Genomic DNA, 56,246 nt, shown 5'->3' with positions numbered 1-56,246 from the left:
CGCCGGTGCCGTTGAACACTGGGAAGCATTCGATGCCGGGGCCGAAGTGCTCAACCATCAGCTCCTGCAGCCGGGCGGTGTAGTCGTCTTCGCCGTAGGAGACCTGATGCCCTTCGTTGGCCGCGGCCAGCGCTGCCAGGACCTCGGGGTGGACGCCGGAATAGTTGTCCGAGGCGAAGCCGCGCACGTTCGGATCGTGCAGCCGCAGTGCCGCGCCGGTTTCTGCTGTTGTCGTCATAGGGTTGCTCACGCTTTCAGTTTAGGGACAGTCACGGCCGTCAGTCGGCCAGCCTGAGCCGGGCACCGTTGAGTTCGGTGGACGGAGTGCCGAAAAGCCGTACGACGGCGGCAGCAAGGTCGGCGACGTCCGTCGCCCCGGGAAACTTCCGCTCCGGGTGGGCGCGGCGGAGCTCGTCGTCCACCAGCGCCTTGACCACCAAAACCGTGGCGGCAGCCTTGCCGCCGCCGGCCTCCGATGCCCGGCGAAAGCCGTCCGCCATGGCCATGGTCCACGCTTCAGCCGCAGCCTTTGCCGCCACATAACTGGCGACTGCCGCGGTGGGCTTGTCCAGCGCGGTGGAGGAGACCATCGCAAACCGTCCGGAGGCGGACGCGGCAATGTCGTCGAAGAAGACACGCGATACGTTCCGCAGCGTGGTGATGGCGCCGCGTTCCAGGAAGTCCCAGTCGTCGTCCGACTGGTCGGCGATCCCCTTGGCGCCACGCCAGCCGCCCACCAGGTGGATCACGGCGTCCACGGACCCGAAGGCCGCGGCAATCTCGTCGCGCAGCTTCCGGACTTCGGCCAAAACCGCCAGGTCGCACGTGAAGGGGGTGACGCCGTCGCCCGCTTTCTCCGCCGCGTCCGCGATCCTGGCCTGGTCTGATCCCACGGTGGCCACGCGGTGCCCCGCGGAGGCGAGGGCGCCGGCGACGGCGATCCCCGAGGCGCCGCTGCCTCCGGTAACCAGGACGCGGACCGGCGCGGAACCAGTCACCGAGCCTGTGGCTGTACTGGTCACAGCGCGGAGCGGCCGGTGATGCCGGCGGTGGATTCAATAACCGGGCGCATTTTCTTCTCCAGTGCCTCGTAGAACATGGACAGCGGGAATTCGTCGTCCAGGACCTGGTCCGTGAGGCCTCGGGGTGTCCCCGCCAGCGGCAGCGCGTCAGGGCCCTTGGCCCATACGGAGGCCGGGTTGGGGGTGACGGTGGCGGACACCAGCTGGTAGGCCGCCAGCCAGTGGGCGGTCTTGGGCCGGTCGATGGAGCGCCAGTACAGCTCGTCAATGCTGGCTCCCAATGCGATGACGGCGTCCGCCACCTCATCCCAGTCGATGGTAAGCCGTGTGTCCGTCCAGTGCAGCACGTGCTGCTGGTGCAGCCAGGCGAACAGGAGCTGGCCGCCCAGGCCGTCGTAGTTGCGGACCCGGCTGCCGGTGATGGCGAAGCGGAAGATGCGGTCGAAGATGATGGCGTACTGCACCAGCTTGGCGTGCCGCCGCGCTTCGGGATCGGCGTCGTCGTCCTTTTCAATCCGGACCGACTCGCGGAAGGCCGTGAGGTCACAGCGCAGTTCCTCCAGCGAGTACAGGAAGTAGGGCATCCGCTGCTTGATCATGAAGGGATCGAACGGCAGGTCGCCGCGCATGTGGGTCCGGTCGTGGATCAGGTCCCACATCACGAACGTGGCCTCGGTGAGTTCCTGGTCGGCGAGCAGCTCCGCGGCGCCCTCCGGCAGCTCCAGGGAGGTAATTTCCGCGGCCGCCTTAAGGACGCGGCGGAACCGCGCGGCCTCGCGGTCGGCGAAGATGGCACCCCAGGTGAAGGTGGGGGTCCGGCCGACCGCCACCGTCTCGGGGAAGAGGACGGCGGAGTTGGTGTCGTAGCCCGGGGTGAAGTCGACGAAGCGGATGGGGACGAACAGCTTGTTGGAGTATTCGCCCGCCTCAAGCCCGGCAATGAACTCGGGCCAGATCACCTCGACCAGCACGGCCTCCACCAGCCGGTTGCTGCTGCCGTTCTGGGTGTACATGGGGAAGACCACCAGGTGCTGCAGGCCGTCATGGCGCAGCTCCTGGGGCTGGAACGCCAGCAGGGAGGACAGGAAGTCCGGAACCGCGAACCCACCGGCGGCCCATGCTTCGAAGTCTGCGCAGGCAGCGTCGAGGTAAGCGGCGTCGTGCGGGAAGGCGGGGGCCAGGGCCCTGATCGCCGCCACGATGGCTTCCACGTGCCCGGCTGCTTCCAAATGGTCGGCAGGCTCCGGCACGGACCCATCCTTGACCTGGAGCGCCTGCAGCGCGGTGGCGGCCGTCTTCAGCCGGAGCCAGTCCTGGTTCTGTGCGGAAATGCCGCTTAATGCGGTGGTCAGGGTCTCTGTCATCGTCGGCTGCCTTTCTGGATGCTTGCGTCTCTTTGGCGAGCGTAACAAGCAACCAGAAGGACTTATGCCTAAAGGCGACTTGAATAAGAAAGATTTAGCCTCGACGGCTGCTGGACTGGAACGAGACCAGCCCCCGGCTGTGGGAACAGCGCGGGGGCTGGGACGTGCCCGCCGGCGTCAGGCGCTTGGCCCTACACGGAGTGCCTAGCCCTGGGGCCCGACTTCGGCGTCATCCTTGCCCACCAGCCGGAGGGAGACGGAGTTGATGCAGTAGCGCTGGTCGGTGGGAGTGCCGTAGCCCTCGCCCTCGAAGACATGTCCCAGGTGGGAGTCGCAGGAAGCACACCGCACTTCGATCCGGTCCATGCCCAGGGTCCGGTCGTGGATGTAGCGGACGTTCCCCTCGGCCAGCGGCGCCCAGAACGAGGGCCAGCCGCAGTGGGAGTCGAACTTCTCATTGCTGGTGAACAGTTGGGCGCCACAGGCCCGGCACTGGTAGACGCCTTCGGTGTGGCTGTCCCAGTACTCGCCGGTGTAAGGCCGTTCGGTTCCGGCCTGACGGAGGACGTGGTATTCCTCCGGGGTCAGCTCCTCGCGCCACTGGGCGTCGGTTTTCTGCACCGTGTTTGACGGAGCGGTGTTTTCCTGGCCGCCACCAACCATGTCAGTTGCCTTGTTACCGAAGATGCTGTTTCCAAAGATGCTCATAGCATTCCCAACGCTCAGGAGTCGCCGATAAATCCCGAGCCGGCGTACAAATGGAGCACAGGCACGCCCAGCTGGTCCTGCGCCTTGTTGGCCCAGTCCGTGTGGAAGGTATCGGCCACGGCATGCGGCCTGGTGATCACCACGGCCTGGGACGCCCCGGTTTCGCGGACCTTTGCCACCAGGCTGTCCACGGCCTTGCCGTCCACCACCTGGCCGGCCACTCCGGAACCCAGCCCCTCCAGGGCCGCGAGCGAGGCCGCAAGGGTCTCATCCGCATGGGCCCGTTCGACGGCGGCATCCGGGTTCCGTGCCGCAAGCTCGCGGAATGCCTTGGCAACCTCCAGCAGGGACAGGTTTTCGAGGAAGTCCACCAGCAGGTGCCGTTCGGTATTTGCCGGCACCAGGACCAGCAGGCGGCTGTCCCCGCCATCCACCAGCCGTTCAATGTTCAGGCGGTCTTCCGCACCCAGTGGTTCTTCGGTCAGGATGACGATGGGATCACTCATGGCCTTAGCCTAGCGCCGCCCGGGGACGCCTGCACCGCACTACCGTGCGGCCGGCACACCGTAGGGCGACGTGCCGGTCCCGTCCCGGAATGCGGGTATCGACGGAAGCGCCGGTAAGAATAGTCCCATGGCACCTTTCCGGCGAGCGCGCCCTGCAATGACTGCACCCACCCCGGACTCCGGCGGGATATCGCCCGGGGCAAAGTGGGCCATCGGCGGGGCGATTGCCGGCGGCTCGGTGGCAAGCCTGCTGGGCGCAGGGTCCTCTGCGCTCGCCGTCTACTTTGCCCGCCGCGTGATCACGCCGGCCCGGCAACGTACGGCAGACAAGGAAGTGCTGGCCGTGCTCCGGGACGGGCAGAAGCAGCAGGTGATCCTGGCTGCGGACGATGACACCACCGTGGATGGGGTCTACGGGTTCTTTTTCGATGGCGGCAAGGGCCACGCCCGCATCGGCCGCATCATTTCCTACTCACCGGCGGAACGGACGGTCCTGCGCGAGGTCGAAGCCGTCTACAGCGGGGACCTGTCGACTGCCCGCTGGGGGTGGTGGAGCGGTGCCACCTACCCGGAGCCGGCCGCCGTCGGGATTCCTGCCGAGGATGTGCTGATTCCGGTGGAGCGGGGAGAAGCGCCCGCCTGGCTGGTGCGCGCCAAGGGAACGGCCCGCACCTGGGCCATCATGGTGCACGGCCGCGGCGCCACCCGGCAGGAGGCCCTCCGGGCGGTGGGCCCGGCCCTGGAACTTGGACTGACCAGCCTGCTGGTGTCCTACCGGAACGACGGACTGGCCCCCTCGGCCGACGATGGACGGTACGGGCTGGGCTCCACGGAGTGGCAGGACATCGAAGCTGCCATCGAGTACGCGCTGGCCCATGGCGCCGAGGAAGTAGTCCTGTTCGGCTGGTCCATGGGAGGAGCCATCTGCCTGCAGACCGCAGACCTCTCCCGCTATCGGCACTTGATTAGGGCCATGGTGCTCGACGCCCCGGTCATCGACTGGGTCACGGTCCTGGCCCACCATGCACAGCTGAACCGGATCCCTTCCCTGGTGGGTAGGTACGGGCAGCTGATGCTGGGCCATCCGCTGGGACGCAGGCTCACCGGCCTGTCCGCCCCAGTGGACCTCAAAGTCATGGACTGGGTGTCCCGGGCCGTCGAGCTGCGGACGCCCACCCTCATCATCCACAGCGTTGACGACGAGTACGTACCGTACGGACCCTCCGCCCTGCTGGCTGAACGGAACCCGGAGATGGTGACGTTCGAAACGTTCAACCACGCGCGGCACACCAAGGAATGGAACGTGGACCCGGAGCGCTGGGAGCGGCTGGTGAAGGCCTGGCTCCGGCAACAGCTTGCACCACGCCTCAATCCCGGCTCCAGGCCCGGTCCGGGAGCGGCCCAACCAACTGCAACGGGGGCATGACATGGCGAAACAACAGGGGACCGGGGTGCTGGTTGACCGGGGACGGCTCCTGGCCGCGGATCTTTCCCAGCTGGTGGCGGCACCGGCAGGCAGGCCACCGCAGGCTTCCTGCGCCCCCTTCGACGGCACGATGGTGGGCGAAGTGCCGGTATGCACCACGGACGACGTCGATGCCGCGGTTGACCTCGCACGCGTGGCCCAGCAGCGTTGGGCGGCGCTCCCGGTTGCCGAACGCCGGGCCGTGATCCGCCGCTTCCGCGAACTGCTGCTGGACCGGGAACAGGACATCCTGGACCTGGTGCAGGCAGAAAGTGGCAAGGCCCGGCTGAGTGCCTTCGAGGAGTTCGCGGACGTTGTGCTGACGGCAAACTATTACGAGCGCACCGCCGAACGGTACCTGGGGCCGCGCCGCCGGAAGGGCGCCGCCCCCGTCCTGACCCGCACCACCGAATACCGCGTTCCCAAGGGAGTGGTGGGGGTCATCAGCCCCTGGAACTATCCACTGACCCTCGCGGTCTCCGACGCCCTGCCAGCCCTTTTGGCCGGAAACGGGATCGTGCTGAAGCCGGATTCCCAGACACCCTTCACGGCCCTGCTGATGCTCAAACTGCTCCGGGAGGCCGGCCTGCCCGCGGACCTGTTCCAGATCGTCACCGGGCCCGGCACAGAAATCGGCCCTGCCTTGATCGCGCGCGTGGACTTCCTGATGTTCACCGGATCCTCCCAGACCGGCAAGACCGTGGCCAGGCAATGCGCCGAGCGACTGATCGGCTTTTCCGCCGAACTTGGCGGCAAGAATCCGATGCTGGTGCTGGCCGATGCGGATGTGGCCAAAGCCGCCAGTGGCGCGGTGCACGCGTGTTTCTCGAACTCCGGCCAGCTGTGCGTGAGCATTGAACGGATCTACGTCCACGCTGACGTTTATGACAGCTTCCTGGCAGCCTTCACGGCCCAGGTGAAGGCGATCCGAATGGGCCCCGGACCCAATTGGGACATCGGCATGGGCTCACTCATCAGCGCTGCTCAGGTGGAGCGGGTGGACCGCCATGTCCAGGACGCCGTTGCCAAAGGGGCGCAAATTCTCACCGGCGGACGGCGGAGGCCGGACCTGGGGCCATTGTTCTATGAACCCACCGTCCTGGCAGGAGTCACCCCGGACATGCTGCTGGCCCGCGAGGAGACGTTTGGGCCCGTTGTTGCCGTCTACCGGGCGGCGGACGACGACGACGCCGTGGCAATGGCCAATGATTCCGACTTTGGGTTGAACGGCAGCGTCTGGTCGGCCCACCACGGGGAAGAGGTGGCCCGCCGGCTTTTGACGGGCACCGTCAACGTCAATGAAGGCTACGCAGCCACGTGGGCTTCCCATGATGCGCCGATCGGCGGGATGAAGGACTCCGGCGCCGGACGCCGCCACGGCCGGGAAGGAATTCTGAAGTACACCGAGCCGCAGACGATTGCCGTGCAGCGGCTGCTCCGGGTGGCGCCCGCACCCGGCATGTCCAACCGGACGTATGCGCGGATCATGAAGGGTGCCGTCACCCTGATGAGCCGCTTCCCCCGAAGCCGGTAGGACGTTGTCCGTGCCACCCACAACCCGCACCACCCAACACCAGGAGGACTGACATGGCCAAAGGAACCCGACTTTCCGGTGCAACAGTGTTGATCACGGGAGGGGGAAGCGGGCTGGGCCGCCGCATGGCGCTCGGCGCGGCGCGGCGCGGAAGCCGGGTGGTCATCTGGGACGTGGACGCAAAAGCCGGTGCAGCGGTGCGGGACGAGATCAGGGCGGCAGGAGGGTCAGCCGAGGCCCAGGCCGTGGACGTCACCGACCGGAAAGCGGTGGTCGCCGCTGCAGCTGCGGCAGGGCCGATTGACGTCGTGGTCAACAACGCCGGGGTGGTCAGCGGCAAACCGCTCCTCGATGCCACGGATGAGGCCATCGAACGGACCATGAACGTCAACGTCATGGCCCTGTATTGGGTAACCCGCGCCTTCCTTGGCGGGATGGCAAGCCGCCGACACGGAACCTTGGTCACCGTTGCCAGCGCTGCCGCCTTGGTGGGGGTCGCCCGGCAGACCGACTACTCCGCCAGCAAGTTCGCCGCATTCGGCTTCAACGAGTCACTCCGCGCCGAGGTGCGTGCCGCCAAACTCGGAATCAACACGCTGGTGGTGTGCCCGTATTACATCGACACCGGGATGTTCGACGGGGTCCAGACCCGCTGGCCCATGCTCCTCCCGATCCTCCAGGAAGAGGACGTGGCTGCCAAAGTCCTGGATGCCATCGAGTCCGGCCGCAGGAAGTTGGTCCTGCCGCCCCTGGTAAACCTGCTTCCGGTCCTCCGGATCCTTCCGGTCGGCCTCTTTGACCGGCTCATGGACGTGCTGGGAGTCAACCAGACCATGGACCACTTCACCGGCCGCTCCAAGTAGTCGCGCCAGTCGGCCTATGGCCCGGACTTTGCCGCCGCCAGCGAGCTGATGGGCGCCGCGATGGCGTTTGTCAGGCGGACCAGGTCAGCCGGAGCGAGCTCTATGTCCAGGCCCCGCCTGCCTCCCGATACCAGCACGGTGTCCAGGGCCAGGGCGCTGGAATCCAGCACGGTGGGGGAGGGCTGGCGCTGGCCCAGCGGTGAAATGCCGCCCAGGACGTATCCGGTGCGCCGCTGGGCTGCGGCAGGATCGGCCATGGCAGCCTTTTTGGCGCCCAGGGCGGCGGCTATGGCCTTCAAGTCCAGGCTCCCGCTCACCGGGACGATGCCCACCGCGATCCTGCCCTCGACGTCCACCATCAACGTCTTGAAGACGCGGGACGGATCGATGCCCAAGGCCTCCGCAGCCTCGGCGCCGTAGCTCGCGGCGGACGGATCGTGGACGTAGGGGTGCTGCACAAAGGGAACCCCGGCCGCAGTCAATGCCGCTGTTGCCGGAGTTCCCTGGGCTGACTTCTTACGCGCCATGGATGCGCGTCAGGACTGCGTCCCGGACGCCGCGGCCACCTTGCGCTTGATCCTGCCCAGCATGGCGGTCATGCCGCGCATGCGCAGCGGGGTGATGGCGCGGGTGAGCCCCAGCAGTTCCGGCATGTCATCCGGCACGGACAGGATCTCTGCTGCGGAGAGGCCGTCCAGCCCCTCGTGCAGGACACCGGCGAAACCCCGGGTGGTGGGGGCCTCGGCGGGCGCTTTGAAGTAGAGGCGCACTTCGCCGGCGGGACCGGCGTCGTTGGTCTCTGTCTCGATGGTGAGGAACAGCGGCGACTGGCACTCCACCACCTGCTCAAGGAGCTCAGGGTGGTCCTTGAGCCGGTCGGGGAGCTCCGGCAGTCCCTCCGAGAACTCCAGCAGCAGCTGCAGCCGCTCGGGCTCGGACAGAGCCTGGAAATCATCCACGATGGCCGCCAGGGCGGAAGGCAAAGCTTGAGTAGTCATCGGTCCAAGTCTACGCGGGGGAGCAGAGGGTCAGGCTCCGACGGCGACGGGCACGGACCCGCGCTCGGCGCCCTTGACGATGGGAACGCGCACGGCGTTGCCCCACTCGGTCCAGGAACCGTCGTAGTTGCGGACGGAATCGAAGCCCAGGAGGTACTTAAGGGCGAACCAGGTGTGGCTGGAACGTTCGCCGATGCGGCAGTAGGCCACCACGTCGTCACCCTCGGAAAGGCCGGCCTCGCCCAAGTAGATGGCCTCCAGTTCCTCCCGGCTGCGGAAGGTGCCGTCGGCGGCAGCGGCGCGGGCCCACGGGATGGACGCTGCGGTGGGGATGTGTCCGCCGCGCAGCGCGCCTTCTTCGGGGTAGGCCGGCATGTGGGTGCGCTGGCCGGTGTATTCCTCGGGGGAGCGGACGTCGATAAGCGGCTTGCCCAGGTGGGCCAGGACGTCATCCTTGAAGGCCCGGATGGGGGCGTCGTCGCGCTCGACCACCGGGTAGTCGCCGCGGGCAGGCGTTGGCTTGTCCTTGGTCAGTTCGCGGCCTTCGGCAACCCACTTGTCCCGGCCGCCGTCGAGCAGCCGGACGTCCTGGTGGCCGAAGAGCGTGAACACCCAGAGGGCGTAGGCGGCCCACCAGTTGGACTTGTCGCCGTAGATGACCACGGTGCTGTCCCGGGAAATTCCCTTGGCTGCGGCCAGTTCGGCAAAGGCCTCGCCGTCAACGTAATCGCGGGACACTTCGTCATTCAGGTCGGTGTGCCAGTCGATCTTGACGGCGCCGGGAATGTGGCCGGTCTCGTACAGCAGCACGTCCTCGTCGGACTCCACCACGACGAGTTCGCCGTTTGCCACTGCGCCGCCTTCGATGGCAGCCGCGAGCCACTCGGTGGAAACGAGCCGCTCCGGGTGGGCATAGGCTGCGAACTTCTCATTCTGTTCAACCGGGTAGGGCATGGCTTGGCCTTTCAGTAAGAGCACGGGAAACCGCGGAACATGCGTTGGAACCTCTTCCCACCCTAGCCAGCGCCCGGGAGGTTGTCCGTATTCCGTTAATAGGGGGAAATGTTGCCTTCATCACGTGGCGGGGCGGCTGGACGGCCTCCCGCCGGGGTACGCCCCGCATTGCCGGTATCCTTTCTGGGGACCAACCACCAGCAGAACGGACCACCTTGGTACAGATCGAACAGCTTGCCGCCCGCACCCCGGCAGTTTCGGTGGACGAACTCCTAAAGGGCTTCTACCCATCGCCGCGGTTTGGGGAGGTCTCCTTTTCGAGCTACCGCCCGGACCCCAAGCAGCCCAGCCAGGCCGCCGCCGTGCGCGCCCTCCAGGGATTTGCCGACGGCGTGGGGTCGGGCAACGGGGGCGGGCTTTTCAAGAAGCTGTTCGGCAAGAAGGACGATTCCAGGGCAGGCATCTACCTGGACGGCGGCTTCGGCGTGGGCAAAACGCACCTGCTGGCGTCCCTGTGGCATGCAGCCCCGGGCCCCAAGGCTTTCGGTACCTTTGTGGAGTACACCAACCTGGTGGGCGCACTGTCCTTCCGCAAGACCGTGGACGCCTTGAGCAGCTACCAACTGGTCTGCATTGACGAATTCGAACTGGACGATCCGGGCGACACCGTCCTGATGTCCCGGCTCATGCGCGAACTGGCGGACGCGGGGGTCAAGCTTGCCGCTACCTCCAACACCCTGCCGGGATCCCTGGGCGACGGCCGGTTCGCCGCTGTGGACTTCCAGCGCGAGATCCAGGTCCTGGCCGACCAGTTCGACGTCATCCGGATCGACGGCGAAGACTTCCGGCACCGCGGCCTCCCTGCGGCACCGGCCCCGCTGAGGAACAGCGAGCTCAATGCCCACATGAAGGCGGAGTTCGATGGCAAAACCGTGGCCCAGGACGAATTCTCCACGCTCATCCACCACCTCGCCGGCGTTCACCCCAGCCGCTACCGCCAGTTGATCGACGGCATCGACGGCGTGGTGTGGCGGAATGTGGAAACCATCACGGAGCAGGCCGTGGCGCTGCGCTTCGTGGTGCTGGCGGACCGGCTCTACGACAAGGACGTGCCCATCCTGGCCAGCGGCGTTCCGTTCGACAAGCTGTTCACCGAGGAAATGATGACCGGCGGGTACATGAAAAAGTACTTCCGCGCCGTCTCCCGCCTCACCGCCCTGGCCCGGGAAGGCCAGAACCACGAGCCGTCCTAGCGGGTATCCGGTTCGATCATGCTGGTTTCGGGCTTCTGCTGCCTGACCAGTGCCGCCCGGACCAGCAGGCCGGCCAGGAGTGCCCAGAAGGCTGAGCCAATGCCTGCAAAGGACAGGCCTGAAGCAGCCATCAGGAAGGTGACGGCGGGGGCAATTCGGTCTTCAGGGTCCGCGAGTGCGGCAGACACGGCTGAAGCAAGCGTTCCCAGCAGGGCCAAACCTGCCACGGCTTCGAGCATCCCTGCCGGTGCCCGGTTCACCACGGAGACCAGCGCGGTGGAAAGGGCGGCCAGCATCAGGTAGGCCAACCCGGACGAAAAGCCGGCCACCCAGCGCCTGCTTCGGTCCGCGCCCGCTTCCTCACCGGCAGCCAGGGCCGCGCTTAGTGCTGCAAGGTTGATGGCATGACCGCCAAATGGCGCCGCGGCAACTGTCCCCGCTCCCGTGACCAGCATGGCCGGCCGCCACGGTGTTTGATATCCAAAGGAACGCAGCACCGCCACGCCGGGCACATTCTGCGAGGCCATGGTCACCACGAATAACGGGAGGGCAATCCCCGCCATGGCCTGCAGGCTGAAGGCTGGCGCAGTCCACGAGAGTGCGGGCATCAGGGCGCCGGGATCCACGGACGTGCCGGCGGAGGCCAGGGAAATACCGATCACGGCCAGGGCCACCAGCAAGGCAGCGGGCACAGCCCAGCGCGGGGCAAACTTCATCATCGCCAGCCAGCAGAGAATCACCGGTGCCACAAACACGGGCACCGTGCCCAGGGCCTTGAAGGGCGCCAGGCAGAGCTGCAGCAGGACCCCGGCCAGCATTGCCTGGGCCAGGGAAGAGGGGATCCCCGCCATCACCCGACCGAGCGCCGGCACCAATCCCGTCAGGGCGAGCAGCAGCCCGGCGGCAATGAAGGCTCCGACGGCGGCCGGCCACCCGCCGTCGGGCATTCCGGACGCCGCAAGCAGCGCCGCCCCCGGCGTGGACCAGGCCAGCGTTACCGGGACCCTGGACCGCCAGGCGAGGACAAGGACACCAAGACCGACGGCGAGCGTCAGTGCCAGCAGGCCGGACGCAGCCTGGGCAGGATCGGCGCCCACTGCCCTGAGCCCGGCCAGGACGACGGCGAACGACGAGGTGAAGCCCACCAGCGCTGTGACAATCCCCGCCACGACGGGTCGGGAATCAAACCTGGTCCGGCCAGCAGATGGGGTGGTGGAAGGAGCGGGGGACTTGGGCATACCCGCAGGCTATCGGGAGGGCACGGGGAAGCGGGAATTGCAGCGGCATTGCTGTCATCGGCCTCAACCGGGCCGCGGGCAGACAGTCCTTAAACGCCAAAGGCGCGGGCGCCGCCTCCCGGCGGGACCCGCGCCCCGTTGACGTGCAGGGCAAGGCCCTGGCCAAATCCTTTACGGAGCCCTGTCTACCGGCGGAACCGGATTTCCAGGAGCTGCCGGAGGAACCTGCCCGGCGGCAGGTGCCTGGCCCGGGGTTCCGTTCTTGTCAATGAGCTTGGAAGCGCCATCCTGGATCTTGTCGACGTGGCCGGCGTACTTGCCGCCGGTCCTGGTGTCGACGAAATCGCCGGCCTTGGTGATGCCGTCCTTGATGGCCTGCTCGTTGCCGCGGATGAGACCCTGAGCCTTGCCCTTTAGATCGTCAATCAAACCCACGAGCACCTCCCTTCTATCGCGGAGCCAGGTCGCTCCTCGCGCATTCGATCCTATCGGGGCGGAGAAGGGGTGCCAAGGGAATTGCGTTCGCCCGGAGCGGATCAGGGCAAACAACAAAAGCAGCTCCGGAGAGCTGCTTTTCGTGGTGGGCGATACTGGGATCGAACCAGTGACCTCTTCCGTGTCAGGGAAGCGCGCTACCGCTGCGCCAATCGCCCGGAACCGGAAGACCGGCAAGTGGGATAAAAAGAGAGCGGACGACGAGATTCGAACTCGCGACATCCACCTTGGCAAGGTGGTGCTCTACCAGCTGAGCTACGTCCGCGTGTGCAGGATGTCCCGGTAAACCGGTGCTACTGCGGGCAAGTTTCCTTGCCAGTGGGCGATACTGGGATCGAACCAGTGACCTCTTCCGTGTCAGGGAAGCGCGCTACCGCTGCGCCAATCGCCCATTGAATCCAAACAGTCCGGAATCGATGGTTTTCACCGAGGTGGGTACGGGATTCGAACCCGTGTATACGGCTTTGCAGGCCGCTGCCTCGCCTCTCGGCCAACCCACCGTGTTAGCGCCGGTTCCGAAGAACGTTTGCTGTGACAGTGTCCTGCGAGCGGACGACGAGATTCGAACTCGCGACATCCACCTTGGCAAGGTGGTGCTCTACCAGCTGAGCTACGTCCGCATTTTGGAGGGTTGATTCCTTGCCGTTTCCGGCATTTCCTCGCGTTCCAACGAGTAAAAACAATATAGGAGGTTCCGGGAAACTCCAAATCGCTCCGGCCGCCTGGCGTCGCATGGGCCCCACTTCCGCGTGATTCCAAGGGTTCAGTGACTTACAGGCGTGTAATTTACGACGGCGGGTGGCAGCTTCCGGGGCCGGGCTGGGGGTCCGGAGTGCTTCTGGAGGCACTTCTGCGTGGAGGTGCGTCCGGGCGCTGCGGCCGATTTTTGAAATGGGGCAGAGGTGGGCTAGCATTCAAATGCATCGGGGCGATTGGCGCAGTGGTAGCGCGCTTCGTTCACACCGAAGAGGTCACTGGTTCGAACCCAGTATCGCCCACCGCAGAGGTCCGTTTCCGCTCATCAGCAGCGGAAACGGACCTTTTTCGTGTGCAGCTCCGGCCCCCGGAGCTTTTGTCGGCCCCCTGTGAAAGAGTCTTTTGTATGACTGATCCGCTTCTCGCCCATGCCACCGAATACGGCCGGATGTATGCACGGTCAACGTCTGAACAGTTCGCCGTGCCTTCCATCACCACCGTGATCAGCCAGCAGCCGCACGGCCTCGACGGGTGGTTTGGATATATGGGTGCCAGCAGCCTGGCCAAGGATCCGCTGCTCTCGGACTGTCTGGGGAGCCCGGCCAAGATCAAACAGGCCATCAACCGGGCTGCCAAGGCTGCAGAAACGTACCGTGATGATGCCGCCAGGCGGGGGGACCGCGTCCATTACTACTGCGAGCAGGTGGCACTCCGTGCGCTTGGGCGCCCGCACGCCATGAAGGAAGCACGCGACGCCCTGGCCGCCAACGGCGAGGAAGCCTTCGCGGTCCGCTTCGACGAATGGTGGGAACTCTTCCGGGTGGAGCCAATCGCTCCCGAGATCACGGTGTGGAACGATTCCGTGGGCTACGCCGGAACCCTTGACCTGGTAGCGCGTATCAACGGACGCATCTGCCTGATCGACTACAAGACCAAGGGCACCACCCGGGACGGGCTGGTCAAGCCCCTGGATGACAAAGTGGTCATGCAGTTGGTGGCCGGGATGAAGGCGGAAGAGAGCCTGGTGGATGCGGAGGCGGGAACCTGGGAGTCCTGGAAGTATGGGGAAAACCCGGTCCTGCTGGCCGTGGCCATCGGCGAGACAGAGGTCCGGCCCGTCCGGGCCAACCCCGACGTGCTCAAGCACCATTGGTGGAAGTTCTGCGCGCTGCGCCGGGTCTGGGAACTGAACGCTGACACCATCAGTGCCGGCACGGCCCTGCTGCCCATCGCACCGCCGCCGCTGGCCCAGGCCCGCACCGCGTAGCTCCGTGCAGCCGCCACAGCTGCACCTAAACTGGATAAGTTCCAATTGCCGCCAACCGTGAGGACAAACAGCGCATGGCTATTCTGAATATCCGCATTATCGGCGATCCTGTGCTGCGCACAGTTGCCGATCCCGTGACGGAATTCGGACCCGAGCTTGCCAAACTGGTCGCCGACATGACCGAGACCATGGAGGACGTGGACGGCGCCGGCCTTGCAGCGCCCCAGGTTGGCGTCAGCAAGCGCGTCTTCACCTACCGCATCGACGGCGTCGAAGGCCACATCATCAACCCCGTGCTGGAGAACAGCGAGGACTACCAGCCGGACCACGTGGAAGGCTGCCTCTCCATCCCGGGCCTCGGGTTCCCGGTCCGCCGCTTCCGGTCCACGCGGGTCACCGGCGTGGACATGCATGGAAATCCGGTCTCCATCGAAGGGGAGGGCATGCTGGCACGCTGCTTCCAGCATGAGAACGACCACTTGGACGGCATCCTGTACACGGACCGGCTTGAGGGTGAGGACCGGAAGGCCGCGTTGCGGTCCATCCGCAATGCCAATTACGACGCCGTGACCGAACGCACCACGGCCAAGCGCGCCAAAAGCGTGGGCTCGAGTTTCGGCGGGTCCAGCTTCGGCGGAAACAGCACCCCCGGCTCCAGCTTCGGCGCAGCCGGGTGAGGGTCCTCTTTGCGGGGACTCCCGCCGTCGCAGTCCCATCCCTGGACACACTGGTGAACGCCGGGTTCGAGGTAGTCGCCGTCCTGACCCGTCCCGATGCACCAGTCGGCCGCAAACGCGTGCTGACGCCGTCACCGGTTGCCCAGCGGGCCGCTGACCTGGGCATCGATGTCATCCATGCCGCCCGCCTGGACGCGGAGGCCATCGCCAAAATCTCCGCCGTGCAGCCGGATGTTGCCGCCATCGTCGCCTACGGCGGCCTGGTTCCGCCCGCAGCCTTGGGCATCCCGCGGCACGGCTGGGTGAACCTGCATTTCTCCCTGCTTCCCGCCTGGCGCGGGGCGGCCCCCGTCCAGCGGTCGGTCATCGCCGGCGATGACGTCACCGGCGCTGTTACCTTTCAACTTGAGGAAGGCCTGGACACAGGCCCTGTCTTTGGCACCCTGACGGAAGCCGTCAAACCGCAGGACACGGCAGGGGACCTGCTGGAGCGGCTGTCCCACAGCGGTGCGGTGCTGCTGGCACAGACACTGTCGGCCATTGAGGCTGGAAAAGCCTCCCCCCAGCCGCAGTCCGGGGAAGTATCGCTTGCGCCGAAGCTGACCCTGGAGGACGGCCACCTCAATTGGACCCATCCCGCGCTGGCCATCAGCAGGCAGGCACGCGGCGTCACCCCGGAGCCGGGCGCCTGGACCCTTCTGGACGGGCAACGGGTCAAACTCGAACCTGTTCGGCTCCGGCCGGATGTCACTGACCTGCCCCCGGGCACGGTGTCGCTCCACGGAAAGGCCGTGGTGGTGGGAACAGGCTCGCATGCCGTGGAACTCACCCGGATCCAGCCCGCCGGGAAAAGGATGATGGCCGCAGCCGACTGGGCACGCGGCATGGCTTCTCTGGAAAGTGTGGTGTTCGAATGAGCAGCTCCGGTGGCAACACAGGCGGACAAGGCAGCACCGGAGGACGGGGCGGGGCCGGGCGGAACGGCCAGGGCAGCAGCGGTGGACCCGCCGGCGGCCGCGGCAAGGGCGGGCCCCCGGACACCAGCAGGCGCAATGCCAAGGGGCGGGAACGCAACCGCGGGCCAAAACGGAACTTCACGGAGCAGGCGCCGTCGCAGCGGACCAGGCGTGCCGACCCCGCCCGCCTGGTGGCCTTCGAAGTACTCCGCGCCGTGGCTGAGGAGGATGCCTACGCCAACCTTGTGCTGCCCGCCCGCATCCGGCACCACCACCTGGACAAGCGGGATGCCGGGTTTGCCACCGAGCTGAGCTACGGGGCCCTGCGTGGCCAAGGCACCTACGACGCCATCCTGGCCCGGTGCGTGGACCGGCCCCTGTCCCAACTGGATCCCGCCGTCCTGGACGCCCTCCGCATCGGCGCGCACCAGCTGCTGGCCATGCGGGTGCCGGCGCACGCAGCGCTGGACCAGACCGTCGGGCTGGCCCGTGCCGTCATCGGCGCCGGCCCCTCCGCCTTGATCAACGCGGTCCTGCGAAAAGTGTCCGCACGGACCCTTGAAGAGTGGCTGGACCTGCTGGTGGAGGGCGAAACCGACCAGACGAAGATTGCCGCGCTCCGGTTCGCCCACCCCGAATGGATCGTCCGGGCCATGCGCCAGTCGCTTGTGGCACACGGCCGTCCCGCCGCCGAAATCGACAGCCTGCTGGAGGCGGACAACGCGGCCCCGGTGGTCAACCTGGTGGCCCTTCCCGGGCTGGGCAGCCTGGACGAAGCCCTGGAAAGCGGTGCTGCCCCCGGCGAGCTGGTGGAAGGTTCCGCGCTTTCCAGTGGCGGTGACCTGGGCCGCCTTGCATCCGTGCGGGCGGGCACCACGCGGGTGCAGGACGTTGGTTCCCAGTTGGTGGCCAGGGCTCTTGCTGCCGTGGACCTCGGCGCGGCAGCAGGGGATGCAGGCGCGGATGGCGCGGCGCCCACCGACGAAACGGTTCCGTCCACTGCAGGAGAAGCGTGGCTCGATCTCTGCGCCGGCCCCGGTGGAAAAGCTGCGCTCCTTGGTGCCCTGGCACGCCAGCGGGGCGCCAGGCTGCTTGCGAATGAACCGGCGCCGCACAGGGCAAAGCTCGTCAGCCAGGCCCTGTCCGCCGTTCCGCACGACAGCTGGCAGGTCCGCACCGGTGACGGCCGGGAAGTGGGGACCGAGCAGCCGGAACGGTACACCCGTGTTTTGGTGGACGTTCCCTGCACCGGCCTGGGAGCCCTGCGGCGCCGGCCGGAGTCCCGGTGGCGGCGCTCGCCCAAGGACATCACGGACCTGGGTCCGCTGCAGCGCGAGCTGCTGTCCTCCGCCCTTGCGGCAGTCCGGCCCGGGGGAGTGGTGGCGTACGTGACCTGTTCCCCGCATCCGGCGGAGACCACTGCGGTGGTGGCGGACGTCCTGCGCAAGCGTGATGACCTGGAGCTCCTCGACGCGGGTGCCGCCCTTGACGCTGTCAGCCTGACCGGAAGCCTTGGCGCCGGGCACGACATGACAGCCCAGCTCTGGCCCCATATCCACCACACTGACGCCATGTTCCTTGCCCTGATCAAGAAGAAGGCCTGAACGGGAGAAACACCCGTGCAGCTTTCAACCACCCCAGCATCTCCGCGGGACCACCGCACCTCCGAGCGAAAGGCACACCCTTGACGCAGTGCTGCATCAACCCGAGCATCCTCTCCGCCGACTTCGTCAACCTTGAAGCCGAACTTCAGCGGATCAGCAATGCGGACGCCGTGCACGTGGACGTCATGGACAACCACTTCGTTCCCAACCTGACCATCGGGCTGCCCGTCGTGCAGCGCATCCAGGCCGTCAGCCCGGTTCCGCTCGACGCCCACCTCATGATTGCCGATGCCGACCGCTGGGCACCCGGGTTCGCCGACGCCGGCCTGGCCTCGGTCACGTTCCACGCCGAGGCCTCCATTGCACCCATCAAGCTGGCCAGGGAACTACGCAGCAGGGGAGCCAAGGCGGGGATGGCCCTGCGCCCCGCAACCCCCGTGGAGCCCTACCTGGACATGCTGCCGGAGTTGGACATGCTGCTCATCATGACGGTGGAACCGGGCTTTGGCGGGCAGGCCTTCCTGGACGTCACCCTGCCCAAGATCCGCAGGGCCCGCGCAGCCGTGGACGGATCAGGGGCGGCCGTGGCCATCCAGGTGGACGGCGGCATCACGGAGGAAACCATTGAGCGCGCCGCTGAGGCGGGCGCCAATGTCTTCGTGGCAGGCTCCGCCGTTTACGGCGCCGAGGATCCGGCCGCGGCCATCGACCTGCTGCGCACCAAGGGCGCCCGCACATTACGTGCGGCGACGGAATAACCGGGAGCCCCTGCCGGTTGTGGCACAATAACAACACACATACGTGCTCCGGGGTCGGTGTAAGTCCGAACCGGCGGTGACAGTCCGCGACCCGCGAGCCGGTGTTCTCTTGATGAGAATTCCGGCGGACGGTTGAACCGGTGAAATTCCGGTACCGACAGTTAAAGTCTGGATGAGAGAAGCACGTACAGCTGTATCTGTGCAGCCATCGCGCCGCGCAGCGTTCTGCTGTCGTATCCCCGGAGCCATCGCGGTTCGACAGGGAAGGAACGACACACGAATGAACCCCCAGCGATGGCTCTTTAACGCCGAAACTCCTGCCGCTTCGATGGCAGGCCCACATTCCGGGTCCGTCCAGCCAGCAACGGCCACCGCATGACGGGCGCCGTGGAACTGCAGCCTGCCGCCGGGGTGGTCACGGCCTTCACTGCGGAAGAAACCCGGGCCATGGAACATGCCCTCCAATCAGCCTTGGAGGGACCGCGCGGGGCAAATCCCCTGGTGGGTGCCGTCGTCGTCGGTCCTGACGGACGGGAACTCGTCACGGGTTACCACCGCGGAGCCGGCACCGCGCATGCCGAAGCCGACGCCATTGCCCGGGCTGCCGCCGTCGGCCTGGATCTGTCCGGCTGCACCATGGTGGTCACGCTGGAGCCCTGCAACCACGTGGGCCGCACCGGCCCGTGCACGGAGGCGATCATCGCCGCGGGGATCACTGACGTGGTGTACGCGGTCGACGACCCCCACGACCCCGCCGCCGGCGGTGCCGCAACCCTGCGCGCGGCCGGCATCCGGGTGCGGAGCGGCCTTGGCGCAGACGAGGCGCTGGACCTGAACCGTCAGTGGTTTGAGGCAGTGGCCGCCAAGCGGCCCTTTGTCACCCTCCACATCGCCCAGACCCTGGACGCGCGGATCGCTGCGGAAGACGGCACCAGCCAGTGGATCTCCAGCGCCGAGTCCCTGGCGGACAACCACGGGATCCGCAGCCGCATCGACGCCATCCTGGTGGGCACACAGACGGTGCTGGTGGACAACCCCCGGCTGACAGCCCGGGACACCAAAGGCAACCCCGCGGCCAGGCAGCCCGTCCGGGCCGTCATGGGGCTCCGCGGGATTCCAGAGGGCGCCGCCATCCACGGCGACGACGGCCTGGCCGTGCACCTTCCCACCCGGGACCCGCGGCAGGCGCTGTCCATGTTGTACGACGCCGGCACCCGGCACGTCATGGTGGAGGGCGGCTCCAGCATCCTCAGCTCCTTCCTGGCAGCAGGCCTGGTGGATGAACTCATCGTGTACCTGGCGCCAACCCTGCTGGGATCCGGCACCCCCTCGTTGAACGGGCTGGGCATCACCAGCCTCCCCGACGCCCAGCAGTGGGAATGGGACGCGTCGGACGGCGGTGCGGTCCGCATGCTGGGCCGGGACCTTCGACTGCACCTCAGACCGCAGCGCAAAGTTGCACTCGACCACCAACCAACCCGCGCCACCGCGGAGCAAGCCCAGGGAGGCTACTGATGTTCACCGGAATTATTGCCGAGCAGGGGCAGGTGCTGTCCGTTGAGCGTGACGGCGACACCAGCGCCACCCTCCGGCTGCATGCGCCCGGCTCCACCGAGGGCCTGGCACTGGGCGGCTCCATCGCCGTCAACGGAGTCTGCCTCACTGCAACCGAAATCGATGGCAAGGACTTCAGCGTGGACGTCATGGGCGAAACCCTGGTCCGCAGCACCATCGGCGAGCTAACCGCCGGGGACACCGTCAACCTGGAGCGCTGCGTTCCCGCCGGCGGCCGCCTGGACGGGCATGTGGTGCAGGGACACGTGGACGGCGTGGGCGTCCTGCTGGAACGCGAACCCCAGGGCAACTGGGAACGGCTGCGCTTTGGCGTGCCCGCCAACCTTGCCCGCTACATTGCCGAAAAGGGTTCCATCGCCATTGACGGCGTCTCCCTGACCGTGACGGCAGTCAGCCCGGCAGCCGAGCAGGAGCCCTGGTTCGAAGTGGGCCTGATTCCCACCACCCTTGCCGAAACCGGCCTGGGCACGAAGACCACCGGCAGCCGGGTAAACCTGGAAGTGGATGTGTTGGCCAAATACACCGAACGACTGCTTGCCTTCAGTGGCACTGCAGCATCTGGGGCCGAAGCAGCCATCGCGGGAGGTGCACTGTGAACGCCGCGGTACACCTGGAATCCAACATCGCCGCCGCACCCGCGGCCGCCGCGGCACCGGCCGCACCGGCCAGGGGACTTGACTCCATTGAAGACGCCGTGCGCGCCATGGCTGCCGGCCGGCCCGTGCTGGTTGTCGACAACGAGGACCGGGAAAACGAAGGTGACATCATCTTCGCCGCCCAGCACGCCACCCCGGCACTGATGGGCTGGACCATCCGGTACAGCTCCGGCGTCATCTGCGTGCCGTTGACCGGAGACCGCGCCGACGCCCTGGCCCTGCCTCCCATGACGGCCGTCAACGAGGACGCGAAGGGCACCGCCTACACCGTGTCCTGCGACGCCGCCACAGGTGTCAGCACCGGGATCTCCGCCACCGACCGCGCCCTGACCGCCCGTATCCTCGCGGACCCGGACGCGGTTCCTGCCTCCGTGACCCGTCCGGGGCATATTTTCCCGCTCCGGGCAGTTGATGGAGGTGTGCGGGAACGCCAGGGCCACACCGAGGCCGCGGTGGACCTGTGCCGGCTGGCAGGCTTGGAGCCTGTCGGGGTGATTGCGGAAGTGGTGTACGACGACGGTGAAATGATGCGCCTGGACGGGCTCCGTTCGTTCGCAGCTGAACATGGGTGCCCCCTGATCTCCATCGAGGACCTGGTGGCGTATCTTGAAGCCGGGGCCGGGGGAGTCCCGCAGGAGGATGCCCGGGCGGTCCCGGGCGAAGAGAAGGAGAAGCCATGACGGCAGCGGCAGCCAGCGACGACAGCCACCAGGACGGCCACCGGACGCCCCGCGCGGTGTCCGGTGAAGCGCCCCATCCCGTCAGCGGAGGGCCCATCGTCCAACTTCCCACTGCCTTTGGCGACTTCGTGGCCCAGGCATGGACGGACCTCGTGACCGGCGTTGAGCACCTGGCCGTCAGCTCCCCCAACCCTCCCACCGATGGAAAAGCTCCCTTGGTGCGCCTGCACTCCGAGTGCCTGACCGGCGATGTCTTCGGTTCCTACCGCTGCGACTGCGGAGAGCAGCTTGCCTTCGCACTGGAACTGATCCGGGACAACGGAGGCACCCTGCTCTACCTGCGCGGCCAGGAAGGCCGCGGCATCGGCCTGGCCAACAAAATCAAGGCCTACGCGCTGCAGGAAGCGGGTTTCGACACCGTAGAAGCCAATGAGCAGCTGGGCCTGCCCGTTGATGCCCGGTGCTACAAAGCCGCAGCCCAGATCCTCGCCGAGATGGGGCTGCACGAGGTGCGGCTGTTGAGCAACAACCCGGACAAGCAGAACAGACTGGCCAAGGCCGGGGTGAAGGTCGTGGAAATGGTGCCCACCGAGGTGCCGTCCCGTGAACAGAACATCCGGTACCTGCGTACCAAGAAGGACCGCATGGAACACCGTCTGCTGCTGGACACCCAGGTGGCTCCCGTTTCCGTGCCGGCCCCCGAAGCCCCCTACGACCACGAACAAGACTGACGTCTTCAAGAACGAACGGAACAGAAGAACCCATGAGCGGACACGGCGCCCCCGACATCGACCTCAGCACCCTCAACCCGGCCGAAACCTCGCAGCTGAAACTGGCGATCATCGCAGCCAGCTGGCACACCCAGATCATGGACGGGCTCCTGGACGGCGCGCTCCGGGCAGCCAAGGACGCCGGCATCGCCGAGCCCGCCGTCCTGCGGGTTCCCGGCAGCTTTGAGCTTCCGGTGGCTGCCGCGCGGCTGGCACCGCACTTTGACGCCGTGGTTGCCCTCGGCGTCGTGATCCGTGGCGGAACCCCGCACTTCGACTACGTCTGCCAGGCCGCGACGTCCGGCCTTACCGACGTCAGCGTCTCCACCGGAGTGCCGGTGGGCTTCGGCGTGCTCACCTGCGACAACGAGCAGCAGGGCCTGGACCGCGCCGGCCTGCCGGGCTCCAAGGAAGACAAGGGCCACGAAGCCGTGACCGCCGCGCTGGCCACCGCCGTCGTCCTCAAGCAGTACCGCAACTAAACGCTCCAGCGGACGGGTGCGGTGTGTATTCCCTCACATCGCGCCCGTCATGCAAGGGCCCGGGAAGCGCCCTTGCGGCCGCAGCAAGTAGGCTGGAGGGCGTGAAGAATTTCGAGACGCTGTTCGCTGAGCTCAGCGAGAAGGCAGCCACCCGCCCGGAAGGCTCCCGCACCGTCGCTGAATTGGAGTCCGGTGTTCACGGCATCGGCAAAAAAGTCGTTGAGGAAGCAGCCGAAGTATGGATGGCTGCCGAATATGAATCCGATGAAGCCGCGGCCGAGGAAATCTCCCAGCTGCTGTACCACCTGCAGGTTCTGATGCTCGCCAAAGGCCTGACCCTGGAAGACGTCTACAAGCATCTGTAGCCACCGGTCCGGCGCGCCTTTTGCCGCCGGTTCCTGCCGTGGCCTGCACTGCTTGAACACCTAGACATTTCAAATCCAGAAAGAATTTCCCATGCTGCGAGTAGCCGTCCCCAACAAAGGCTCCCTGTCCGAAGCCGCCTCCGCCATGCTTTCCGAAGCCGGATATCGCCAGCGGCGCGATAGCCGCGAGCTGGTCATGGTGGACCCCGACAACGACATCGAGTTCTTCTTCCTCCGTCCCCGCGACATCGCCGTGTACGTGGGGCAGGGAACGCTCGACGTCGGCATCACCGGCCGCGACCTGCTGCTGGACGCCGAGGTGGAGGCCGAAGAGCTGCTTCCGCTGGGATTCGCCGCCTCCACCTTCCGCTTCGCCGGGCCGGTAGGCGACTTCAGCTCCGCCGCCGAGCTTGAGGGCAAGCGCCTTGCCACCAGCTACGACGGCCTGCTGCGCAACTACCTTGCCGAGCGCGGCATCAACGCCAAGGTGGTACGCCTCGATGGCGCCGTCGAGTCATCCGTCCGCCTCGGCGTCGCCGACGCCATCGCCGACGTCGTGGAAACCGGCAACACCCTCAAGGCCGCCGGAATGGAAATCTTCGGCGACCCCATTCTCAAGTCCGAGGCCGTCCTCATCCGGCGCACCGGCAACGGCGGCGCCGCCAACGGCACGGCCAAGGAGATCGAAGTCCTGATCCGCCGCCTCCAGGGTGTCCTGGTGGCGCGCCAGTACGTGCTGATGGATTACGACATCCGCAAGGAACTCGTCGAGAAGGCCGCCAGCCTGACCCCCGGCCTCGAATCGCCCACCGTTTCCCCGCTGCGCGACTCCGACTGGGTTGCCGTCCGGTCCATGGTTCCCAAGAAGGAAACCAACCGGATCATGGACGAACTGTACGACCTCGGGGCCCGCGCCATCCTGGTCAGCAGCATCCACGCCTGCCGCATCTGAGAACCGGCACACAACAGCCCCGCAGAATATCCAGGAGTTCCCATGGCAGTAGCAGTACGGGTCATTCCCTGCCTCGACGTCGACGCCGGGCGCGTGGTCAAGGGCGTCAACTTTGAGGGCCTCCGCGACGCCGGCGATCCCGTTGAGCTCGCACACCGCTACGACAATGCCGGTGCCGACGAACTGACGTTCCTTGACGTTACGGCGTCCTCCGGCAACCGCGAGACCACCTTCGACGTGGTCCGCCGCACCGCCGAGGAAGTCTTCATCCCCCTGACTGTGGGCGGCGGCGTCCGCGGCGTCGCCGAGGTGGACAAGCTCCTGCGCTACGGCGCCGACAAGGCCTCCATCAATACCGCGGCGGTGGCCCGGCCTGACGTCATCGACGAAATCACCCGGCACTTCGGTTCCCAGGTGCTCGTCCTGTCCGTCGACGCCCGGCGCACCCGCCCGGGGTCCCAGCCCACGCCGTCGGGATTCGAAGTGACCACCCACGGTGGGCGCACGGGGACCGGGATCGACGCGATCGAATGGGCCAGGGAGGCTGCGGACCGCGGGGTGGGGGAGATCCTGCTGAACTCGATCGACGCCGACGGCACCAAGGACGGCTTCGACCTCGAGCTGATCAAGCTGGTCCGGGCCGCTGTCAAGGTTCCGATCATCGCCTCCGGCGGGGCGGGGGAGCCTGCACACTTCCCGCCCGCTGTGGCGGCCGGAGCAGACGCAGTCCTGGCCGCCTCGATCTTCCACTGGGGCCCGGACAACATGATGCACCAGGTCAAGGACGCCATTCGCGAAGCGGGCTTCGAAGTCAGGTAGTGCCCGCCTTGGTCAGCGGCCTTGTTTTTACAGTCCTACTTCGGCTGACTGGAGGAGGGCGACGGCGTCGGGCTGGCCTTCGAAGGTGACCAGGGCATGGCGCGTGCGGCCGTGGGCGTGCATCAGCAGTTCGCCCGGCTCGCCGACAATTGCCACCGAAACAGGTGCGCGCTTGGCGACATGCCTGGGCCCCGACGGGCGGACCAGCACAATGCCAAGGTCAACGCCGCGGTACAGAATGGCAGCGCGCTTCACCAGTTCGTCCCACAGCGCGTCGGAGTAGGCCTCATCCAGTGCCCTGGGGGCCCACCGGTCCACGGCGCGCCGGACGTCCTCGGTGTGAACGAAGTACTCGATCAGGTTGGCGCTTTCGTCCAGCGCCTTGATGCTCATCGGGGAGAGCGCAGGCGGACCCGCGCGGAAGGTGTTCACCAGCCGGGCGTAGTCCTCGTTACCGGTGAGCTTGGCAGCCAGCTTGGCGGTTGCCTGGTCTGACGCCTTGGCCAGCCGTTTGATGACCAGGCCCAGCCCGACGGCGGCCTTCCGCTCGCGCAGGTACAGGTGCGCGGCAAGGTCCCTGGTACGCCAGCCCTTGCACAGCGTGGGCGCATCAGGGCCGGCCGCAAGCAGGGTTTCGGCCAGGACTTCTCGGGACGGTTCGACGAAATGCATCACTTGTGAAACTAGCACGAGAGCTGTGGAGTTGGGCAGCACCGCAGCGGCCGGTGGCGTGCCGTTGTTCACAACAGGAGGGCGGGTGCGCGAAGGCACTAGACTTGACCCGATGTCTGAGCAGCCAACCCCCGTCCAAACCGCAGGATCCGACGTGCCTGAAGTGTCGTCGTCGTCCGTGGAAATCCCGCCGGCCAGCCCCCTTCCGGAAGAGATCGCCGCGGCACTCAAGCGCGACGCCGCAGGCCTGGTGGCAGCAGTGGTGCAGCAGTACGACACCAACGAAGTCTTGATGCTCGGCTGGATGGACGATGAAGCCCTGCACCGGACCATGACCACCGGCCGGGTGACGTTCTACTCCCGCTCGCGCCAGGAATACTGGCGCAAGGGCGATACGTCGGGGCACGTCCAGTGGGTCAAATCCGTGGCTATGGACTGCGACGGCGACGCACTGCTGGTGCGCGTCGACCAGGTAGGCGCCGCCTGCCACACGGGCACCCGCACCTGCTTTGACGGCAGGGACCTGGCCGTGGTGGAAGGCCAGGCGGGCTAAGCGGATAACGCAGCCCCGGCCGGCTGGATCCGGCTGCGGCACCCCAGCAAGCACACTCAAGGTGCCGGCCACGCCGGGCCATTCGAAGAACAGGCGGACAAGCATAGCCATGCAGGACCTTGGAACCATCAGCCCAAGCCTTGAGGAATTCCGGGAACTCGCCGGCCACAGCCGCGTCATCCCCGTCAGGCTCAAGGTCCTGGCCGACGCCGAAACCCCCATCGGCCTGTACCGGAAGCTGGCGCAGGGCCAGCCCGGCACCTTCCTGATGGAATCGGCGGCGGTGGGCGGAGCCTGGTCCCGCTACTCCTTCATCGGCGCCAGATCCCGCGCCACCCTGACCACCAAGGACGGCCAGGCGCACTGGCTGGGCGAACCGCCGGCCGGCGTGCCGGTCAGCGGCAGCCCGGTGGACGCCATCCGCGACACCATCGACGCCCTGCGCACCGACCGCTTCGAAGGACTGCCGCCCTTCACCTCCGGCCTGGTGGGCTTCCTTGGCTGGGAAACCGTCCGGCACTGGGAACGGCTGGTCAGCCCGCCCGAGGACGACCTGCAGCTGCCGGAGATGGCTTTGAACCTGGTCACCGACATGGCCGTGCATGACAACGTGGACGGCACTGTCCTGCTGATCGCCAACGCCATTAACTTCGACAACAGCTCGGAGCGGGTCGACGAGGCCTGGCACGACGCCGTGGCCCGGGTCAAGGAACTCCTGGCCAGGATCAGCGCCCCTGTGGTGCAGCCGGTATCCGTGCTGGCACCCGCCGCCCTGGACTTCGCCTCCAGCGTCCAGGAACGCTGGGATGAAGCCGAATACCTGGCTGCGCTGGACCGCGGCAAGGAAGCCATCGTGGACGGCGAAGTCTTCCAGGTGGTGATCTCGCGCCGGTTCGAGATGGAGTGCAACGCGTCCGCACTGGACGTCTACCGCGTGCTGCGCAACACCAATCCCAGCCCGTATATGTACATCTTCAGCCTTGCCGACGCCGACGGCAGGGAGTACTCCATTGTCGGGTCCTCGCCGGAAGCATTGGTGACGGTGACCGGCGAGGAAGTCATCACCCACCCCATCGCCGGATCCCGCCCCCGCGGGAAGACGGTGGAAGCGGACAAGGCGCTGACGGAGGAACTCCTGGCAGACCAGAAGGAACGCGCCGAGCACCTGATGCTGGTGGACCTCTCCCGCAACGACCTGTCCAAGGTGTGCGTTGCCGGCACCGTGGACGTCACGCAGTTCATGGAGGTGGAACGCTTCAGCCACATCATGCACCTGGTGTCCACCGTGGTGGGCCGGCTCTCCCCGCAGGCCAAGGCCTACGACGTCCTGAAGGCGACGTTCCCCGCGGGTACCCTTTCCGGGGCGCCCAAGCCGCGTGCCCTGCGGCTCCTGGACGAGCTGGAACCGCACCGCCGCGGCATCTACGGCGGCGTGGTGGGCTACCTGGACTTCGCCGGTGACATGGACATGGCGATCGCCATCCGGTCCGCCCTGATCCGGGAAGGGCGCGCGTATGTCCAGGCCGGCGGCGGCATCGTGGCGGACTCGGTGAACCCCACCGAGGCCCTGGAAACCGTCAACAAGGCCGCCGCGCCGTTGCGCGCCGTTCACACGGCCGGCTCCCTGCACAACATTTCCGCGGAATCGCTCCCCGGCGGGGCGGAGTCCTGATGTCCGGATCCGGAGTGGCCCCCGGGCGCCCAGGTAACGCAGATAAGCCGGGCAAGCCAGGCCAGGCAGGGAAAGCGGCCAAGTCCACGAAGTCCCGGGCCGTGCCCGTGTGGGCGCGCAAGTCCAACGTGGTGCTGCTGATCACCCTCCTGGCCCTGGCTGCGTTTGGAACCACCACACAGACCTGGATGACCGCTACTCTCGACCCCAACCAGGTGGGCCAGGCGGCAGCAACCCAAAACGCGATCCAGGTGCAGGGCAGCAAGGCCGCCACCACGGTCACGGCCCTGGCCCTGGTCGCCCTGGCCGGTGGTCTCGCAGCGGCCATTGCCGGCAGGATCGCCCGTTGGGTCATCACCGCGATCATCCTTCTTGCTTCAGCCGGGGTGGTGGCCGCCGCGGCCATGGTCCTGGCTGATCCGCTCGCGGCGGCGCAGGGAACCATTGCGGGGGCCACGGGTGTTTCCGGCAGCCAGGCGCACGTTGAGGTCACCGCCTTTCCCGTGCTCGCCGTCGTCGCCGGCTGCCTGCTGGCCCTGGCGGCCCTGTTGATCCTGCCCGCGTCGCGCTACTGGAAGACGCGCACCAAATACGACGCCCCGGGCACCGCCGGGGGCACCGCACCGGCCGGCCCGGTGGACGAGATCGACAGCTGGGACCGGCTTTCCCGGGGCGAGGACCCCACCTAAGGCCGTGGCCGCCTGCGCCGGACCGGGCGTCGAAGCCCGGCGGTACGCGGACGGCAGCCAAAAAATGGCAGAATGTAAGCAGTATCCATCCTGAGGAGATTTTCCATGAGCAAAGCACCTGCGTCCGTTTCCAAGTCAGGCACCCGTACGGTTGCCCCCGGCGCCATTGACCACAGCCAGGAACTGGGCCACGGCAACAGCCCGGCCGCCTGGACCTGCGTCATCGTCATGCTCGTGGGCGCCCTCATCGCAGCCATCGCATTCGTCATCGCCAGCACGCCCATCTTCATCGGCGGTGCCGTTGTCATGGTGATCGGCCTGATCCTCGGTTACGTCATGCGCAAGGCAGGCTACGGCGTCGAAGGCAGCAAGCTGAAGAACTCCGGCCACTGATGGCGACTGTTCTCGATGACATCAATGCCGGTGTCAGGGAGGATATGGAGGCCAGGAAGCGGCTCGTTTCGCTGGCCGAGTTGAAGGACCTGGCCCAGGCCGCGGCACCCGCCCGCGACGCCTGGGCTGCCCTCGGCGGAACCTCCCCAACCCGGGAACAGCTGAAGGTCATTGCCGAAATCAAGCGCCGCAGCCCCTCCAAGGGCGATCTCGCGAGCATCGGGGATCCGGCGTCGCTCGCCCGGCAGTATGCCGACGGCGGTGCATCCGTCATCAGCGTGCTCACCGAGCAGCGCCGCTTCAATGGGTCGCTGGCCGACCTCGACGCCGTGCGCGCCGCCGTGGACACCCCCTTGCTGCGCAAGGATTTCACGCTCGATGAGTACCAGATCTGGGAAGCCCGTGCCCACGGTGCCGACCTCATCCTCCTGATCGTGGCGGCCCTTTCGGACGCCCAGCTCACCGAATTCAGCGCCCTCAGCCATGAACTGGGCATGAACGTGCTGGTGGAGACGCACACGGAAGAAGAGATCGAGCGTGCCGTTGCAGCCAAGGCGCGCATCATCGGCGTCAACGTGCGCAACCTGAAGACGCTCGACGTCGACCGTTCGGTTTTTGCCTCACTGGCGGGGAAGATCCCTGCCGGGGCCGTCGTGGTCGCCGAGTCCGGCGTCCGTGACGCTGACGACGTCACGCACTACGCCGCCAGCGGTGCCAACGCGATACTCGTGGGCGAGGCGCTGGTAAGCCACGCCACCCCGCGCGAACGGATCGCTGAGTTCACCACGGCGGGCGCCGCCGCCATCGCAGCCCGCGCCTGAGGCACCCACCGCGTAGCTGATCCTTCGGGGCCGCCGGCCGGCCCCGCGGGACCGCACTCCGGCTCCGTGCCGGACCACAAGAACTTTTTGACCGCCAACTTCGAAGAGGACAGGACTGATGGCTCAAGCACCCTCAGGAAACGCTGACAACAACACCGCGGAAGCATTCCTGGAGGGCGGTTCACTCCGCCACGCCCCGGGGCCGTACTTCGGCAACTACGGCGGGCGCTGGATGCCCGAGTCCCTCATCGCCGCATTGGACGAACTCGAAGAGACCTTCAACAAGGCCAAGGACGATCCCGAGTTCCGGGCCGAAATCGCGGACCTGAACAAGAACTATTCCGGCCGCCCGTCCCTGCTGACGGAAGCCAAGCGCTTTTCCCAGCACGCCGGGGGAGTGCGCGTGTTCCTCAAGCGCGAGGACCTGAACCACACCGGGTCGCACAAGATCAACAACGTCCTGGGCCAGGCCCTGCTTGCCAAGCGCATGGGCAAGACCCGCATCATCGCCGAAACCGGCGCCGGCCAGCACGGCGTGGCCAGCGCCACCGCGGCCGCCCTGATGGGCATGGAATGCGTGGTGTACATGGGCGCCGAGGACTGCCGACGCCAGGCGCTGAACGTCGCCCGGATGGAATTGCTCGGCGCTAAGGTCATTCCGGTCACCAGCGGATCGCAGACGCTGAAGGACGCCATCAACGAGGCCCTCCGCGACTGGGTGGCCAACGTCGGCAACACGCACTACCTGCTGGGCACTGCCGCAGGTGCGCACCCGTTCCCGGCCATGGTCCGGTACTTCCACGAGGTGATCGGCGAGGAAGCCCGCGCCCAGATCCTGGAACAGGAGGGACGCCTTCCGGACGCGGTCTGCGCCTGCATCGGCGGCGGTTCCAACGCCATTGGCATCTTCCACGGCTTCCTGGACGATCCTTCCGTGAAGATCTACGGCTTTGAAGCCGGCGGCGAGGGCGTGGAGACCGGCCGGCACGCCGCCACCATCACGCTGGGCAAGCCCGGCGTGCTGCACGGCGCACGCTCCTACCTGATGCAGGACGACGACGGGCAGACCATCGAGTCACACTCCATTTCCGCCGGCCTGGACTACCCGGGCGTCGGTCCGGAGCACTCCTACCTGGCTGACATTGGCCGGGTCAGCTACGAGCCCATCACCGACAGCGAAGCCATGGAAGCCTTCCGCCTCCTGTGCCGCACCGAGGGCATCATCCCCGCCATCGAGTCTTCGCACGCGCTGGCCGGGGCCATCAAGGTGGGCCAGCGGCTCGCCGCCGAAGACCCTGCCGCCGCCGGCGACAAGATTGTCATCGTCAACCTGTCCGGGCGCGGCGACAAGGACGTGGCTACCGCCGCCGAATGGTTCGACCTGCTGGACAAGAATTCCGCCGAGTCCGAAATCGGCAAAGAGGGGGAGCAGCTGTGAGCAGCGCAGACATCAACGGCACGGCAGGAACGGCCAACCCGGCAGCAGGCACCAGCAAGGCTGCTGCCGCCATCGACAGGGCACGCGAGCAGGGCCGCGCAGCCCTCATCGCCTACCTGCCCGCCGGCTACCCCAGCGTCGAGGAATCCATCGCCGCCGGCATCGCCGCGGCCCGGAATGGCGCCGACCTGATCGAGATCGGCATTCCGTACTCGGATCCGGTCATGGACGGCCAGGTAATCCAGGCCGCCACCACGGAGGCGCTTGCCAAGGGCTTCCACGTCAGCCAGGTCTTCGACGTGGTTGCCGGCATCGCCAGCCAGACAGAGGCCGCCGTCCTGGTCATGACCTACTGGAACCCCGTCGTCCGCATGGGCGTGGACGAGTTCTCGCGCCGGCTGGCCGAAGCCGGGGGAGCGGGACTCATCACCCCCGACCTCATTCCGGACGAGGCCGCCGAATGGATGGAAGCCTCGGACAAGTACGGCCTGGACCGGGTCTTCCTGGTGGCGCCGTCCTCCACCCCGGAGCGCATGCAGCGCACTGTGGATGCGAGCCGCGGCTTCGTCTACGCCGTCTCCATCATGGGCGTCACCGGCGCCCGAAGCTCGGTGAGCAGCGCCGCCAAGGATGTTGTCTCCGCAGCACATGGCGCCGGTGCGGAACGCGTCTGCGTGGGCCTGGGCGTGTCCAACGCGGACCAGGTACGTGAGATTGCCGCCTACGCAGAAGGCGTCATCGTGGGCACCGCCCTGGTGAAGACGCTGGGCGATGGCGGTGTGGACGCAGTGGCCACCCTCACCAAGGACCTCAGCACCGGCCTGGCGAAGGTAAACGGGGCGACGCAGGAAAGCGGGGCCTAAGGCATGCAGGCACTCCTCCAGGCAGCCGCCGCGGCCCCCGCCCTCGTTCCGGCGAGCATCCCCAGCCCGGACTGGTCCGGCTTCGACATCCCCCTGCCGTGGGGCAGCCTGCGGATCCACGCCTACGCGCTGTGCATCCTGGCCGGAATTATCGTCGGCCTGTGGCTGACATCCGTGCGGTGGGCCAAGCGCGGTGCCCCTGAAGGCAGTGTCTGGGACATCGTCATCTGGGCCATTCCCTTTGGGATCATCGGCGGCCGGCTGTACCACGTGGTCTCATCGCCGGACGCATACTTCGGTCCTGGCTTTGACGGCACGGGTGATCTCTCCCTGATCCCGCAAATCCAGCGGGGTGGGCTGGGAATCTGGGGCGCCGTCGTCCTCGGCGCCGTCGGCGCCTGGATCGGCTGTCGGCGCAGTGGGGTCAAGCTGAGTGCCTTCGTTGACGCAGCAGCACCCGGACTGCTCCTGGCGCAGGCCATCGGCAGGTGGGGCAACTACTTCAACCAGGAACTCTTCGGCGGACCCACCACCCTGCCGTGGGGCCTGCAGATCGACCCCAACAACGCCAACTTTCCTGCAGGCATGCCTGCAGACACACTGTTCCACCCCACCTTCCTCTACGAGTCGCTGTGGAACCTGGCCGGCGTGCTGATCCTGCTCGCCCTGGACCGGCGCTTCCACTTCCGCCGGAGCAGGCTCTTCTGGCTGTACGCCATGTACTACACCCTGGGCCGGGTATGGATCGAGGCGATGCGCATCGATGACGCAGAGCAGATCAGTATCTTCGGAATCACCACGCGGCTCAACGTGTGGACCAGCATCTTCGTCTTCCTCGCCGCACTGATTGCCTTCATCCTCCTGGGCCTCAAGGGCCGCCCGGAGCCGGACACCGTTTACCTGCGGGGCCACGAGCCGGAAGAGGCCGCGGAAGCCGCCACGGATTCCGGCGCCGGTCATAAAGTCCGTGATACGGACGACGTTGTCTCAGATAGTGATTCGCGTGGTAATCTCCCTGATAACCACAGCGGTTCCAGGCACGCTTCCGACCCCACGGAAGAGGCCGCGGCGGCATCGGAAGGCTCGAAGCCCGGAACGGATGCCACGACTGCCGGTCATTCCGGCAGCACAGCCACCGGACCCGCATCGGAGGCAGGCACCGTCAAGTAGGGCGCCGGCCGGGAAGGGCAGCAGAGCCACCGCTCGAAGGGCCCGAAAAACCACAATGTCGTGGCATGGGGCAGTCCGGAAAATCAGAAATGGCACCCGGCGCTGCCCTGGGCAGGGGCCTGCGTAACCTTTAGTTCCGCAGGCGGCGCTGACCTACAATTTCCAGTAATCAACACTTTGTTGTGCCCACCGCAGCGGCGCCGACGAGTGGGGCCAACGGTGTCCCTTCCATACGCACGATCAGGAGGAAGGACGTCTCCCATGACCCAAACTCTTAACACTCCCAGCTGGTCCGAACCGGACCAGCCTGAGACTGCACTGTCGCCGTTCAAGCGCTTCGCAGCCTTGCCGGAGGCTGCCGGGCTGTACAACCCGGAGCAGGAGAAGGACGCCTGCGGACTGGCCATTATTGCCACCCTGCGCGGCGAGCCCGGATACGACATCGTCGACGCCGCACTGACCGCACTGCGCAACCTTGAACACCGCGGGGCCGTGGGCGCAGACGAAGGCACCGGCGACGGCGCAGGCCTGCTCATGCAGATTCCGGACGAGTTCTTCCGGGCCGTCACCGAGTTCGAGCTGCCCGCCCCCGGCCAGTACGTCGCCGGCACTGCATTCCTGCCTGCCGAGCAGCGGGAAGCCAACGCCGCCAAGGCCGGCATCGAGGGCCTGGCCGCCGACGAGGGCCTGAAGGTCCTTGGCTGGCGTGAAGTGCCTGTTGTCGCCGACCTGGTGGGAGCCATGGCCCGCGCCTGCATGCCCTACTTCTCCCAGCCCTTCCTGGCATCGGCCAACGGCGAGGAACTGGACCGCAACGAGCTGGACTCCCGCGCCTGGCGCATCCGCAAGCGTGCCCAGAACAAGTTCGGCGTCTACTTCCCGTCGCTGTCCTCGCGGACCATCGTCTACAAGGGCATGCTCACCACGGCCCAACTGGAGCCGTTCTACCCGGACCTTTCGGACAAGCGGTTCAAGACCAAGCTCGCGATCGTCCACTCGCGCTTCTCCACCAATACCTTTCCGTCCTGGCCGCTCGCACAGCCGTTCCGGACCATCGCCCACAACGGTGAAATCAATACCGTCAAGGGCAACCGGAACTGGATGCGCGCCCGCCAGTCCCAGCTGGCCAACCCGCTGCTGGGTGATTCCCCGGAAGAGCTGTACCCCATCTGCACCCCCGGTGCCTCCGACTCCGCGTCCTTCGACGAGGTAGCGGAACTGCTGTGGCTCTCAGGCCGCCCCATTACGCACTCGATCATGATGATGATCCCGGAGGCCTGGGAGAACCACGCCACCATGGATCCGGCCCGCCGCGCCTTCTACGAGTACCACTCGCTGCTCATGGAACCGTGGGACGGCCCCGCCGCCGTTTCCTTCACCGACGGCAACCTGGTCGGCGCAACCCTGGACCGCAACGGCCTGCGCCCCGGCCGCTTCTGGATCACCGAGGACGGCCTGATCGTCTTCGCCTCCGAGGTGGGCGTGATCGACGTCGAACCCTCCAGGGTGGTCAAGAAGGGCCGCGTGTCCCCGGGCAAGATGTTCCTGGTGGACACCGAAGCCGGCCGCATCATCGACGACGAAGAGGTCAAGGCCGAAGTGGCCGCGGCCAACCCGTGGGCTGAGTGGGTCAAGGACAACCTGATCGACCTCAACGACCTGCCCGAGCGTGAGCACGTGGTGCACACGGCTGCCTCCGTCAACATCCGCCAGCGCACCTTCGGGTACACCACCGAGGAATTGAAGATCCTGCTGGGCCCCATGGCCCGCACAGGCGCCGAGCCGCTGGGCGCAATGGGCTCCGATACTCCCGTGGCCGTGCTGTCCAAGCGCCCGCGCCTGCTGTTCGACTACTTCGTGCAGTCCTTCGCGCAGGTGACCAACCCGCCTCTGGACGCCATCCGCGAAGAACTGGTCACCTCGCTGACCTGTGCCATCGGACCCAACGGCAACCTGCTGGACACCAAGCAGGTCCGCCAGCCCCAGGTCCAGCTGCCGTTCCCGGTGATCAACAACGACCAGCTTGCCAAGATCGCCAACATCGAGGACGCCGACGGCAACCGCGTGGCCATGAAGGTCCGCGGCCTGTACCGCCCCGAAGGCGGCGAAAACGCGCTGCGTGCACGGCTGACTGAGATCTGCGAGCAGGTTTCCGGTGCCATCAACCGGGGCGTGCAGTACGTGGTGCTGTCCGACCGTGACTCCAACGCCCAGTGGGCGCCCATCCCGTCGCTGCTGCTGGTCAGCGCCGTGCACCACCACCTGCTGCGCAGCGCCAACCGCACCAAGACTGCCCTCGTGGTCGAGGCCGGCGACGTCCGCGAAACGCACCACGTTGCCGTGCTCATCGGCTACGGCGCCTCCGCCGTCAACCCGTACCTGGCCATGGAATCCGTGGAGCAGCTCATCGCCGCCGGCGACGTCACCGGGGTGACCCCGCAGGACGGCGTCTACAACCTGATCAAGGGCCTGGGCAAGGGCGTCCTGAAGATCATGTCCAAGATGGGCATTTCCACCGTGGCCTCCTACACCGGCGCCCAGACATTCGAGGCGCTGGGCCTGGGCCAGGAACTGGTGGACGAGTTCTTCGCCGGTACGCATTCCCAGCTGGGCGGCGTGGGCCTGGACGTCATCGCGGCCGAGGTTTCCGCACGCCACCAGATGGCCTACCCGGACGGCGGCATCGAGCAGCCGCACCGGCCCCTGCTGGGCGGCGGCGAGTACCAGTGGCGCCGGGACGGTGAACCCCACCTGTTCAACCCGGAGACCGTCTTCCGGCTGCAGCACGCCACGCGTGAGCGCCGCTACGACATCTTCAAGGCGTACACCAAGGGCGTGGACGACCAGTCCACCAACCTGATGACCCTGCGCGGCCTCCTCAAGTTCAAGAACGAGCGTCCCTCCGTTCCCCTTGAGGAAGTTGAGCCGGTCTCCAGCATCGTCAAGCGGTTCTCCACCGGCGCGATGAGCTACGGCTCCATCTCACAGGAGGCCCACGAGACGCTGGCCATCGCCATGAACCAGCTGGGCGGCAAGTCCAACACCGGTGAAGGCGGCGAGGACGTTGAGCGCCTGCTGGATCCCAAGCGCCGCTCCGCGGTCAAGCAGATCGCGTCCGGCCGTTTCGGCGTGACCAGCCTGTACCTGACCAACGCCGACGACATCCAGATCAAGATGGCGCAGGGTGCCAAGCCCGGCGAAGGCGGCCAGCTGATGGCCCAGAAGGTCTACCCGTGGGTGGCCCGGACCCGGCACTCGACCCCCGGCGTCGGACTCATCTCCCCGCCCCCGCACCATGACATCTACTCCATCGAGGACCTCGCGCAGCTCATCTACGATGCCAAGCGCGCCAACCCCTCGGCCCGTGTCCACGTAAAGCTGGTCTCGGAAGTCGGGATCGGCACCGTGGCGTCCGGCGTGACCAAGGCGAAGGCCGACGTCGTACTTGTCTCCGGACATGACGGCGGCACCGGCGCCTCGCCGCTGAACTCGCTCAAGCACGCCGGTGTTCCGTGGGAGCTGGGCCTCGCCGAGACGCAGCAGACGCTGATGCTCAACGGCCTGCGCGACCGCGTGGTGGTGCAGGTGGACGGCCAGCTCAAGACCGGCCGCGACGTTGTCATCGCTGCCCTGCTGGGCGGTGAGGAGTTCGGCTTCGCCACCGCCCCGCTGGTGGTGGAAGGCTGCATCATGATGCGCGTCTGCCACCTGGACACCTGCCCCGTGGGTGTTGCCACCCAGAACCCGGAGCTGCGTGCCCGCTTCAGCGGCAAGCCTGAGTTCGTGGTGAACTTCTTCGAATTCCTTGCTGAGGAAGTCCGGGAGATCCTTGCCGAGCTCGGTTTCCGAAGCCTCGAAGAGGCCATTGGCCACGCCGAGGTGCTGGACACCCGCGAAGCGATCAACCACTGGAAGGCCGACGGGCTGGACCTGGACCCGATCCTGCACGGCCTGGAGTTCGACGACGACGCGCCCCTGCGCAACATGACCGGCCAGAACCACGAGCTGGACAAGCACTTCGACCAGCGCCTGATCACCATGGCCACCGAGGCGCTGACGGACCGCAGCCCGGTGAAGATCACCGTGGACGTCATCAACACCGACCGTTCTGTGGGCACCATGCTGGGACACGTCGTCACCAAGACCTTTGGTACCGATGTCCTGGCCACGGACACCATCGACGTCACGCTGAACGGCACCGCCGGCCAGTCCCTGGGCGCCTTCCTGCCCGCGGGCATAACCCTGCGGCTGTTCGGCGACTCGAACGACTACGTGGGCAAGGGCCTGTCCGGCGGCCGGATCATCGTGCGCCCGGACCGCACCAACGTGTTCAAGGCGGAGACCAACGTGATCGCCGGCAACGTGATCGGCTACGGCGCCACCAGCGGCGAGCTGTTCCTGCGCGGCCAGGTGGGCGAACGCTTCCTGGTCCGCAACTCCGGTGCCACCGCCGTCGTTGAGGGCATTGGCGACCACGGCTGCGAGTACATGACCGGCGGACAGACGCTGATCATTGGACGCACCGGGCGCAACTTCGGCGCCGGCATGTCCGGCGGAACCGCGTACGTCCTGGACCTGCGGACCACCCGCGTCAACAAGCAGGCACTGGAATCCGGTGAGCTGCAGCTGCGCGAGCTGGACGCAGAGGACCGCGACATTGTCCACGGCCTGCTGGTCAAGCACGTGGAAGAAACTGACTCCCAGCTGGCGGCGCGCCTCCTCGAGAACTTCGATGACACCGCTGCCCGCATCACCAAGGTGCTGCCGCGCGACTACGCGGCCGTGCTGCAAACCCGCCTCGACGCCATCGAAGAGGGCCTTGACCCCGACGGCGAAGAAGTATGGTCTCGAATCCTGGAGGTTACCGGTGGCTGATCCACGCGGATTTCTGAAAGTACGCCAGCGTGAAACCCAGCCGCGCCGTCCTGTCCCCGTGCGCATCATGGACTGGAAAGAGGTGTACGAGGCCCAGGAAAAGGGCACGCTGAAGGCCCAGGCCGGGCGCTGCATGGACTGCGGCATCCCGTTCTGCCACCAGGGCTGCCCCCTGGGGAACCTCATTCCCGAGTGGAACGACCTCATGTGGCGGGACAAGGGCGAGGAAGCTATCGAGCGGCTGCACGCCACGAACAACTTCCCCGAGTTCACCGGCCGGCTCTGCCCGGCGCCCTGCGAGGCGTCCTGCGTGCTGGGGATCAACCAGCCTGCCGTGACCATCAAGCAGGTGGAAGTCTCGATCATCGACGAGGCATGGGACAACGGCTGGGTCAGCCCGCTGCCGCCCACCCGCCTCACCGGCAAGACTGTTGCCGTGGTCGGCTCCGGCCCCGCCGGCCTGGCCGTCGCCCAGCAGCTCACCCGCGTGGGCCACACCGTCGCCGTCTACGAACGGGACGACAAGATCGGCGGCCTGCTGCGCTACGGCATCCCCGACTTCAAGATGGAAAAAGAGCAGGTGGACCGCCGCGTCGAGCAGATGAAGGCCGAAGGCACCCGCTTCCGGACCGGCGTCTCGGTGGGCACCGACGTGACCTGGGAGCAGCTGCGCCGCCGTTACGACGCCGTCGTGGTGTGCACCGGTGCCACCGTTCCGCGGGACCTGCCCATCCCGGGCCGTGACCTGGACGGCGTCCACTTCGCCATGGATTACCTGGTGCCCGCCAACCGCGCGGTGGCCGGGGAAACCATCGAGAACCAGATCAACGCCCACGGCAAGCACGTGGTGATCCTGGGCGGCGGCGATACCGGTGCCGATTGCCTGGGCACTGCGCACCGGCATGGCGCCGCCTCGGTGACCACGCTTGCGATCGGCAAGCAGCCGCCGTCGGAGCGTGCCAGCCACCAGCCGTGGCCGACATTCCCCACCCTCTTCGAGATGGCCAGCGCACACGAGGAAGGCGGCGAACGCACCTACCTCGCCTCCACCGTCGAGTTCGTTGGCGAGAACGGCAAGCTCACCGGCGTGAAGGTGGCCGAGACCGAGTTCGTCGACGGCAAGCGCCTCCCGAAGGCCGGCACCGAGCGGATCATTCCCGCGGACCTGGTGTTCCTGTCCCTCGGCTTCACCGGCGCTGAACCCGCCGGCATCACCGAGCAGGTACACGCCGAATTCGATGGCCGCGGCAACGTGGCCCGCGACGGCTACTACATGACCAACACCGAAGGTGTGTTTGTTGCCGGTGACGCCGGCCGCGGGCAGTCCCTGATTGTGTGGGCCATCGCCGAGGGCCGCGCCGCCGCGGCCGCGGTGGACAAGTACCTGATGGGAAGCACCATCCTTCCCGCGCCCGTCGCGCCGACGGACCGGGCCATCGCCGTCCTCTAGAGGTGCACCAAGGGTTCACCCCGCCGACAACTTAACCAATGCAAAAGATCAATAGGGTAGGTATATGAGACGCGCAAAAATTGTGGCTACGTTCGGCCCGGCAATTGCCAGCTACGAAAACACCCTCGCGGTGCTGGAAGCCGGCGTTGACGTCGCCCGCATGAACATGAGCCACGGTGACTACACCGTGCATGACAACACCTACGAAAACGTCCGCAAGGCAGCGTCCGACCTCGGCAAGGCCGTGGCCATCATGGCCGACCTGCAGGGCCCCAAGATCCGCCTGGGCCGCTTCGTGGACGGTCCGCACGCGCTGGCCGTCGGTGACATTTTCACCATCACCACCGAGGACGTTCCCGGTACCCAGGAGATCTGCTCCACCACCCTGAAGAGCCTCACCGAGGACGTCAAGGTGGGCGATGCCCTGCTGATCGACGACGGCAAGGTGGCGTTGCGCGCCGTTGAGGTTGACGACGTCAAGGTGGTTGCCGAGGTGACCGTGGGCGGCATGGTGTCCAACAACAAGGGCATCAACCTCCCGGGCGTGGCCGTGAACGTTCCGGCGCTGAGCGAAAAGGATGAGGACGACCTCCGCTGGGCCATCCGCCGCGGCGTTGACCTGGTGGCGCTCTCCTTTGTCCGGGACGCCTCCGACATCACCCGCGTGCACGAGATCATGGATGAGGAAGGCCGCCGCGTGCCGGTCATCGCCAAGATCGAAAAGCCGCAGGCCGTGGACCAGCTGCCCGAGATCATCGACGCGTTCGACGCCATCATGGTGGCCCGTGGCGACCTCGGCGTGGAACTGCCGCTGGAGGAAGTGCCGATCGTCCAGAAGCGCGCCGTGGAACTGGCACGCCGCTGGGCCAAGCCGGTCATCGTGGCTACCCAGGTGCTCGAATCCATGATCGACAACCCGCGCCCGACCCGTGCAGAGGCTTCCGACTGCGCCAACGCCGTGCTCGACGGTGCCGACGCCGTCATGCTCTCCGGAGAAACCAGCGTGGGCAAGTACCCCATTGAGACGGTCAAGACCATGGCCCGGATCATCGAGTCCACCGAGGTCCACGGCCTGGAGCGCGTCCCCCCGCTGGGAACCAAGCCCCGGACCCGTGGCGGCGCCATCACCCGTGCCGCCGTCGAAATCGCCGACCAGCTGGACGCCAAGTACATCTGTGCGTTCACGCAGTCCGGTGACTCAGCCCGCCGCCTGTCCCGCCTGCGGCCCATCAAGCCCGTCTTCGCCTTCACCCCGGTGGAGCAGGTCTGGAACCAGATGGCCCTCACCTGGGGCATCCAGCCGGTGCTGGTGCAGATGGTGGACCACACGGACGCCATGACAGCACAGGTTGACCGCAGCCTCGAAGAGATGGGCCTGGTGCAGGACGGTGACCTGGTGGTCATCGCCGCCGGGTCGCCTCCCGGAAAGGCCGGCTCCACCAACTCGCTGAAGGTGCACAAGGTGGGCGACCTCGCCGATTCCACCCGCGGTGGGGAGATCGGCAGCAACCGCGAAAAGCTCGGCCCCTGGCCGGAAAAGAAGAAGAAGAACCAGGCCGCAGAAGCCTAGTCTTCAGACAGAAAAGGACCCCTGCCTTTGAACTGGTCCCCGGAAGTTGGACTGGCCAAATAAGAGCCTAAGCCGCAAGGGCCTGGGTCCGGTATTGCACCGGGCTCAGGCCCTTGAGCTTTGTCGAGATTCTTTGGGTGTTGTACCAGCGGATGTATTCGTGCAGTGCCGCTGTCAAGGCGTCGGTGCTGAGGTATCGCACGTGATGGAAGAGCTCTTCCTTGAGGTGGCCGAAGAAGTTTTCCATCACGGCGTTGTCGTAGCAGTTGCCCTTGCGTGACATGGACTGGCTCGCGCCGGCTTCCTGTAAGAGTTTTCGCCATGAGACGTGCTGGTACTGGAAGCCCTGGTCGGAATGCACGAGTGGCTGCTGGTTATCCTCAAGGCCGGCAAGGGCCTGGCGTAGCGAATTATTGGTGAGCTCCAGATTCGGGGACGGGCTGATCGAGTAGGAGATGATCTGCCGGTCGAAAAGATCCATGACCGGCGAGAGATAGAGCTTACGGTCGCCGACGCTGAACTCCGTCACGTCCGTTACCCACTTTCGGTTCGGGGCATCCGCCTCGAACTCCCGGTTCAACACGTTCGGGGCAACCCTGCCCTGCCCGCCCTGGTAGGAGTTGTAACGCTTCTTCCGCCGGACCTTGCACACCAGGTTCAGGGACCGCATGAGCTTCAGCACGGTCTTTTTCGCGGCCGTCCACCCCTGCTTGAGCATCTCGGTGTGGACCCGCCGGTGCCCGTACCGGCCATGGTTCTTCTCGAAAATTTCCCTGACAGCGGCCTTGATGGCCTCCTGCGGATCAGGGCCTTGGATGCGTGCCTGATGATAGAAGAACGTGGACCTGGCAAGAGCTGCTGCCTGCAGCAGGACCGGAAGCGGGAAGTCAGCCTTGAGAGCGATGAGGGCTTGGACCTTCACCGTCGTTCCTGCGCCCTCAAGGCCCGCAATTTTCCCAGGTAAGCCACTTCCGCCCGCAACCGTTCGTTCTCCCGCCGCAACCGCTCCAGTTCCGATACCTCGGCCGGCTGCGGGGCACCGGGTGCCTTAGGCCTGCCCTTGGGCTTGGGACGTAACGCGTCTGGGCCCTCGCGGCGATACGCCCGGGCCCACGTCTTCAGTAGCGTGGGCGAGGACAAACCAACCTCCGCCGCGAGATCCGGGGCAGACTCACCGGCGATAAACCGTTCAACCAGCGCGAGCTTGAATTCGAACGAGTACACCTGTTTCGTCGGCTTGGCCACCAGCGCTCCTCGACCATGGATCTTCCACCGCCGATAGAGAACCCTTACCGGCGGGCGGGACACCCCCAGCAACGTCGCCGCTGCACTATCCGCGATGCCCTTCTCAAACCACGCTACAGCGGCCTCACGCTGAATCTCAGACAACGAACTACGTGCATGCATAAAACTGCTCCCCGGAAGTCGGAACTGAATTTCTCAGTCCAACTTCCGGGGAGCAGTTCACTTTCGGCGGGGGTCCTTTTCTGTTGTCTTTGGTGACGGCGCTACTTTGGTGCCGGGCCGTCGTCGTAATTTCTCCGGGCCCGGCCAGCCTTGCTAATTGACCTGGTTGATGATGGTCTCGGCGACCTCGCGCATGCTGAGGCGGCGGTCCATGGAGGTCTTCTGGATCCAGCGGAAGGCTTCCGGTTCCGTCAGGCCCATCTTCGTGGTCAGGAGGCTCTTGGCGCGTTCCACGAGCTTGCGGGTGGCGAACTGCTCCTGCAGGTCTGAAACTTCGCTTTCGAGGGCCTTGATTTCCTCGTGGCGGGAGAGGGCGATCTCCAGTGCCGGGATGAGGTCAGCGGGCGTGAACGGCTTGACCACGTACGCCATGGCGCCGGCGTCGCGGGCGCGCTCCACCAGTTCCTTCTGGCTGAAGGCGGTCAGCAGCACCACGGGGGCGATGCGGGCCTTGACGATTTTCTCCGCAGCGGAGATGCCGTCCATGACGGGCATCTTGACGTCCATGAGGACCAGGTCCGGCTTGAGTTCCTCGGCGAGCTGGACGGCCTTCTCGCCGTTGTCCGCCTCGCCCACGACGTCGTAGCCTTCGCCGCGCAGGATCTCGATGATGTCGAGGCGGATGAGGGTTTCATCCTCTGCCACAATGACGCGGCGCGCCGGCTGGGACGTGGGCTTGGACTCCGTCTGTTCAGTCACGGGATCTCCTTGAAAAGGTACGGCGGGACATCACTATCTTAGGTGCCACCGCGGCTGTACTTGGCTTGCAGGGGTTCGTTTGCGGCGACGGCGGCGCGATTCTGGAATTCAGCCTATCTGCATGTAGAGTAATTCCGCGTACGTGAAGCGATCGCGTTGCTCGCAGTCAGCTGTGGGCGTACTATCGCTCCTCGTATTCCGCGCCCGAGTGGCGGAATTGGCAGACGCGCCGCACTCAAAATGCGGTATCGAAAGGTGTGTGGGTTCGAGTCCCACCTCGGGCACGCATAACCCCTCGTCAGAGGGGCTTTTTGCTTTAACGTGTTGACATGACTTGTGGTGGCGTCCCTCTGACGCTTGGTGCGCGGGCTGTGGCCTGGCCGCCGCGGTGGCCTGTTCAGGTATGTTGGTGGCGGGTTCAAGTCCCTGGCTGGTGGGAATTCCGCCTGCTGAAGTGCGCTATATGATTCCCTCGTTCCGGTTCTTTCGAGTTACCTGGGGGTGACCTGCACCTATTCATGTGTTGGGGAAGCGGGGACGACATGACTTCGGAATTCGCGCCAAAGAGCGCCCCCGGAGTCGGTCTTACGACGCGCCGACAAGAGTCTCGCCCCGAGGTTTGTCCTGCCAAAGAGGGTGTGGACAGTGTCCACACTTACGTCTTCTTTATCGAAGGCCGAGTCAACTTGAGCCCGATGTCAGTTGGGCCCCCAACACGTCGTCTTCGGATGCCCTCCGCGGGTGCAAGAGGCAGTCAGTCCAGGTCTCGCCTGCCGCCTCTTTGCATCGAAACGCTAGGGATTTAAGACACTGAGGTTTCGAGACAGCCGCGCCCGGCCATGTCCGCAACCTTAAGTCTGGGAGTACGGCCGGGCGCTGGTTTTCCTGTCTTATCTGTTTCGGAGTTCTGCTTGTTCCGTCAGCGGAGGCGACGGCTCAGCGGTGCCTTACAGGGGCCGTGGATCACACATGCGCGGAAGCCTCTGCTTCTGAAGCTTCGTCCCACTGAAGGTCAGCCTCAAACGACGACTGGGTCTGTGTAGGCGCCTTCGGCATGGTGCTGCGACGGATGACCGGGGTGCGGGGCGTGTCGTCGAAGATTAGCCGCGTGACGTCGGCGCGGGCGTAGTGGCCTGCGGGGTCGACGGTGTTCTTGGCAAGGTCGATGTCCGCCAGGTCGAGGTCAGCGTAGACGATGCCTTCCTCGGTGGGGTCCAGAGGCTCTGTGATGAGGCCGGAGTGCGGACCGTACACTCGGGCGTAACCACCGCCGCCTGTGTAGACGGGCGTGGGTCCTCCGTCTGCTGTTGGGAACTTTAGGGCTCCGTCATCGGACATGATTTGCGTGGCGGTGATCACGAAGGCGCTGCCTTCGAGGGCGTATGTCTGGGAGCAGGCCATGATGGATTCGGGGCTGAGCGCCGGCACATTGCCCAGGATTCCGAGGCAGGGCCATCCGGCGACGTGGATCTGTTCGTTCTGCGCGTACATGGCATATTTTGTCAGCGGCTGGAGGTGTTCGAAGCACTGTAACGCCCCAACCCGGCCCAACGATGTGTCGAGGACTTTGATGCTGCTGCCGTCGCCTTCGCCGAACAGTGTCCGCTCTGCGTGGGTGGGCTTGAGCTTCCGGCGGTGCTGGATGATTTCCCCATCGGGTCCGATCACTGCCTGGGACATGTACAGTGAGCCGCCGTCTTTCTCGCTGAAGCCCACGACAACGGTGATGGAGTATTGCTTGGCGGCTTCGCGGATCTTGGCGATCTGCGGGCCGTCGATTCTGGGTGAGTTGGCGTGGTAGCGGGCGACGAACTGCATCTGTTCGTACACAGGGTAGGACCAGAGGAAAACCGGGTAGCCGGGAATCCATGTCTCCGGGAACGCGACCAGATCGGCTCCGCCAGCTGCGGCTTCGGCAATCAAGTGGACGGTCTTTTCCGTCGTCCCGTCAATGTCCAGCCAAACAGGTTCGGCCTGAACGGCTGCTACCCGCACCTTATCGCTCATCAATACTCCTCGTTATGCTTGAATGGTGCTTCCAAATTTATGATCCGGATCACTTAAAACCATTGGCAATTTCTGCATGCCTATCTACCATTCCTGCAGGTTCAGACCTCTCCTGACAGGTGCTCGTCAAGGAAGTCGGAGGGACGAATGACGGACGTCACGGTAACTGACGTTTTTGCGTGGCAGCATGCCGCGAGCCGCGCGTTCGTACCGCTGCTGTGCACAGCCCCCGGACCAGGTTTCGTGGCGCATCTTGAGTCCGTTTCGCTGTCCGGAGGGGTATCTCTAGCGAGGGTCCAGTCGGGGCCTCTTCTGGTGGAGCGCCCGGCACGTCTTGCCCGACGCAATGATGGTGATGACATTCTCATGTCGCTGCAAATGCAATCGACCGGGGCTGTCCAGCAGCATGGGCGCACTGCTGTCCTTGTCCCCGGCACCGCAGCTCTTTACGAGACAAACCATCCCTATCTGCTGGACCAGCCGCAGTCGGGCCAAGACCTCATCGTGCTTCGCGTTCCGCGTCGGCTTCTGGGATTAAAGGACCGGCTCATAACTGACCTGTGCGGGCGGATAATCGATCAATCCGTCCCGGGCATGGCCGCTTTCACTGGGTACGCCGCCGGTCTGGTAGCAGGCCGCGGACATATGGACCAGCGCGCCCGCGTGGAGCTGGGGCACATCAGCGCAGACTTGCTCTCGCTCGCCCTGCGCTCCTTCGCCGGACTCCATCAGGGCTCGCAGAGCGATGACGAGACATTGCTCGAATCGGCAAGGGAATACATCAGGCAACATCTCGCCGACCCGGACCTCACGGTGGAGCGGCTGGCCACAGCGCAGAATGTCTCCGTCCGTAAACTCCACGAACTGTTCGCAGCGATTGGGGAAACGCCGGGAGTTTACGTGCGCCGGCGCCGCATGGAACGCGCCACGGCCCTCCTTGCTGCACGGCACGAAACCCGGCAGGGCGTGGGATCCATCGCGATTGCGTGCGGATTCCGCGACACGTCGACCTTTGTTCGAGCCTTTACTCGCGTGTACCAGTGCACCCCCACTCAATGGCCTCCTACGGCCAGCGCATTGGACGGAGCTCACGTGTCGTCTGCTAAGTAGCTAGCAGGCAAGAGGTTTCAATCCTGTCATTTTCAGAAGCTGACTGCACAGAAGCTCCCATGGTTATAGGAGTTGTGCAGAGGACTCTAGAGCAATGGTCGGTCGATAATCCCCTGCAAATGGTGCTTTCGTTCGCTACCGTGGTCCCTGCATAAGCGCTGGACCCTGTTCTCGCCCGCCAGGATGCCTTTCTCCGGGAGTTCGTCGGCGATGAACCGGTACCCGAATGCCGGATCCTCTGCGGGGATGTCCAGGGCGGCGTTGACCAGGTGTGCATCGAGCCAGTCTCGTTCCGTTACCGGGCTGGTCTTCCATCGGTAATAGCCTTGCTTGCTGAATCCCAACACCCTGCAGGTCACTGCCACGGGAACACCGTCGGCGGCAAGATCCGTGACCAGCGGGTAGATCATTTTGGGTCTCGTTCACCTGCTCTAAAAGGCGGTTCCGCTTCTTCAGCTCCCGCATCTCTGCCGCCTCTGCCGCAGGCGGGTCGGCCCTGGAATCTTTACGTTCAGCGATGGCAATCCAGCGCTTGAGTGTGGTGACAGAAAGTCCGATGTCCTTCCCGATCTGCGTCAGTGGTGCCTCGCCCTTGCGGGCCACATCAATTACTGGCGGAACTCCGCCCGATAAGGCGTGGGCATGGTCAACATCCTTCTACGAGCACAAGCTCGCTAGGCCAAGGAGTCAACAAAACCAGGGGCAGTCCCAACGGGGACTTGATAGACGTCGTGCGTGGCGAGGGCCGTCTAGTCACTTTCTTTCGGCTCTGCAGGTTTCTGCGAACAAGATCAGGGCTCTGCTGACAGGCGAAACTTGCCCGGCCGGGTGCCTGGACGTCAGTTTGTGTCTTAACCAGACGATGGCTCGTGAGTTGGATTCTTCAGGCCTGTTGAGTCTGTTTACACAAGGTGCTGGGTGAAGAGCGGCACGGCGTGGTCGTGCCATTGACTGTGGATGGAGTGGTTTGGGAGTCTACGCGGCCGATGCTGCTGTTGCTCGGCTCGCGTTGTTGGTGATCTCGCTGACGAAGTCCGGCCAGAGAGGTTTGGGAATTTCGTGGCCCATGCCGGGAAAGACCCGCTGATACGAGTTGTCGATCAGGTTGTGGAGTTCGTCCGATGCTTTGTGGTCGATTAGCAAATCTGCGTCCCCGGTAAGAATGACGGCGGGCGCAGAGATAGCCTGGACTTTTTCGACACGGTCGGGGGCGGTGAAGACCGCTTTCGCTTGCCGGGCGTTGCCGCTTTTCACAGGGTCGCGATCATAGGCTTCTGCAGCGAGTCGGCGTAGCCAGTTCACGTCCTGAGCATAGTCACGTGAGCGGCAAGCCTGTTCGCCGGCCAGGAATTCGAGGATTGCTTCTTCACGCGTAAAGCTTGATTGATCCTTCAGGATTTCGCGGTCAGCCGCTTGCGGGAGGAGCCACTTCGCAGATGCTGTGGTGTAGATGAGCGCTAGGGACGCCACGAGTTCTGGGTGGGCGATGGCCAGTTCTTGGGCGATCATGCCGCCCATTGATTGGCCGACGATGTTTGCCGGTGCGATGCCGAGCGCTCGGATGAGCCCTGCGGTGTCCTCTGCCATGTCGGTGATCGAGTATTCCTGCCCGTCGAATTTCTGCGACAGTCCAACATCACGGTTGTCGAACCGGATGACGTGGAAACCGGCGTCGACGAAGAGCTGGCAGAGTTCGGGCCGCCACTTGATCATCTGGGCGGTGAGTCCCTCGATGAGGACCAGTGGAGACCCGGCGGAGGGACCGAAGGTGTCGTAGTTCAGGGTCGTTCCGTTGGCGACGGTGATGGTGCTCATACTTGTTCTCGTTAATCTTGGGTCGTTGAGTTGGGAGCGGTTTATTCAGAGACGCTGCTGATCCCGGCGATAGCGTTGGCTCGCCAGGTCCGGGCGGCATCGAGGACCTGGGTCATCATGGCGCTGGAATGGATCTGTCCTGCAGCCATTATGTAGCTGACGGGAACGCCTGCTTCTTCGAGTCGTCCTGCGTATAGTTCTGCGCTGCCGCGTGTTAGATCGAACTCTGAGGTAAGTATCAACGCTCGGGGTAGTCCCGACAGGTCCTCGGCCAGGAGGGGGGATGCATAGGGGTTCTCTGCGTCCTTTGGATCAGCGAAGAGGTCGCGGGTTACTACGTCGGCCTCGGCTGCTTCGAGGAGGTATCCCTTGTCGTATTCGTGGAGCATTGTTTTCCAGGTAAGGTCAAGGGCCGGGATTTCCAGTAGCTGCAGGGCGATGGGGGGCCCGGATTTGTCGCGTGCCATGAGCGTGGTGGCGGCGGCGATGTTTCCGCCCGCGGATTGCCCTCCGATGACGATTCGGTTGGAGTCTATGCCCAGTTCCTCTGCGTGTTCTGTAACCCAGAGCAGTGCTGCGTAGGCGTCGTGGACGGCGGTGGGGAACTTGTGTTCGGGTGCCAGGCGGTAGCCGACTGAGATGACAACGGCGTCAGCCCCGACGCACCGTTCCCGGCATGTTCCGTCGATGTAGTCGTAATGGATGGAGCCGCCCCGGAAGCCGCCGCCGAAGAGATTGACGTAGCCGGTGTGCGGGCCAGGGGAGGCGGGGGTGTAGATCAGCAGCTCTATGCTCCCGCCCTCGACGGGTATCTGGACCAGCTTCCGGTCGGCAACTTCCGGGTAGGGTTCGGCAAGCTGGGCTGCGAGGGCGTTGACGATAGTCTGCTCGGTCTCGCGATGAGCGGCCGGATCATCGATCACGACGGGAGGGGGCACCTGTGTTAGCAGGTTGGCGAGGACGGGATCAAGAGGCATGCTGATACTCCGGTGTGTCAAGGAAGTGGCAGATGATGATTTGTGGCATCCGACGGCGGCATCCGCCGTCGGATGCGCGGGTTGGGTAATGCATGGTGTAGGCGTCGCTTAGGTGGTGATGGGTTCACCATTGGTTACGGCCGTGGGTTCCTGCTCGTGGTCGAACTCATTGGTGATGCGTCCGCCGCGGAAACCTATCCATCCAACGAGGACGCCGAGCAGGGCAGCGCCTGCTGATGCTATGTAGACCATTGATGGGGAGAGCACGATCAGGGCAGGGATGATCGCGGAAGTGATCGCGGCCATCACACGCCCGAAGGTGAAAACGAAACCTTGGCCCGTCGAACGCAACATCGTGGGGAATGATTCATTCGCCCACATGCGTGCGATGGGCTCCCCTGCGGAGGTCTGGCCGATGGAGGCAATGAACCAAGCACCCAAAAGAGTGACCAGGCTGAACCCGAAGACGACCGGGATCATTAACCCTGCCACGAACACTGCTCCACCGATGAGGAACAACGGCATCCTCAACCGACCGCCGGCGAACTTCATGTACACGCCCAGGGCGATGAGGCCGATCGGGAACAGCGCCAGGGAGTAGGGGACGAATTCCTCCACTGGGATGCCTGCCACGTTCGCGGCGACATAGGTAGAGAATGCGTTCGTGATGGTGCTTGCGCACGTGACGAGAGCGTAGAAGACCATCAGCACAACGAAAGGCCGACGGAACGGAGGCTGGAGCAGATCCCGCATGCGCGCCTTGTCAGCACGGATGGTGTGGACGCCAAGGCGGCGTTCCTCCCGGGACTGCAACCACATGGGAGATTCAGGGACCGTCAGTCGCAGGAGCAAGCCGATAAGGGCGACGACGACGATCAGACCGTAGAGGATCTGGCCGCTCAGCCGCCCCATCCCTCCTGTCGCGGTGGTGACGATAACGACAATGAACGCCGCGGCGACCCACATGACCTGAGAGAAGACGAGCATAGCGCCGCGGTTCTTGTCGGTCGCCGCTTCCGCTACCGTTGCCAGTGACACCGGCAGGTCCGCGCCGACACCGAAGCCGAGCAGAGCCAGTCCCGCGAAAAGAATCCAGAAGTCAGTCGCGAAGGTCGGGGCGAGGCTTCCGATCACGATCATTGCCATGGTGATGATGAAGACCTTGCGCCGGCCATAGATATCACCGAGCCGACCACCGACCAGCGCACCAACTGCCAGGGCAACTGTCACGACCGCTGTCAGCATGCCAACGTCGGTCGGTGTCAGGCCGATGGTCTGCTGGTAGATCACCAACGCTATGCCGTTGACGGTCAGTGCCCCGCCGTCCACAAACGACGCGAGGCCGGCGATGATCGCGACCCGCCACGGGTGGCGATATGCGCCCGTGGGTTCAGCACCCGCTGACTGGCCAGAGGGTGACACAGGGGCTAACGACATGAATCCTCCTTGATTAATCGTGTAAAGCACGTGATGAAGACCATAAGGGTGTATGGTTACTCGCGTCAAGCATTGGGGAGGAAGATCTGTGACAGACGGACCGGTAAGGACTGAAGACGTTGCCAGGGAAGCCGGTGTTTCACGGGCGACTGTCAGTTACGTCCTCAACGGCCGTCGGGATGTGAGGGTCAGTGATACGACCCGTCGCCGTGTGCTCGATGTTGCCCGCCGGATCGGGTACGTCGGTTCACCTGCCGCCAGGGCGCTGCGCAACGGACGCGGTGACGTCGTGCTGCTGTTATTGCCCGATTGGGAAGTGACCGGTCAACTTGAGCTTCTCCTGGGGCACGTCGGACAACTCGTCGGCCAGCACGGCCTGGTATGTCTGCGCTACGAAGGAGCCCAATGGCAGGGCTCGCTCAATACGGTTCTTGCCCGCATCTCTGCGGCGTGCGTCGTCACCTTCGATCCATTGTCTGAGGATGATGCGAGGGCATTGCAGTCCGCGGGGGTGCCGGAAGTGCACACGGGGATCCTCGACTACCCTGGAAGCCCGCACACGACGACCATTGGTCAGGCCGCGATTGTCGCCGCACAGGTAGACCATCTCCTGAACCAGGGGTACAGGCGTCTGGCATACATGGCGATGGATGAACCTCGTGGCCGGAAGTTCGTTGATGCCCGCGTCGCCGCGTTCGATGAGATCTGCCGCGCGCGCGGTATCCCTGATGCGCTCATCACCGTGGCGGATCAGAACCTTGAAAGCATCATCTCAGCTTTGAGCGGCTGGGTTGCCACGTCACCTGAGCCGCTGGGGGTGGCCGCCTGGAATGACCTCGCCGGGCTTGGTATCCTCAGCGCAGCAGCTAAGTTGAGCATTCGGGTCCCGCACGACCTAGGCGTGATCGGCGGAGACGACACTCTGGTGGCAGCACTGACCAACCCGTCACTGAGCAGCGTCCGCTTCGACCTCACTACCGAGGCGGAGGGCATAGCCGCGCGTATCGCGAGCATTCTCGGATACGACACGAACCTGCGCGCGCCCGACGGCGCGCTCGTGGAAGCCATCGCACGCGAATCCAGCCAACTGCCCTCTTAGTCCCAAGGCGTAGCCTGCCAAGGGAGTTCCAGAACAGGAAGGTTTGGCGCCAGTCGTGCGCGCAACGTGTCTTTATCTTCGCCGGTATTTGCGTTCGGGGCGTCCTGCCCGGCCGTATTCAAGACGTACGGTTGCACGTCCGGTGTCGGCGAAGTACTCGAGGTACCGCCTCACGCTGACCCGGGATATTCCGAGAGCGTCAGCGCAGTCAGAGGCGGACGTTTCTTTGCCGGACCCGAGCAATTCTGCCACGAGCGCCGCGGTCTCTGCGCTGAGGCCTTTGGGAAGCACGGGCAGCGTCTCCGTGAGTGGAGCGGCCGAGTATCCGAAGATCTTATTGATGTCTTCCTGCCCGGCCGCCGCGGCGTGGCTTAGTGCTTTGACTTGGTCCCGGAAGCGTTGGAGCTGGGCCACCAGGTCTTCGTATTCGAACGGCTTGATGATGTAGTGGACCGCGCCCCCTTCGAGGGCATCGCGGACGCTGTGTGCTTCGGTTGCTGCGGTGATGATGATGACACCGACCGGGACGCGCTGTGTGCGCCATTCCCGGAGGAGGTCCAAGCCGTTCGCGTCGGGAAGGTGAACATCCAGGAGGATGAGGTCAGGGCGCAGTTTTTGGACTGCTTCGCGCGCGGATTTCCCGTTGTGGACAGTGCCTATCGCGTGGAAGCCATCGGTCTGGTTCACGAATCGGGAGTGGATTCCCGCTACCCGGAAATCATCTTCGACGATGAGGACGCTGATCATCGGCGGGCTGTAGCGTAGGGGAGGGTTGCCTCGAAGACGGCACCATGGTCGTTGCGCACTGTTACTGATCCTTTTCTTTTTGAGCAGACGAGGCGAACCAGCGCGAGACCGACCCCGCGTCCGGCTGCAGGTGCGGGCTTAGTGCTGAAGCCGCGGGTGAAGATCCGCTGTTCAAGGTCCTCGGGTACTCCTGGGCCCGGATCGCTGACTTTAATGGTGAGCATTGAATTCTTGTCGCTGATGTGTACGAGTACGGTGGCCTCCTCCAGGCCGGCGATTGCGTCGACAGCATTGTCAATGAAGTTTCCGAGCACGGTGATGGCGTCGGCTGCCAGGGATGGCTCCAGCGGGCCAAGCTGCGATTCCTTGTCGAGCCGGAGGTCGATACCAGATTCTTCAGCGAGGCTTATTTTAGCCACAAGCAGCGCAGCTACCGATGAATCACCGATGCGACTGGCGATCTCCCCGTTGATCTCGGCGCGTCGCCGGGTCAATGCCCGGATGAAGGACTTGACCTCGGCGAAGTCGCCCAGTTGCAGCATGCCTGAGACGGTGTGCAGCTGGTTGTAGAACTCATGGGTTTGGGCCCGGAGGGTTTCGGTGATGCTTTGGTTCGCCGCGAGCTGGCTTTGAAGTTCGGCCAGCTCTGTCCGGTCCCGGAGCGTTGTTACGGTTCCGATTGGTTTGCCGCGGCTGCCGACGGTCCTCCGGTTCAGGACCAGCAGCCGGGAGCCGCTGACCGCCATGGTCTCTTCTGCATCTGTGGTGCCCAGCAGCAGGTCCCGTACGTTTTTCTCGAGTGGCAGTTCCTGGGTGCGTTTGCCGACGGAATCTCCTGCGAGTCCGAGCAGTTCGATGGCTGGTTGGTTGAGCAGGGTGATTCTTCCGTCAGGCCCGATACCAATGACGCCTTCACGGATGCTGTAGAGCAGCGCTTCACGGTTGTCGGCCAATTCGGCGATTTCCTCGGGTTCCAACCCCCTGGTTCGCCGACGGATCAGGCGTGACAGCAGCCAGGAGCCTGCCAGGCCCAGTGCGGCGCCCATACCCAGGAAGAACATCAAGTCGGGCACCGCTGCGGCCAAGGCGCTGCCAAACGCTGGGTAATCTTCGGCGACCACAGCAAGACCCAGGACTGTCCCATCCGACTTCAGGACCGGGACGCGCGCTGCGATGGTTTGCCGTCCCCATAAGGCGAGGTTGCCGGTCCAGGAGCGCCCCAGCGGGCTCTTCTCCGCCGCCAGGTCCACCTCGTCTCCGACAGCTTCCGGCTCGGAGGAGGCCAGAACGGCCCCTCCGGGGTTGGTAATGGCGACGACCGAAGCCCCGGAGAGGGCGCGGGCCTTGTCCACGTCAGGGGCCAGGATGACAGAGGCCTGTGCGGCGGCAATATCGTCCCTGACGACGGGCGTGGAAGCGAGATTCTCGGCTATTGCCAGCATCCTCTGTCCGTGGACCTCCACGAAGTCAGCCCGTGACTGGGTGACGGACACCATCGTTACAGCCAGCAAAACTATGGTGATCACCCCGAGCTGGAGGAGCAGGAACTGCCGGGATAGGCTCAGCCGGCGTCCCGGTGCTAATGCGACCACAAAGACCACAACCTTCATTGCTTCGCTAACAGTGACAGCACCTCATGACATGGGTCACGCTTTGATAGTAGCCACGGCACAAGGGGGCCTGGGCGCACAAGGCAAGGAGGTGAGAACCATGATGGCACTGCGGAAGGCTGTGCGCGTCATCGCCCTTGCCAGCCTCCTTGCCCTGGCCGCGTGCGGGACTTCCACCCCAGAGGCGACCCTGGTGAACCCCACCCGGATGATGGTCCCCAACAGCCCCGGCGGCGGTTATGACATCACTGCACGAATCGCAGCCCGCGTCATGGAGGATGCAGGCATTGCCGGGCATATGGAGATCTTCAACGTCCCGGGCGAGGGCGGCAGCGTTGCCATGGCGCGGCTGATGAACGAGACCGGAAACCGCGGCCTTGTGATGATGATGGGCCTTGGGGTGGTTGGATCCAATTACGCCAACGGCTCCAGGCTCAAGGTCTCCGACGCCACCCCCGTGGCGAAGCTGCTCGAAGAACCCGAAGGTATTCTCGTCCCGGCGAACTCCCCGTACCAGACGGTGGGGGATTTGGTGGCGGCGTGGAAAGCCGACCCTGCCTCCATCACGGTCGGGGGAGGCTCAGCCGTCGGGGGACCGGACCACCTGTTTCCCATGGAACTGGCGCGCGCCGCCGGCATCAAGACAGCCGCCGTTAGCTACCGCTCCTACTCCGGCGGCGGGGAACTGCTGCCAGCCTTGCTCGGCAACAAAATCACCTTCGGGACCTCCGGCATAGCCGAGTACGAGGAACAAATCACCTCAGGCCAGCTGCGGGTTCTGGCTGTATCAGGGCAGGAACGGCAAAACGGCGTCCAGGCGCCAACCCTGCGCGAAGCCGGAATCGACCTGGCATTCACCAACTGGCGCGGGCTCATGGCTCCACCCGGGCTGTCGGACGGGGACCGCAACAGGCTCATCGAAGCGCTGACCCGGCTTCACAATTCGCCCGAGTGGAAACAGGCCCTCCTGGACAACGGCTGGAAAGACTCCTTCAGCACCGGGGCGGAGTTTGAAACCTTCCTTCGGCAGCAGGAAAGCAGGGTGGCCGGCACCCTCACCGAGCTCGGTCTTCACTGACCGCTCCAGTACCGCTCTTATTCGACAAACTTCCGCTCAGGAAGCTAACACCATCGCAACAAACGACAGGAAATACCCCATGCCCGAAAACACCGTGCCCCAGCCAGCGGAGAGCGACATTGTTGTTGAACTCCGTGCCGTCGAAAAGCACTTCGGCGCCCTGCATGCCCTGCGGAATATCAACCTGCGGGTCAAACGCGGGGAGGTCGTCGTCGTCCTTGGCCCCTCCGGATCAGGCAAATCCACCATGTGCCGCACGATCAATCGACTCGAAACCATCGACAGCGGCCAGATTCTCGTCGACGGCGCCCCGCAGCCCGCCGAAGGGAAGGAACTGTTCAAGTTCCGGACCGAGGTCGGCATGGTTTTCCAGTCGTTCAACCTGTTTTCCAACCGCACCATCATGGACAACATCACCCTCGCCCCACGGAAGATTCTCGGTCAGAGCAAAGCCGATGCTGAACGCCGGGCCCGCGAGCTGCTGAACATGGTGGGCATCGGCTCCAAAGCCGACTCCTACCCGGCACAGCTCTCCGGCGGCCAGTCCCAGCGTGCCGCCATCGCAAGGGCACTGGCCATGGACCCGAAAGTCATCCTCTTCGATGAGCCGACATCAGCCCTGGACCCCGAATCCACACAGGACGTGCTGGCCACCATGCGCCAACTGGCCGAAGGCGGCACTACCATGCTTGTCGTCACCCACGAGATGTCCTTCGCCAGGTCATGCGCGGACAGGATCATCTTCATGGCAGACGGCGCAATCATCGAGTCCGCTGACCCTGAGTCCTTCTTTTCCGCGCCCGCCAGCGAACGGGCACGCAGCTTTCTCTCCTCGGTTCACTAACAACCACCAGCAAAGCCAAGGCATCGACGCCCCACGCAAACAATCAAAGGACAATCATGAAAAAGATCCGAATCATCGCCCCTCTCGCCATCACGGCTGCCCTGGCCTTGGGCGCCACCGGTTGCGGCAGCCCCACCGCTCCGGCGGCCAGCACCCCAGTTCAGAGTTTTCCGGCCGGAACCACCATGGCCAAGATCCAGCAGCGCGGAAAGATCGTCGTCGGCGTCAAGTTCGATCAGCCCATGTTCGGGGTGAAGAACCCGGTGACCGGTGACATGGAAGGCCTGGACATCGAACTGGCCAAGCTCCTCGCCAAAGACCTCACCGGCAGCGAGGACAACGTCGAATACGTCGAGGCGGTGACAGCCAACCGCGAGGCATTCCTCCAGCAGGGCAAGGTCGACGCGATCCTCGCGTCCTACGCCGTGACCGATGAGCGGAAAAAGGCCGTGGCTTTTGAAGGCCCGTACCTGGAAAGCGGCGTTTCAACCATGGTTCGCAACGATGACTCGTCAATTTCGAACAAGGACGAC

At 65.3% G+C, this 56,246-nt stretch carries 53 protein-coding genes, 7 tRNA genes, 1 pseudogene and 1 riboswitch (2 of these 62 cut by a window edge); of the genes and pseudogenes, 35 read left to right on the top strand and 26 right to left on the bottom strand.

The genetic code is table 11. The features are described 5' to 3' along the window. The 5 genes from FBY30_RS18910 to FBY30_RS18890 form a co-directional block, all read right to left on the bottom strand. Window positions 1-238 carry the start of a threonine aldolase family protein gene (locus FBY30_RS18910; RefSeq protein WP_142135448.1) on the bottom strand. Its footprint begins 860 nt before the window's first position, so the window shows 238 of its 1,098 coding nt (coding positions 1-238); its start codon is at window positions 236-238; the stop codon falls past the left edge of the window. A 40-nt stretch (window positions 239-278) separates the two neighbouring features. Then, window positions 279-1,022 carry an SDR family oxidoreductase gene (locus FBY30_RS18905; protein WP_235009506.1) on the bottom strand — a complete coding sequence of 248 codons (744 nt, stop codon included), beginning with the start codon at window positions 1,020-1,022 and terminating at the stop codon, window positions 279-281. Further along, window positions 1,019-2,386 carry a DUF6421 family protein gene (locus FBY30_RS18900; protein WP_142134193.1) on the bottom strand — a complete coding sequence of 456 codons (1,368 nt, stop codon included), beginning with the start codon at window positions 2,384-2,386 and terminating at the stop codon, window positions 1,019-1,021. Before FBY30_RS18900 ends, FBY30_RS18905 begins: the two co-directional genes overlap by 4 nt. Before the next feature lie 204 nt (window positions 2,387-2,590). Continuing rightward, window positions 2,591-3,049, bottom strand: a complete 459-nt coding sequence (msrB, locus tag FBY30_RS18895) for a peptide-methionine (R)-S-oxide reductase MsrB (protein ID WP_235009577.1) — start codon at window positions 3,047-3,049, stop codon at window positions 2,591-2,593. Between the two features lie 59 nt (window positions 3,050-3,108). Further along, entirely contained in the window at window positions 3,109-3,600 is a 492-nt protein-coding gene (locus FBY30_RS18890; protein WP_142134189.1) for a hypothetical protein, read from the bottom strand. Window positions 3,601-3,757: 157 nt separating this feature from the next. Between FBY30_RS18890 and FBY30_RS18885 the strand changes: the two genes are divergently transcribed. Genes FBY30_RS18885 through FBY30_RS18875 form a run of 3 tightly spaced genes read left to right on the top strand, consistent with a single transcriptional unit; the run spans window position 3,758 to window position 7,462 of the window. Continuing rightward, window positions 3,758-5,026, top strand: a complete 1,269-nt coding sequence (locus FBY30_RS18885; RefSeq protein ID WP_142134186.1) for an alpha/beta hydrolase family protein — start codon at window positions 3,758-3,760, stop codon at window positions 5,024-5,026. A gap of 1 nt (window position 5,027) precedes the next feature. Then, window positions 5,028-6,599, top strand: coding sequence for a succinic semialdehyde dehydrogenase (locus FBY30_RS18880; RefSeq protein ID WP_142134184.1), 1,572 nt, complete (start codon window positions 5,028-5,030; stop codon window positions 6,597-6,599). 53 nt (window positions 6,600-6,652) lie between these two features. Beyond that, complete coding sequence (locus FBY30_RS18875) at window positions 6,653-7,462, top strand: SDR family oxidoreductase (protein WP_142134182.1); 810 nt, start codon at window positions 6,653-6,655, stop codon at window positions 7,460-7,462. 14 nt (window positions 7,463-7,476) lie between these two features. Here FBY30_RS18875 and ybaK read toward each other — a convergent pair whose 3' ends face one another. Genes ybaK through FBY30_RS18860 form a run of 3 tightly spaced genes read right to left on the bottom strand, consistent with a single transcriptional unit; the run spans window position 7,477 to window position 9,414 of the window. Continuing rightward, the gene (ybaK, locus tag FBY30_RS18870) at window positions 7,477-7,989 is read right to left on the bottom strand and encodes a Cys-tRNA(Pro) deacylase (protein ID WP_142134180.1); all 513 of its coding nucleotides are present in this window, start codon (window positions 7,987-7,989) and stop codon (window positions 7,477-7,479) included. Between the two features lie 9 nt (window positions 7,990-7,998). After that, window positions 7,999-8,460, bottom strand: coding sequence for a SufE family protein (locus FBY30_RS18865; RefSeq protein WP_142134178.1), 462 nt, complete (start codon window positions 8,458-8,460; stop codon window positions 7,999-8,001). A gap of 30 nt (window positions 8,461-8,490) precedes the next feature. Further along, a complete protein-coding gene (locus FBY30_RS18860) occupies window positions 8,491-9,414 on the bottom strand; it encodes a sulfurtransferase (protein ID WP_142134176.1) in 924 nt (307 codons plus the stop codon). 215 nt (window positions 9,415-9,629) lie between these two features. Between FBY30_RS18860 and zapE the strand changes: the two genes are divergently transcribed. Further along, window positions 9,630-10,667 carry a cell division protein ZapE gene (zapE, locus tag FBY30_RS18855; RefSeq protein WP_142134174.1) on the top strand — a complete coding sequence of 346 codons (1,038 nt, stop codon included), beginning with the start codon at window positions 9,630-9,632 and terminating at the stop codon, window positions 10,665-10,667. Here the strand turns inward: zapE and FBY30_RS18850 are convergent. The 7 genes from FBY30_RS18850 to FBY30_RS18820 all read right to left on the bottom strand — a co-directional run bounded on the left by FBY30_RS18850 (window position 10,664) and on the right by FBY30_RS18820 (window position 13,020). Beyond that, on the bottom strand, window positions 10,664-11,905 hold the full coding sequence (locus FBY30_RS18850; RefSeq protein WP_142134172.1) for a benzoate/H(+) symporter BenE family transporter: 1,242 nt from the start codon (window positions 11,903-11,905) through the stop codon (window positions 10,664-10,666). The genes zapE and FBY30_RS18850 overlap by 4 nt on opposite strands. 171 nt (window positions 11,906-12,076) lie before the next feature. After that, a complete protein-coding gene (locus FBY30_RS18845; protein WP_142134170.1) occupies window positions 12,077-12,340 on the bottom strand; it encodes an antitoxin in 264 nt (87 codons plus the stop codon). Between the two features lie 143 nt (window positions 12,341-12,483). Next, window positions 12,484-12,558 (bottom strand) — tRNA-Val (locus tag FBY30_RS18840). A 34-nt stretch (window positions 12,559-12,592) separates the two neighbouring features. Beyond that, window positions 12,593-12,665 (bottom strand) — tRNA-Gly (locus FBY30_RS18835). 54 nt (window positions 12,666-12,719) lie between these two features. Beyond that, window positions 12,720-12,791: transfer RNA gene (locus FBY30_RS18830), tRNA-Val, on the bottom strand. Window positions 12,792-12,829: 38 nt separating this feature from the next. After that, window positions 12,830-12,900, bottom strand: a tRNA-Cys gene (locus tag FBY30_RS18825). A gap of 47 nt (window positions 12,901-12,947) precedes the next feature. Then, window positions 12,948-13,020 (bottom strand) — tRNA-Gly (locus FBY30_RS18820). Between the two features lie 306 nt (window positions 13,021-13,326). On the opposite strand from FBY30_RS18820, the gene FBY30_RS18815 reads away from it, so the two are divergent. The 14 genes from FBY30_RS18815 (at window position 13,327) to hisF (ending at window position 24,657) form a co-directional block, all read left to right on the top strand. Then, window positions 13,327-13,398: transfer RNA gene (locus tag FBY30_RS18815), tRNA-Val, on the top strand. 104 nt (window positions 13,399-13,502) lie between these two features. After that, entirely contained in the window at window positions 13,503-14,363 is an 861-nt protein-coding gene (locus tag FBY30_RS18810) for a cytochrome (RefSeq protein WP_142134168.1), read from the top strand. A 74-nt stretch (window positions 14,364-14,437) separates the two neighbouring features. Beyond that, entirely contained in the window at window positions 14,438-15,040 is a 603-nt protein-coding gene (def, locus tag FBY30_RS18805) for a peptide deformylase (RefSeq protein WP_142134166.1), read from the top strand. Further along, window positions 15,037-15,957 carry a methionyl-tRNA formyltransferase gene (gene fmt, locus FBY30_RS18800; protein ID WP_142134164.1) on the top strand — a complete coding sequence of 307 codons (921 nt, stop codon included), beginning with the start codon at window positions 15,037-15,039 and terminating at the stop codon, window positions 15,955-15,957. The genes def and fmt overlap by 4 nt, the downstream gene beginning before the upstream one ends. Further along, the gene (locus FBY30_RS18795; protein WP_142134162.1) at window positions 15,954-17,600 is read left to right on the top strand and encodes an RsmB/NOP family class I SAM-dependent RNA methyltransferase; all 1,647 of its coding nucleotides are present in this window, start codon (window positions 15,954-15,956) and stop codon (window positions 17,598-17,600) included. The genes fmt and FBY30_RS18795 overlap by 4 nt, the downstream gene beginning before the upstream one ends. A gap of 80 nt (window positions 17,601-17,680) precedes the next feature. Beyond that, the gene (gene rpe / locus FBY30_RS18790) at window positions 17,681-18,358 is read left to right on the top strand and encodes a ribulose-phosphate 3-epimerase (RefSeq protein ID WP_142134160.1); all 678 of its coding nucleotides are present in this window, start codon (window positions 17,681-17,683) and stop codon (window positions 18,356-18,358) included. A gap of 39 nt (window positions 18,359-18,397) precedes the next feature. Continuing rightward, window positions 18,398-18,547: riboswitch (FMN riboswitch) on the top strand. A gap of 186 nt (window positions 18,548-18,733) precedes the next feature. Next, window positions 18,734-19,873, top strand: coding sequence for a bifunctional diaminohydroxyphosphoribosylaminopyrimidine deaminase/5-amino-6-(5-phosphoribosylamino)uracil reductase RibD (gene ribD / locus FBY30_RS18785; RefSeq protein WP_142134159.1), 1,140 nt, complete (start codon window positions 18,734-18,736; stop codon window positions 19,871-19,873). Beyond that, a complete protein-coding gene (locus FBY30_RS18780; protein WP_142134157.1) occupies window positions 19,873-20,529 on the top strand; it encodes a riboflavin synthase in 657 nt (218 codons plus the stop codon). Before ribD ends, FBY30_RS18780 begins: the two co-directional genes overlap by 1 nt. After that, window positions 20,526-21,269 carry a 3,4-dihydroxy-2-butanone-4-phosphate synthase gene (gene ribB, locus FBY30_RS18775; protein WP_442858290.1) on the top strand — a complete coding sequence of 248 codons (744 nt, stop codon included), beginning with the start codon at window positions 20,526-20,528 and terminating at the stop codon, window positions 21,267-21,269. The genes FBY30_RS18780 and ribB overlap by 4 nt, the downstream gene beginning before the upstream one ends. Beyond that, window positions 21,266-22,000 carry a GTP cyclohydrolase II gene (ribA, locus tag FBY30_RS18770; RefSeq protein WP_142134155.1) on the top strand — a complete coding sequence of 245 codons (735 nt, stop codon included), beginning with the start codon at window positions 21,266-21,268 and terminating at the stop codon, window positions 21,998-22,000. The genes ribB and ribA overlap by 4 nt, the downstream gene beginning before the upstream one ends. 32 nt (window positions 22,001-22,032) lie before the next feature. Beyond that, on the top strand, window positions 22,033-22,521 hold the full coding sequence (gene ribH, locus FBY30_RS18765) for a 6,7-dimethyl-8-ribityllumazine synthase (protein WP_142134153.1): 489 nt from the start codon (window positions 22,033-22,035) through the stop codon (window positions 22,519-22,521). Between the two features lie 101 nt (window positions 22,522-22,622). Then, window positions 22,623-22,886: a phosphoribosyl-ATP diphosphatase gene (locus FBY30_RS18760; RefSeq protein ID WP_009358176.1), complete on the top strand. Its 264-nt coding sequence runs from the start codon at window positions 22,623-22,625 to the stop codon at window positions 22,884-22,886. A 91-nt stretch (window positions 22,887-22,977) separates the two neighbouring features. Then, window positions 22,978-23,838: an ATP phosphoribosyltransferase gene (gene hisG, locus FBY30_RS18755; RefSeq protein WP_142134150.1), complete on the top strand. Its 861-nt coding sequence runs from the start codon at window positions 22,978-22,980 to the stop codon at window positions 23,836-23,838. 42 nt (window positions 23,839-23,880) lie between these two features. Beyond that, complete coding sequence (hisF, locus tag FBY30_RS18750) at window positions 23,881-24,657, top strand: imidazole glycerol phosphate synthase subunit HisF (protein WP_142134148.1); 777 nt, start codon at window positions 23,881-23,883, stop codon at window positions 24,655-24,657. Window positions 24,658-24,684: 27 nt separating this feature from the next. On the opposite strand, the gene FBY30_RS18745 is transcribed toward hisF, so the two are convergent. Continuing rightward, entirely contained in the window at window positions 24,685-25,329 is a 645-nt protein-coding gene (locus tag FBY30_RS18745; RefSeq protein ID WP_142134146.1) for a TIGR03085 family metal-binding protein, read from the bottom strand. Between the two features lie 112 nt (window positions 25,330-25,441). On the opposite strand from FBY30_RS18745, the gene hisI reads away from it, so the two are divergent. The 11 genes from hisI to pyk all read left to right on the top strand — a co-directional run bounded on the left by hisI (window position 25,442) and on the right by pyk (window position 40,823). Further along, window positions 25,442-25,882: a phosphoribosyl-AMP cyclohydrolase gene (gene hisI / locus FBY30_RS18740; protein ID WP_200830722.1), complete on the top strand. Its 441-nt coding sequence runs from the start codon at window positions 25,442-25,444 to the stop codon at window positions 25,880-25,882. Between the two features lie 109 nt (window positions 25,883-25,991). Beyond that, window positions 25,992-27,554: an anthranilate synthase component I gene (locus FBY30_RS18735; RefSeq protein ID WP_142134144.1), complete on the top strand. Its 1,563-nt coding sequence runs from the start codon at window positions 25,992-25,994 to the stop codon at window positions 27,552-27,554. Continuing rightward, window positions 27,554-28,243, top strand: coding sequence for a Trp biosynthesis-associated membrane protein (locus FBY30_RS18730; RefSeq protein ID WP_142134142.1), 690 nt, complete (start codon window positions 27,554-27,556; stop codon window positions 28,241-28,243). Before FBY30_RS18735 ends, FBY30_RS18730 begins: the two co-directional genes overlap by 1 nt. A 105-nt stretch (window positions 28,244-28,348) precedes the next feature. Next, the gene (locus FBY30_RS18725; protein ID WP_056333411.1) at window positions 28,349-28,636 is read left to right on the top strand and encodes an HGxxPAAW family protein; all 288 of its coding nucleotides are present in this window, start codon (window positions 28,349-28,351) and stop codon (window positions 28,634-28,636) included. Continuing rightward, a complete protein-coding gene (gene trpC, locus FBY30_RS18720; RefSeq protein WP_142134140.1) occupies window positions 28,636-29,457 on the top strand; it encodes an indole-3-glycerol phosphate synthase TrpC in 822 nt (273 codons plus the stop codon). Before FBY30_RS18725 ends, trpC begins: the two co-directional genes overlap by 1 nt. 118 nt (window positions 29,458-29,575) lie before the next feature. Beyond that, window positions 29,576-30,895, top strand: coding sequence for a tryptophan synthase subunit beta (trpB, locus tag FBY30_RS18715; protein ID WP_142134138.1), 1,320 nt, complete (start codon window positions 29,576-29,578; stop codon window positions 30,893-30,895). Further along, window positions 30,892-31,758, top strand: coding sequence for a tryptophan synthase subunit alpha (gene trpA / locus FBY30_RS18710; protein WP_200830721.1), 867 nt, complete (start codon window positions 30,892-30,894; stop codon window positions 31,756-31,758). Before trpB ends, trpA begins: the two co-directional genes overlap by 4 nt. A gap of 3 nt (window positions 31,759-31,761) precedes the next feature. Next, complete coding sequence (gene lgt / locus FBY30_RS18705; protein WP_142134136.1) at window positions 31,762-32,928, top strand: prolipoprotein diacylglyceryl transferase; 1,167 nt, start codon at window positions 31,762-31,764, stop codon at window positions 32,926-32,928. 261 nt (window positions 32,929-33,189) lie between these two features. Beyond that, the gene (gene gltB, locus FBY30_RS18700; RefSeq protein ID WP_142134134.1) at window positions 33,190-37,803 is read left to right on the top strand and encodes a glutamate synthase large subunit; all 4,614 of its coding nucleotides are present in this window, start codon (window positions 33,190-33,192) and stop codon (window positions 37,801-37,803) included. After that, window positions 37,796-39,253 (top strand): glutamate synthase subunit beta, encoded by a 1,458-nt coding sequence (locus FBY30_RS18695; RefSeq protein WP_142134132.1) that lies wholly within the window; start codon window positions 37,796-37,798, stop codon window positions 39,251-39,253. The genes gltB and FBY30_RS18695 overlap by 8 nt, the downstream gene beginning before the upstream one ends. A 64-nt stretch (window positions 39,254-39,317) precedes the next feature. Then, a complete protein-coding gene (gene pyk, locus FBY30_RS18690) occupies window positions 39,318-40,823 on the top strand; it encodes a pyruvate kinase (RefSeq protein ID WP_142134130.1) in 1,506 nt (501 codons plus the stop codon). Window positions 40,824-40,890: 67 nt separating this feature from the next. Here pyk and FBY30_RS18685 read toward each other — a convergent pair whose 3' ends face one another. The 3 genes from FBY30_RS18685 to FBY30_RS18680 all read right to left on the bottom strand — a co-directional run bounded on the left by FBY30_RS18685 (window position 40,891) and on the right by FBY30_RS18680 (window position 42,989). After that, complete coding sequence (locus FBY30_RS18685) at window positions 40,891-41,745, bottom strand: IS3 family transposase (protein ID WP_235009505.1); 855 nt, start codon at window positions 41,743-41,745, stop codon at window positions 40,891-40,893. Continuing rightward, window positions 41,742-42,068: a helix-turn-helix domain-containing protein gene (locus tag FBY30_RS21085; RefSeq protein ID WP_235009504.1), complete on the bottom strand. Its 327-nt coding sequence runs from the start codon at window positions 42,066-42,068 to the stop codon at window positions 41,742-41,744. The genes FBY30_RS18685 and FBY30_RS21085 overlap by 4 nt, the downstream gene beginning before the upstream one ends. Window positions 42,069-42,383: 315 nt before the next feature. Beyond that, entirely contained in the window at window positions 42,384-42,989 is a 606-nt protein-coding gene (locus FBY30_RS18680; RefSeq protein ID WP_009358190.1) for an ANTAR domain-containing response regulator, read from the bottom strand. Between the two features lie 202 nt (window positions 42,990-43,191). Here FBY30_RS18680 and FBY30_RS18675 point away from each other — a divergent pair. Further along, a tRNA-Leu gene (locus FBY30_RS18675) sits at window positions 43,192-43,273 on the top strand. Between the two features lie 679 nt (window positions 43,274-43,952). Here the strand turns inward: FBY30_RS18675 and FBY30_RS18670 are convergent. Then, complete coding sequence (locus FBY30_RS18670; protein WP_142134128.1) at window positions 43,953-44,996, bottom strand: carbon-nitrogen hydrolase family protein; 1,044 nt, start codon at window positions 44,994-44,996, stop codon at window positions 43,953-43,955. Between the two features lie 147 nt (window positions 44,997-45,143). Here FBY30_RS18670 and FBY30_RS18665 point away from each other — a divergent pair, with 147 nt between their 5' ends. After that, entirely contained in the window at window positions 45,144-46,106 is a 963-nt protein-coding gene (locus tag FBY30_RS18665) for an AraC family transcriptional regulator (protein WP_142134127.1), read from the top strand. Between the two features lie 137 nt (window positions 46,107-46,243). Here FBY30_RS18665 and FBY30_RS18660 read toward each other — a convergent pair. From FBY30_RS18660 to FBY30_RS18645, 4 genes and pseudogenes are all read right to left on the bottom strand, one after another. Beyond that, window positions 46,244-46,750: pseudogene (locus FBY30_RS18660) on the bottom strand (IS3 family transposase); the annotation flags it as partial. Between the two features lie 331 nt (window positions 46,751-47,081). Continuing rightward, entirely contained in the window at window positions 47,082-47,921 is an 840-nt protein-coding gene (locus FBY30_RS18655; RefSeq protein WP_142134125.1) for an alpha/beta fold hydrolase, read from the bottom strand. 41 nt (window positions 47,922-47,962) lie between these two features. Then, window positions 47,963-48,898 (bottom strand): alpha/beta hydrolase, encoded by a 936-nt coding sequence (locus tag FBY30_RS18650; RefSeq protein ID WP_142134123.1) that lies wholly within the window; start codon window positions 48,896-48,898, stop codon window positions 47,963-47,965. Between the two features lie 108 nt (window positions 48,899-49,006). Continuing rightward, window positions 49,007-50,335 (bottom strand): MFS transporter, encoded by a 1,329-nt coding sequence (locus FBY30_RS18645; RefSeq protein ID WP_142134121.1) that lies wholly within the window; start codon window positions 50,333-50,335, stop codon window positions 49,007-49,009. Window positions 50,336-50,387: 52 nt separating this feature from the next. Between FBY30_RS18645 and FBY30_RS18640 the strand changes: the two genes are divergently transcribed. Continuing rightward, the gene (locus FBY30_RS18640; protein ID WP_142134119.1) at window positions 50,388-51,434 is read left to right on the top strand and encodes a LacI family DNA-binding transcriptional regulator; all 1,047 of its coding nucleotides are present in this window, start codon (window positions 50,388-50,390) and stop codon (window positions 51,432-51,434) included. Window positions 51,435-51,506: 72 nt separating this feature from the next. On the opposite strand, the gene FBY30_RS18635 is transcribed toward FBY30_RS18640, so the two are convergent. Then, entirely contained in the window at window positions 51,507-52,181 is a 675-nt protein-coding gene (locus FBY30_RS18635) for a response regulator (protein WP_142134117.1), read from the bottom strand. Beyond that, complete coding sequence (locus FBY30_RS18630) at window positions 52,178-53,773, bottom strand: sensor histidine kinase (RefSeq protein ID WP_200830720.1); 1,596 nt, start codon at window positions 53,771-53,773, stop codon at window positions 52,178-52,180. The genes FBY30_RS18635 and FBY30_RS18630 overlap by 4 nt, the downstream gene beginning before the upstream one ends. A gap of 121 nt (window positions 53,774-53,894) precedes the next feature. Here FBY30_RS18630 and FBY30_RS18625 point away from each other — a divergent pair, with 121 nt between their 5' ends. From FBY30_RS18625 to FBY30_RS18615, 3 genes are all read left to right on the top strand, one after another. Next, window positions 53,895-54,869 carry a tripartite tricarboxylate transporter substrate-binding protein gene (locus FBY30_RS18625; RefSeq protein ID WP_200830781.1) on the top strand — a complete coding sequence of 325 codons (975 nt, stop codon included), beginning with the start codon at window positions 53,895-53,897 and terminating at the stop codon, window positions 54,867-54,869. Between the two features lie 79 nt (window positions 54,870-54,948). Continuing rightward, window positions 54,949-55,713, top strand: a complete 765-nt coding sequence (locus FBY30_RS18620; protein ID WP_142134112.1) for an amino acid ABC transporter ATP-binding protein — start codon at window positions 54,949-54,951, stop codon at window positions 55,711-55,713. 56 nt (window positions 55,714-55,769) lie between these two features. Next, window positions 55,770-56,246, top strand: partial view of a glutamate ABC transporter substrate-binding protein gene (locus FBY30_RS18615; RefSeq protein WP_142134110.1) — the 5' portion only. The gene runs 390 nt beyond the window's last position; the window shows 477 of its 867 coding nt (coding positions 1-477); its start codon is at window positions 55,770-55,772; its stop codon lies off the right edge, out of view.

The organism is Arthrobacter sp. SLBN-83 (assembly GCF_006715285.1).
In the GTDB taxonomy this organism is placed as follows: Bacteria; Actinomycetota; Actinomycetes; order Actinomycetales; family Micrococcaceae; genus Arthrobacter.
This window is presented reverse-complemented; position numbering and strand designations above follow the sequence as displayed.

What these genes read in the sequence shown, in the direction of transcription:
- FBY30_RS18890 (WP_142134189.1), bottom strand. Translation starts at nt 3,600, where the DNA reads ATGAGTGATCCCATCGTCATCCTGACCGAAGAACCACTGGGTGCGGAA.
- FBY30_RS18795 (WP_142134162.1), top strand. Translation starts at nt 15,954, where the DNA reads ATGAGCAGCTCCGGTGGCAACACAGGCGGACAAGGCAGCACCGGAGGA.
- FBY30_RS18655 (WP_142134125.1), bottom strand. Translation starts at nt 47,921, where the DNA reads ATGAGCACCATCACCGTCGCCAACGGAACGACCCTGAACTACGACACC.
- hisG (WP_142134150.1), top strand. Translation starts at nt 22,978, where the DNA reads ATGCTGCGAGTAGCCGTCCCCAACAAAGGCTCCCTGTCCGAAGCCGCC.
- pyk (WP_142134130.1), top strand. Translation starts at nt 39,318, where the DNA reads ATGAGACGCGCAAAAATTGTGGCTACGTTCGGCCCGGCAATTGCCAGC.
- FBY30_RS18640 (WP_142134119.1), top strand. Translation starts at nt 50,388, where the DNA reads ATGGTTACTCGCGTCAAGCATTGGGGAGGAAGATCTGTGACAGACGGA.
- FBY30_RS18880 (WP_142134184.1), top strand. Translation starts at nt 5,028, where the DNA reads ATGGCGAAACAACAGGGGACCGGGGTGCTGGTTGACCGGGGACGGCTC.
- ribH (WP_142134153.1), top strand. Translation starts at nt 22,033, where the DNA reads ATGAGCGGACACGGCGCCCCCGACATCGACCTCAGCACCCTCAACCCG.
- FBY30_RS18900 (WP_142134193.1), bottom strand. Translation starts at nt 2,386, where the DNA reads ATGACAGAGACCCTGACCACCGCATTAAGCGGCATTTCCGCACAGAAC.
- FBY30_RS18860 (WP_142134176.1), bottom strand. Translation starts at nt 9,414, where the DNA reads ATGCCCTACCCGGTTGAACAGAATGAGAAGTTCGCAGCCTATGCCCAC.
- def (WP_142134166.1), top strand. Translation starts at nt 14,438, where the DNA reads ATGGCTATTCTGAATATCCGCATTATCGGCGATCCTGTGCTGCGCACA.
- FBY30_RS18885 (WP_142134186.1), top strand. Translation starts at nt 3,758, where the DNA reads ATGACTGCACCCACCCCGGACTCCGGCGGGATATCGCCCGGGGCAAAG.
- FBY30_RS18670 (WP_142134128.1), bottom strand. Translation starts at nt 44,996, where the DNA reads ATGAGCGATAAGGTGCGGGTAGCAGCCGTTCAGGCCGAACCTGTTTGG.
- FBY30_RS18635 (WP_142134117.1), bottom strand. Translation starts at nt 52,181, where the DNA reads ATGATCAGCGTCCTCATCGTCGAAGATGATTTCCGGGTAGCGGGAATC.
- ribA (WP_142134155.1), top strand. Translation starts at nt 21,266, where the DNA reads ATGACGGCAGCGGCAGCCAGCGACGACAGCCACCAGGACGGCCACCGG.
- trpB (WP_142134138.1), top strand. Translation starts at nt 29,576, where the DNA reads ATGGCTCAAGCACCCTCAGGAAACGCTGACAACAACACCGCGGAAGCA.
- FBY30_RS18850 (WP_142134172.1), bottom strand. Translation starts at nt 11,905, where the DNA reads ATGCCCAAGTCCCCCGCTCCTTCCACCACCCCATCTGCTGGCCGGACC.
- FBY30_RS18645 (WP_142134121.1), bottom strand. Translation starts at nt 50,335, where the DNA reads ATGTCGTTAGCCCCTGTGTCACCCTCTGGCCAGTCAGCGGGTGCTGAA.
- FBY30_RS18735 (WP_142134144.1), top strand. Translation starts at nt 25,992, where the DNA reads ATGCAGGACCTTGGAACCATCAGCCCAAGCCTTGAGGAATTCCGGGAA.
- gltB (WP_142134134.1), top strand. Translation starts at nt 33,190, where the DNA reads ATGACCCAAACTCTTAACACTCCCAGCTGGTCCGAACCGGACCAGCCT.
- hisI (WP_200830722.1), top strand. Translation starts at nt 25,442, where the DNA reads ATGTCTGAGCAGCCAACCCCCGTCCAAACCGCAGGATCCGACGTGCCT.
- trpC (WP_142134140.1), top strand. Translation starts at nt 28,636, where the DNA reads ATGGCGACTGTTCTCGATGACATCAATGCCGGTGTCAGGGAGGATATG.
- FBY30_RS18730 (WP_142134142.1), top strand. Translation starts at nt 27,554, where the DNA reads ATGTCCGGATCCGGAGTGGCCCCCGGGCGCCCAGGTAACGCAGATAAG.
- ribD (WP_142134159.1), top strand. Translation starts at nt 18,734, where the DNA reads ATGACGGGCGCCGTGGAACTGCAGCCTGCCGCCGGGGTGGTCACGGCC.
- FBY30_RS18725 (WP_056333411.1), top strand. Translation starts at nt 28,349, where the DNA reads ATGAGCAAAGCACCTGCGTCCGTTTCCAAGTCAGGCACCCGTACGGTT.
- FBY30_RS18865 (WP_142134178.1), bottom strand. Translation starts at nt 8,460, where the DNA reads ATGACTACTCAAGCTTTGCCTTCCGCCCTGGCGGCCATCGTGGATGAT.
- FBY30_RS18620 (WP_142134112.1), top strand. Translation starts at nt 54,949, where the DNA reads ATGCCCGAAAACACCGTGCCCCAGCCAGCGGAGAGCGACATTGTTGTT.
- FBY30_RS18625 (WP_200830781.1), top strand. Translation starts at nt 53,895, where the DNA reads ATGGCACTGCGGAAGGCTGTGCGCGTCATCGCCCTTGCCAGCCTCCTT.
- FBY30_RS18810 (WP_142134168.1), top strand. Translation starts at nt 13,503, where the DNA reads ATGACTGATCCGCTTCTCGCCCATGCCACCGAATACGGCCGGATGTAT.
- msrB (WP_235009577.1), bottom strand. Translation starts at nt 3,049, where the DNA reads ATGGTTGGTGGCGGCCAGGAAAACACCGCTCCGTCAAACACGGTGCAG.
- FBY30_RS18650 (WP_142134123.1), bottom strand. Translation starts at nt 48,898, where the DNA reads ATGCCTCTTGATCCCGTCCTCGCCAACCTGCTAACACAGGTGCCCCCT.
- FBY30_RS18745 (WP_142134146.1), bottom strand. Translation starts at nt 25,329, where the DNA reads ATGCATTTCGTCGAACCGTCCCGAGAAGTCCTGGCCGAAACCCTGCTT.
- hisF (WP_142134148.1), top strand. Translation starts at nt 23,881, where the DNA reads ATGGCAGTAGCAGTACGGGTCATTCCCTGCCTCGACGTCGACGCCGGG.
- FBY30_RS18665 (WP_142134127.1), top strand. Translation starts at nt 45,144, where the DNA reads ATGACGGACGTCACGGTAACTGACGTTTTTGCGTGGCAGCATGCCGCG.
- FBY30_RS18780 (WP_142134157.1), top strand. Translation starts at nt 19,873, where the DNA reads ATGTTCACCGGAATTATTGCCGAGCAGGGGCAGGTGCTGTCCGTTGAG.
- lgt (WP_142134136.1), top strand. Translation starts at nt 31,762, where the DNA reads ATGCAGGCACTCCTCCAGGCAGCCGCCGCGGCCCCCGCCCTCGTTCCG.
- FBY30_RS18875 (WP_142134182.1), top strand. Translation starts at nt 6,653, where the DNA reads ATGGCCAAAGGAACCCGACTTTCCGGTGCAACAGTGTTGATCACGGGA.
- ybaK (WP_142134180.1), bottom strand. Translation starts at nt 7,989, where the DNA reads ATGGCGCGTAAGAAGTCAGCCCAGGGAACTCCGGCAACAGCGGCATTG.